Source organism: Methylomonas sp. Kb3 (assembly GCF_002834115.1).
Taxonomy (GTDB): Bacteria; Pseudomonadota; Gammaproteobacteria; order Methylococcales; family Methylomonadaceae; genus Methylomonas; species Methylomonas defluvii.
This window is the reverse complement of sequence record NZ_PIZT01000068.1, coordinates 1-57,671: the sequence shown is the minus strand read 5'-3', so window position 1 is coordinate 57,671 and position 57,671 is coordinate 1. Positions and strand designations below refer to the sequence as shown.

Here is a 57,671-nt window from a genome sequence, read left to right as displayed (position 1 = left end):
TAATAATTACAACCGAGATCAAACGTGAAAAATCAATCCGAAACACTTGATAAATCAGCGTCTTATAGATTGCCGATGCGTTCTTTATTGTCTACTGCTGTTCTGCTGGCTATTACCAGCAATGTCGCCATCGCTGAAACACAGAAGAAAAGTACAGGCGACGCCACGAAACATACGGCAAAAAATGCAGAAGCTTCCAAGCCATCGGACCAGCCCACTGCTGACAATAGTCAAACAGCATCAAAACAAGTGTCGTCGGAAACGCCTGCTGCGGGCGGCAGCACCAAAGACGAAGTAATGGAAGAAATGGTGATCACCGGTGAAGTGGCGAAAGACTCGCATTTCACCTCGCCATCAACCCGCCTATCACGCGCCGAAATTGAACGGCAAAACGCCCAAACCACGGAAGAAGCGGTCAAGTATCAACCAAGCTTGCAGATACGTCAGCGCTATATCGGCGACCCGAACGGCGTGTTAGGCATCCGCGGGGCCGATATGTTCTCGACGGCCAGAAACATGGTGTATGCCGATGGCTTACCGCTACACAATCAATTGCAGGCTTCTTTTAACGGTGCGCCGCGCTGGTCGATGGTGGGCCCAAACGAAATCGACGCGGTTGACGTGGTTTACGGTCCTTTCTCCGCGGAATACAGCGGCAACTCCATCGGCGGGGTAGTGAACCTTAAAACCCACATGCCAATGAAAGAAGAGTACTACGCGGAAACCAGCTACTTTGTGCAGCCTTGGGAGAATATTGGCGCGGATGGCGGCACCTTTGACGGCAACCGGCAATATTTTTCGTACGGCAATCGTTTGGATAAGTGGTCTGCGCTGCTTTCCTACAACCGCTTGGAAGCGGAAAGCCAGCCTATGAGTTACTTCATCGATAATACAGGTTTGCGCAATCCTACCGGCGTAACGACCGCAGTCAATGGCGCGGTGCCGATTCTGGACACCCGCGGCACGCCCAGTTATATCTACGGCGACACTGGCCCCGAATTAATCAATACCGATCTGGTTAAACTCAAAGTGGGATACGACATCACGCCGGATTTGCAGGCCATCTTTACCGGCGCGTTCGAGGAACGTACCCGCAAATCCGAAAAACCGCGCAATTATCTGACCTCTGCAAACGGCAATGCCTATTACGGCGATAACAATACCAATTCTCGCGATGCCGTTTACGCGGGAAGAGCATTCAACGTTTTGAACAGCGGCTTCGGGCCGTCCGATGACGAACGACAAACCATGCAAATCGGCATGCAGGTAAAAGGGGCGATTACCGACACCTGGGATATAGACACCACGTTCAGCTACTTGGATGTAATCAAAGACGAGCGCAGAACCGCTTTTTTTAATCCTGACGATCCGCGCAACCAAAACACCGGCCAACTGCAAGTGTTTGACGATTTCAATTGGAAAAACTACGACTTGAAACTGAGCACCCGAGAGTTTTTAGGCTGGAAACCCTTGGAGTTTTTAGGCGGTTACCACTTCGACAACTACAACATGAACTTCAAACAGTTCTCCTATAACAGCTATTCGGCCGATCAGATAGGCTCAGAAACCATAGGACGGCGTAACCAAGGTGAAGTCACTACCAATGCGATGTTCGGTCAGTTCGCCTATCACTTTGCGCCCGATTGGGATTTGACCTTGGGCGCACGTTACGAATGGTGGCTGGCGTCCAGTGGCGTGGGCTCTAACCGTGCATTGTCAGATCGTAGCGACGACGCCATCTCCCCGAAAGCATCGTTGGGATTTGAGCCGTCCAATTGGAAATTCCGTTATTCGTTTGGTCGCGCCTACCGCTTTCCGGTCATCGCAGAGCTGTATCAAAATCTCCAGTCGCCGACGAGCATAACCACGGCAAACGAGAATTTAAAGGCCGAGGACGGCTGGCATCATAACTTTATGATCGAATACGGACTGGACAACGGTTACGTGCGGGTCAATGTGTTCCGCGACGACATCCGCAACACTATCCAGCAGGTTAGACGCGCCACCGGCATCTTGACTGAAAATGCCTTCCAAAACATTCCCGCCACCAGCACTACCGGCGTGGAACTGGTGTATGACCAAGCTCGCGTGCTCGACTCTGACTTTGATCTGAATTTCAACGCCACCTGGATGAACGCTATTGTGGAAGACGGCGGGCCGGACATTAACTTTCAAGAAGCGAACGGATCACTTACCCGCTTTAACCTGACCGGCAAAGAACGTATCCGCTTGCCGGAATGGCGTTTTAATGCGCTGGCGACCTATCATGTGAACGAAGCACTGGATGTCTCGATGGCGGGCCGGTATACCAGCGACTCTTACAACGATATTGATAACAAAGACCACGTCAACAATGTGTTCGGCTCGCAGGACGGTTTTTTCTTCCTGGACTTTAAAACCAGCTACCGCTTTAAGTACGATTTGCTGGGTAAACCTGCGAAAAGCCGCATCTCATTCGGTATCAACAACCTAACGGACAAAACGGCTTATGTGTTTCATCCTTATCCACAAAGAACGTTCTTCCTTGAGGGCGCAATAAGTTTCTAAGTTCTAAGAATTTTTTAACCCGGCCTCTACACATCGTTGCTCCCGCAAAAGCGGGAGCGCAGCAGCTGCACGAAACTCCTGAGCCGTCTAACGGCTTCCACCTTCCAGGAAATTTAAGAGCCGGGTTAATAATCACCCAATCTGCAAGGCCATGGCGCTAGCACCAAGCCAAGCAAAATCCGCCCCAACCTCTTTACAACCCATTTGATTTTGCGGATCCTATCCCCACAGTATCCGACCTAGAAAACACCCCATGACATCAAACCATCGCGTGCCCGCTACCAGTCGCGCCCGCCGCCGCTTTTTAAAACTGGCGGCTACCGGCTTGGCCACCGCCAGCATGCCGGCGTCTGCACTGTTTCGCTTAACTAATCCCTGTCTCGATCCGGCTGGGACGCCTGCTTCGGCCTTGGAAACCGCCGCTTGGCAAGGCATCGATCCGGCAGACTGGTGGGATTGTCACACGCACATCATCGGCTCCGGCGACGGCGGTAGCGGCATTACGCAAACGCCGGATATGCATGCCCCGCTCAAGCACCCGGTGCAAACCCTGCAACATTGGGCTTACGCCAACGCGGCTTGCATCCCTGACACCAACCAAGACACCGCCTTTGTCAAACGCTTACAAGCCTTGCTGGACAACATGCCCAAGGGCGCTAAGGCCATGTTGTATGCGTTTGACCGCGCACATGGGGCCAGCGGCGACCCGGATCATGCGAATACCGCATTTTTTGTCCCCAACGAGTACGCTCAGCGTTTGGCGCAAGGCTATCCGCAGCGCTTCGAATGGGTAGCCAGCATTCATCCCTATCGCCCCGATTGCGCATCTGTACTGGAACAGGCCGCCGCCAACGGTGCCCGCGCCGTGAAATGGCTGCCGCCGGCAATGGGCATAGACCCGGCTTCGCCGCAATGCGACCGGTTTTATAAAGCGGCGGCACAATTGAACATCCCGATCATTACCCACGGCGGCGAAGAAAACGCCTTGCACGGTGCAGACCAACCTTTGTTCGGGAATCCGCTGCGTTTGCGGCGAGCTCTCGATGCCGGCGTCCGGGTGGTGATTGCCCATTGTGCGACATTGGGCCAGGATGTGGATGAAGACGGCCGGGAAGTGCGAAGTTTTGATTTGTTTGCCAAGTTGATGGCGGATAAACAGTGGCAGGACCGGCTATACGGTGACATTTCGGCGATTGTGTTACGCAACCGCGATATGGGCGTAATCAAAACCCTGCTGACGGAAACCAGCTGGCATAGCCGCTTGCTTTACGGCTCGGATTACCCGTTGACCGGCATTTTGCCGTTGATCTCGCCGTCGGCTTTTGCCGAGGCCGGCCTGCTGGCGGGCGATGCCGTCGAACCGTTGCTGGCTCTGCAGGAATATCATCCGTTTCGCTTCGATTTTGTGTTGAAACGCAGTTTGTCGTGGCAGGGCAAGCGTTTTGCCGACGGTGTATTTGCGACTCGGCCGTTTTTTACGGGCCAACAACGGTAGAGTTAAAAGACTACCGCTACGCCAAAGCGCATGCTAGCATTGATAGCACCACCCCTTGGAGTTAGCTATGCCCAGCCTTGTTGTTAGAAATCTTGATGAATCGCTGGTTAAGGCTTTGAAAGCCAGAGCTGCCGCCCACCATCGTTCCACAGAAGCAGAACATCGCGCCATCCTGGCGGAGGTTTTGACCGGGCCGCAACGGAAATCTTTTACGGAAGTGCTAGCCGCCATGCCCAATGTCGGTTCGGATACTGACTTTCTGCGTGTGGATACCGAGAGCGATTTGGCTGATGTATTTGATTGACACGAATGTGATTAGCGAAATCCGCAAAGGCAGCAAGACAAATCCGGGCGTTAACCAGTTCTTTGCCGGCGTCGCCCAAAATGATCACAAGCTGTATATTTCTGTCGTCACCGTCGGTGAATTGCGGCGCGGCGTGGATCTGATTTATCACCGCGGCGATTTTAGCCAAGGCAAGTTACTCGAGAACTGGCTAAACCAGCTTATGCAGGAATATCGCCATCATGTCTTGCCTATCGACAACGAGATTGCCCTGGTTTGGGGGAAAATGCGCGTACCAAATCCTCAACACCCCTTGGATAAATTGATCGCTGCTACGGCGTTAATTTACGATCTTACCGTTGTCACGCGGAATGTTGGTGACTTTGCCGGCACAGGAATTCGGGTCCTCAATCCATTCGCGGATTAAGCCATGGCCCGCAGCAAATTTCCATAAAACAAAGCTTTGCCGGTTTGGCTCTGCATCCACAGTTGTTTGATTTCGAGTTGGCGTTTAGCAAAACAAGGGGCGGCAGCGCGGGCTAAATCCTGCAAGTCCACTTTGGGAGAATAGGTGTTCAGGACTAAAAACGCCCCCGGATTCATCAAGCCGCGCGCCGTTTCGATCAAGTCGGCCAGCTGATTTTCCAGTTTCCATTTTTCGCCCTTGGCGCCCCAACCCCAGGCCGGCGGGTCCATGATGATACCGTCGTAATGATTGCCGCGCTTGAGTTCGCGCTTGGCAAATTTCAAGGCATCTTCCAACACCCATTGGATGTCGGTCAGCCCGCTACACACCATGTTGTCGTGGGTCCAATCCAGCATTTGCTTGACTGAATCGACATGCACTACTTCCGCGCCATTCATCCTGGCCACCAGCGAGGCCGCGCCGGTGTAAGCAAACAGGTTTAATAGTTTGTCGCCCGGTTTGACCCGCTCGGCGATGAACCGCCAGTTGGCTTGTTGTTCCGGAAACAAGCCCAGATGTTTGAATTTGGTCAGCTTCAAACCAAACTGCAATTGTTGATAAGCAATTTGCCAGTGTTCGCTAGCCTGCGGCTTCAATTTTTTCCAGGTGCCTTGCGTGGATGACAGCTCTACAAACTCCCAATCCGCCCTCGCCTGCCAATCCGGCCACGACCAACCCGGCTGGAAATGCGCTTGAATCTCCGGGCGTATCGTCACCACGTCGCCCCAGCGTTCCAGTTTCTTACCGTCACCGGCATCCAATAATTCATAGTCCGCCCAGCCAGCGGCGTATTCGCGCTGCGTATTTCCAGGAACGGCAACACTATTGCTGGCTTTGTGTTCGGGTGACTTGCGGCGAATTGGATCGTTGGGCATATTGCTGGCGGCGCACAGAATGGTTAATCGGCGGATTTTATGCCCGAATGCGCAAACAGACCACCACAAACGGCGAATATTCAATGATCGGCGGGAAGTAAGCCAAACTACATGACGGACGTTAACCTACTTGCACAGACAACATGGCAATAGCACCCAGCGTGGTTTTGTCCGTGAAAAAACCGACCTGTTCGCCGTCACCTTGCAAGCCCAAGATGTACAGGAGGGGCAGAAAATGTTCGTCTGTCGGGATGGCCAACGCCGCATCGCTTAACTCGCGGTATTTGACGACGGCGCTGTGATCGCCTGCGGCAATCAAGCGTTTAACCCGCTCGGCAAACGCGACAGCCCAGTCATGGGCAGTATCCCGCCAAATCGCCACTTGCAAGTTGTGCACGATATTACCGCTGCCGACGATCAACACCCCCTCGTCTCGCAAGCAGCGTATAGCTTTACCCAGTTGGTAATGCTGTTCCGGCGACTTTTTTGTATCCAGACTGAGTTGTAAAACCGGAATGTCCGCATCGGGAAACAGATGGCACAAAACCGACCAACTGCCATGATCCAAACCCCAGTCCTGATCCAGCTCAATCCCGGGCATCCGCGCCTTGATCCTCGCCGCCAATGCAGGGCTGCCCGGCGCAGGATAGACAAAATCGAATAGGGCTTGTGGAAAGCCGTAAAAATCGAGGATGGTTCGTGGCTGCGACATCGCAGTAACCCGTGTGCCATCGGTTTGCCAATGGGCCGAGATGCCTAAAATCGCCTTGGGCCTGGGCAGATTTTCCCCCAGTTCCGCCCAGGCCCGACTGTATACGTTATCTTCAAGCGCATTCAACGGGCTGCCGTGACCGATGAATAAGGCCGGCATCCTCGGCAAGTTTTGGTTGTCGGGCTTGGCCGTATTCATCGTCTCTACTCCCATATGTTTACCTCTAAGCCGCGACGTTAAAACGACCGGATTGATAATCGTCTATGGCTTGCTCGATTTGCTCGCGAGTGTTCATCACAAATGGCCCATGCTGCGCTATCGGTTCACGCAAAGGCTTGCCGGCCACCAGGATTAAATGACTGTCTTGCTTGGCCTGCAAAATCACCCCATCCGACTCACCGCTGCTTAACACCGCCATGCGTTGTGCAGCTACCGACCGTTCTGCCACCGCCACCTCGCCGCGATACACATAAAAAAACGCATTGTGACCGACGGCTAAAGACTGACTGAAACTGGCGCCAGCGGGCAACTGCACATCCAGAAACAGCGGCTCGGTATCCGGCCGCTGAATAGCGCCCGCGACGCCATGGCTGCTACCGGCAATCACCCGCACCTTGACGCCATTCGTCGTAAGCACTTCCGGAATCTGCTCACTTTGCACATCTTGATAACCGGCAGGCTGCATTTTCTCGGCAGCGGGCAGATTGATCCATAATTGAAAGCCTTCCAGCATGCCGTCTTTTTGCTCGGGCATTTCCGAATGAATAATCCCGCGCCCCGCCGTCATCCATTGAATGCCACCGGTTTCCAGCAAGCCTTGGTGGCCGGCGTTATCACTATGCCGCATCCGCCCAGTAATCAAATAAGTCAGGGTTTCGAAGCCGCGGTGCGGATGATTGGGAAAGCCGGCGATGTAATCGTTGGGCTTATCGCTGCCGAAGGCATCTAGCATCAAAAATGGATCGAGGCGTAGCTGCAAGGATTGGCCCAGCACGCGGGTCAATTTCACGCCGGCGCCATCCGACGTAGCATGACCAACCACCAATTGCTCGATAGCGCGGGACCGCATTACTTCATCGTTTTTAACTGTGTCTGTGTTCATCGCGAATCTCCTATATTAAGGTTAGGTCAGGCCGCCAAGGCGGCGATTTGCGTAGCGGCAGCTTGCAAGGCCAATTGCTCGGCATCGTTGCCCATCGCCAAGCCTTCCGCGTAGATAAAGGTGACATCGGTCATGCCCAAAAATCCCAAGACGGTGCGCAAATAAGCGCTTTGGCTGTCAGTCTCGGTGCCGCTGTGTTTACCGCCGGCGGTTTGAATCACATACACCTGTTTGTTTTTCAGCAAGCCTTCCACGCCGTTTTCGGTGTATTGGAAGGTCACTCTGGCGCGGGCGATTGCATCTATCCAGGCTTTAAGTTGCGCCGGAATCCCAAAGTTATACATCGGCGCGGTCAATACCAGGATGTCGGCTTGTTGAATTTCGGCGATCAAGACATCGTCCAGCGTCACCCGTTGCGCTTGCTCTGGGTTGCGCTGTTCGGCGGGCGTACTCAGCGCAATCAAAGCCGCTTCATCCAGCAAAGGATGCGGGGTTTTCGCCAAGTCGCGTACCGTTAATTCAGCGGTCGGCGTTTGCTGGCGTAAACCGGCCACCAAATTGTCGGCCAAGCGGCTGGAATAAGCATTTTCGGCGCGGATGCTGGAATTGATTTGCAGAATGTTCATTTAAGTCTCCCAAAGGTGTTGAAGTTGGGTTGACTATACGCCGGGATAATATTGGGCAGAAGACCGGAAAATGGATAACATTGTTCCACTGGAGGAACAATCATGCAGATAGAACCTAACGACCTGTGGCTATTCGCCAAAATCGCTGATGCCGGCAGTTTTTCCAAAGCCGGCGAATTGCTGGGTTTGCCTAAGTCAACCTTGTCGCGGCGCATCAGCAATCTGGAAAAACAACTGGGCGAGCGTTTGCTGCAACGCACCACCCGACAGCTGAATTTGACCGAATTTGGACTGCGCTTGTTACAACACGGCCGACAGGTCAGCGAGGAAATCGAAGCGGCGATGGCATTGGCTCAGCATAGGCAAATCCAGCCCAGCGGCGTATTACGTATCTCGATGCCCAACGACTTTGCCAATCTGTTTTTGGCGCCCTTACTGGCCCAATTCAGCAACAGTTACCCCGCCATTGCCTTGGAAATCGACCTATCTGCACGGCGGGTGGATTTACTCAGCGAGAGTTTCGATCTGGCGATTCGGATGGGTGATTTGCCGGATGATGCGACGTTGACGGCCAAGCGTCTGAATCTGCAAACCTGGGGCTTGTATGCGTCCCAAGCTTATTTGCAAAAACGCGGCACACCGGCGCACCCCGAAGAATTGTTGGAACACGATGCCCTCAGCCTGCAGGCCGGTAATCGGGAAGCGCCGGCCTGGCGCTTGACGAGGGGCGAACAACAATGGCTGGGCATGCCGCCGATACGCATCCAAGCCAACTCGCCGGAATTATTGGTCAAACTGGCAATGCAGGACCAAGGCATCGTCGCCGCGCCGGATTCTTACGCCAGCACTTACATGCCCAATCAAGAGCTGGTGCGCGTGCTGCCGGAATGGTGTTTGCCGCAAACCACAGCCTGGCTGGTGTTCCCAGGTCGGCGTTTGATGCCGACCAAGACCCGGGTGTTTATCGATTTCTTGGAAACGCATTTAAAAGACTTTACATGAGACATAATCGGCAACTGGGGAAACGGCAAAAACGCCTAGCAGCATAGCTTATTTGTTTGACTGAAATTACCTGTGCCTATAGAATCGCCGCCGCCTAACGCATGGTTAGGAAGCCTGTCATTTCAACAATTTAAGGAAAATTCATGTTTAGATCTTTGGCTATTTCACGCGGTATCGTTCTGTTAGGCGGCGTGCTGGCGATCAGTTCGGCACAAGCAACCGTGGTTGCCGACTCGGATTTCATCAAGACTGCAACGACTCATTACGTTATTAACTCAGCGGGAAGCTTTGCTACCTACATCCCCTCTTTTATCGTAATCGGCGCAGACGGTTCGGAGCCAAGTGAGAATCTAGGACCGTTCAGTATTTCCGGGTCATTTGACGTCGAACGCTATCAAAGCACGGCAAGTCCTTCTACAACGTCGGCAAGCGGTGAAATTACCGACAAGCTATTGTTTACCAACGCCAACGTCACGCTGAACGGCGCAATCCATAGCTTCGATTTCCCGAGTTTGCTTAGTCTTATGACCAGCAACACGGCGTTTCAGTCGGAGTCGGCATCTCTCGGTTGTACTATCCCACAGGGCCTTATTCCTTCCTGTGTGACAATGCCCAACCCAAACCCATCGTCTTGGTTCGGAACCCTAAGCAATGAGTCCATCAGCATGGACGGCTTCGCGGCAGTCGATAACATAAAAGCGGGTTACAGTTATCACATACAGGCGTCCGTGGTCCCGTTGCCAGCAAGTGTCTGGCTATTTGCTTCAGCTCTGGGACTGGCCGGCATCACGCAAAGAAAACAGCGTGTCATAAAATAGTTCGTAAGGCATCGGATCCGCCGAGCGCAAGGCTTTGCATCGTGCTGGATTGATGCAAAGCCCGCGTGTCGCAGAGCCTATGAACGTGTTTCCAGCTAATGCCCAGCCGCAGCCAAGCGGGGTATGAAAACGGCTTCCTGCTCAAGCAACCGAGACTCCAAGGCCAAACCTTGTAATTCCACTTGGATATTGCGATCCGGCGCCGCTTGCAGGAAATCGCTCAGCGTTTCCAGAATATCGTGATCGATAAACAGGGCTTTGCCGCCGTCAATGATCAATTCGCTATCGTCGGCGATACCGGCAAGATAGTTACGAAGCAAGGCTTTATTTAAAAAAGACACGTCCTTGTGCAGCCTCAGCAAGTAGTTGGGCCCATGCTGGGTTAAGGTGATAGCCGCATGGAAGTTGGCCCGCAAGACGAAAAAAATACCGCACACCATGCCAATCGCGATACCTTCCAACAAGTCGGTAAATAAAATCGCGAACACGGTAATCGCAAACGGCACAAATTGATTCAAACCTTTTTGGTAAAACTCCACAAACATGGCCGGCTTCGCCAGCTTGTAACCGGTTTGCAACAAGATTGCCGCCAGACAGGCTAATGGGATCATGTTCAGAAAATGCGCGAAAAACAATACGCTGATCAATAACAACACCCCATGGAAAAAGCTGGATACCCGGGTTTGACCGCCGGCATTGATGTTAGCCGAACTGCGCACAATCACGGCCGTGATCGGCAAACCACCTATCAATCCGCTGAGCAGGTTGCCCAGGCCTTGGGCTTTCAATTCGCGATTGGTCGGCGAAACGCGCTTATGCGGATCGAGCTTATCCACCGCTTCAACGCTCAGCAGGGTCTCCAGGCTGGCGATGATGGCCAGGGTGAGCGCGATGCTGTATATCTTGGGATTGCCGAGATAGCTGAAATCCGGCAAGCGCAACTGGTTAACAAAATTGCTGGTGGAGCCAAGTTCCGGCAAAGACACCAGATACTTGACGCCGATGGACCATTCAGGCGCCGCCGCCAAGGCCCAGGCATTGAAAGACACGCCCCAAATCACCGCCAACAACGGCCCTGGAATCATCCGCAAGGCATTAAATTGTTTGATGAAAGCGCTTTCCCAAAAAATCAGAATCAATAAGGCCACGCCAGCCACCAGAGTCGCGCCGGGCGAAATGCCGTGCAGTGAGTGGGTAAACTCGATGAAGCTGGAACCGGCGGTATCCGGCATATAACTCTCGTCCGCCGCGTAGCCCTCATCGTAACCGGTGGCGTGCGGGGTTTGCTTGATGATCAGGATCATACCGATAGCCGCCAACATACCTTTGATCACCGCGGTAGGGAAAAACGCGGCAATCGCCCCGGCCCGAAGGAAACCGAACAGCATTTGGAAAATCCCGGCAAACATCAGGCTCAACAAGAAAGCCTTGTAATTGCCCAAGGTTTCGATGGCGTTGAAGACGATGACCGTCAGGCCAGCCGCGGGGCCGGAGACACTGAGCTGCGAACCGCTGCACAAGGACACAACGATACCGCCGATCATGCCGGCGATAACCCCGGCGAATAAGGGTGCGCCGGACGCCAACGCCACCCCCAAACACAAGGGTAAGGCCACCAGAAATACCACAATGCTGGCCGAAAAATCCTGACGAAAATATTTCAGGTAATCATTAAACTGCATTTTCATAGACGGTCTCCGTGGGGATAACTGGGAGCCTTAATGGGCGTATTGGTAGATGTTGTGAATCGGCGATGTGGCGTCGATGTGTATCAATTCATTCAACAAGCCGTCCTGCAAACCGTATACCCAGCCGCGCAAACTGACTTTTTGGCCGGACTTCCAGGCCGATTGCACGATAGAGGTGTGGGCCAGACGTTGCACTTGTTCGATGACATTCCACTCGATCAATTTGTTGAGTTTGCGTTCGGGCTGCAAATTGTCCAGTTCGTCTTGGTGCAAGCGATATACTTCCTTAATGTGCGTCAACCACTTGTTGGCAATGGCCAAATCGCCGCGTTGCTGGCGCAAGGCTGCTTCCACGCCACCGCAGCCATAATGGCCGCAGACAATCACATGCTTGACCTTTAAGGCGTTAATCGCGTACTGCAACACGCTTAAACCGTTAAAATCGGTGGTGATGACTTGATTGGCGATATTGCGGTGCACGAATATTTCGCCGGGTTGGGCATGAACGATGGTATCGACCGGCACGCGGCTGTCGGAACAGCCTATCCATAAAAACTCCGGATGTTGTTCCTTGGCCATATTGATGAAGTAATCGGGCTGTTTACCGGTCATAGCTTCTGACCAAGCTTTGTTTTCCAGCAGCAATTTGTTGGGAGTCTGCATAAACCCCTCCTCTTGTGTCGTTGCAATGTAAACGATGCGATTCTTAGGCGTCGCACTTAAGCGACCGATGTATTGGAAGATCGTATCGGCGCCGAACAAATAATATCGAATCGAAATTTTTATGCAAGCAATAACGTTTCGATTCGATATTTTTATCGCTAATGAGCATTAGCTTGAGGGGGTATACGCACCGCTTATGCAGACCTAAGCAGTGGTTCTGATACTGACTTATTTAAGACGCGAAAACTTAGAAGCCAAAAAGCTTACCAAGGCAATGCTGAGCCATCGTATTTAACAAAGCTGCCGCTATCGGCCAAGCTGAAATTGGCTATCACTTTACGCATGCCCGATACGCTTTCTTCAACGTCGATCAAGCCGTTCGGTCCGCCCATATCAGTTCTGACCCAACCCGGATGCAGAATCAATACGCCGATGGACGAAGGTCGCAAATCGATGGACAGGCTCTTCAATGCCGCATTCAAACCGGCCTTGCTGGAGCGGTACAGAATGCTGCCGCCGCTGGTATTGTCGGTCATGCTACCCATCAAGCTGCTCAAGGCCACGATCAAGCGTTTGTCGCCGCGCTGCACCTGCGGCAGGAAGGCTTCGGCCAATTTAAGTGGCGCCATCACGTTGACCGCCAGCACGTTTTCCCAGGTTTGATAATCCAGTTGCCCGAAACCGCGACCGGCTTGATCGCCATAAACACCGGCATTGTTCAGCAAGACATCGATTTTGCGGTCGGCTAGTTTGCTTGCCAACGCATCGATTTGACTGAAATCCGCCACATCCAGTGTCTCGATTTGAATGTGCGAGTATTGTTTGGCAAGCGCCGCCAAATGTTCGGCCTGGTCCGGCTTGCGGCAGGCCGCGATGACCTGGTAATCGGCGGCGGCAAATTGCCGGCAAAACTCCAGACCCAAGCCGCGATTGGCGCCGGTGATTAAAACAGTTTGCATCGTTACGTCTCCAAACGAGTGATTGAAAAATTAGGGAAGCTATAGTTTTACGCAGTCTCGATAAGTAATTGCCGATTGAACTATTCGTATTTAGCCATGCCTCACCGACACAGTTTTAGCATGAAATTCCCGGAGGCTACTATGCAAATGCAATCAGTTAAATCCAGCACCATCGACGTGATCGGCTACGACGAACAAACCCATAAACTGCGAGTATCGTTCAAAGACCGGCAAGCTCAGGATTTTTGCCACGTGCCCGAACACCTGTTCGCCGCATTTCTGAAAGCCCGCTCCAAAAACCGATTTTATAAGCGCCACTTCCAGGATTTGTTTCCCTGCTGAAAAAGACCGAAGCCACCATCGATACCCGATAGATTCAAAACCTTGCGTCTATCGGGCCTCATTCACTAGCAAGCCATGACACGGGCAACTTGTTCGCTTATCCTTGCCGTAACTGCCGGTAAAGCCTGATCATGCTGTCGGCGATAGCTTGGTCGGAGCAATACAACACGCCGGAATGATTCATAAACGTCGAGCCGTTCGGATTTAATAGTAACGGTTTGCCGTGTATATCGCTGACCGGCGCGCCGGCTTCCTGGAACAAACAAGCGGTAGCCGCGTAATCCCACACACTACCGCCCCCCTTACTCTGCTTAGGAAATTTGAAATAACACGCCGGCGCCTCAGTCAGCGCTTGGCAGGCATTTAAGGCCGCGCCGCCTTGCAAACGCAGCTTGGCCCCGGCATAGCCCAATTCAAGGGCGATTTGTTGCAATGCGGCCTGCGTAGCGTGATACAGCGGATCTTGGGCAAAGCTTTTATCGGTAATGAATGTCAAGACTCGCGCAGGCGGTGCCGGCTTAAAAGCGTGTTGGTTTTGCCAAGCGCCTTGGCCTTTAATCGCCCGATACAGCGTCTGAGTTAAGGGATCGTAAACGACGCCAATCAGCGCCTCTCCGGCGCGCGATACCAGGGCGATGGACACCGAATAACCCGGCACGTTTTCGATAAACGGCAAGGTGCCGTCTAAAGGATCGATACACCAGAAATAGTCGTGTTGCAGACGCGCGCCGTCATCCGGACTTTCTTCCGACAATAAAGCCAAATCGTATCTGGCGCAGATCGGCCGCAAGGTTTGCAGAATAATCTCCTGACTCAAATGATCGATTTCCGTCACTACCCGAGCAGCCAGACTGGTGCCGCCGTCTTTGCTGTTTACAACAACCGCAGTATGCGCACGCCTGGCAATCAATTGTCCGGCCTGCATCGCCGCGGAGATGGCACACTGGCCGAGTAAATACAGATCGTCCGTCGACAAGCGCATCGGTTCTCCTGGTAATTTTATAATTGGGCGATGACTTGCCGCGCCAGCCGTTCACTATAGCTGTTGGGTGACCAATAGCCGGGACTCCAACCTTTTAAAAAACGGTGAAAATCGGTCCAGGCTACTGGATAAAGTGCCCGCCAATCACGTTCGACCGCATCGGCATCGACGGGTTTTTGTTGACGCCGCAATGCCTGTTGCAAAGCCTGAAAATAAATATCCAGCAATTCGCTCTCTCGGCGTTGACATTCTTCCTGGCCCAAACAGCTATCGATAAAATACGCGACATCCTTGATTCCGCAACCGCCGCCGACGTATTGAAAATCCACTGCCGCGACCCGGCTGCCGTCCGCCGAAAAACAAAAATTGGCCAATTTGGCATCGCCGTGCACAAAGGTTTGGTAAGGCGTATCGCGCAGTTTTTGATCAATCATCGGCGCGGCATTTTTCAAGACAATATCCTGCAAGGCCTCCCATTCGTTGGGCCGGGTTTGCAGATGCCAATAAGTGCCGGTGGGCCACAAACCACTGGGTTTTTCACCGATAAACGTGGCATGGAAATTGGCCAGCCAATTTAAACATGTGCGTATCTCCCGTTCCCCTGCCCGCGAGCGGCGTTGCGGAAACCCCACCGGATGCAGATCTTCCAAGACCATGACTATATCCTCACCGAACATTTCGAAAGCTAAACACGCCGGGACTCGGCAATCCGCATCGCAACGTTTGGCCCAGCCTTGGTACCAAGCCGCCTCTATCTGATAAGAGCGGACTTTGCGCCGATGCGACAGGTCTTCATTGGAACCGGGCGTTTGCAGACTTTGTGCCGACAGTTTTACGTGTTTGACGATCACGCTAGCACTGTCGCAGCCGCTTAAGCCATAGCGCAAAATATAGCCGTAGCCGCTCCACAGACTTTGAATGGTTTCAAGTTGAAATGCATCATCGGCACCGGTCGCCTGAAGCACGAGATCGCGAATGGTATTTTGCATGGGTGGAGAGTGCCTTAAAAGATTGCTATTTTCCGGGAATACGCCGAACGAAAGCCAGGCTCGCGTGTCGGATTGCGGTATCGTTGGTATAGTTCATACCGTCGTATAGCCCATACATTAAACATCACCGCCATGATAGCAACCATGAATTTTGCATCCGATAACTGGGCCGGCGCTCATCCGGCCATTTCCCAACGCTTGTTGGCAGCCTCCGCGGGCTTTTCGGCCCCCTATGGCGCCAGCGCGCTGGATCGCAAAATCGAGCAACAGTTTAACGAGCTATTCGAACGGGAAGTCGCAGTCTATTTCGTCAGCACCGGCACAGCCGCCAATTCGCTGGCGCTGGCGGCCGTCAACCGTCCGGGCGGCGTCTCGTTTTGCCATCGAGAAGCACACATGCTGGAAGACGAATGCGGCGCACCGGAGTTTTTCACGCATGGCGCACGATTAGCACCGGTGGACGGCGACAACGGCAAAATCGATCCGGAAAATCTGAAAGCGGAAATCGAGCGTTTCCCGCCTAATTTTGTGCATGCCGGCCAACCCATGGCCATTTCCATCACGGCGGCCACCGAGATCGGCACGCTTTATCAACCGGAGGAGATTGCCGCGATTGCCGACATTGCCCAAACTTACGGCTTACCCTTGCACATGGACGGCGCGCGCTTTGCCAATGCGCTAGTCTCGCTGGGGTTAACGCCTGCGGAAATGAGCTGGAAACTAGGGATAGATATTGTGTCTTTCGGCGCCACCAAAAACGGCTGCTGGTGCGCGGAAGCCTTGGTGTTTATGAATCCGGCACAGGCCAAAGATTTACCGTTTATCCGCAAGCGCGCCGCGCAGTTGGTATCTAAAAGCCGATTTATCGCCTGTCAGTTTGAAGCGTATTTAGACGACGGACTTTGGCTGAATCTCGCCTGCCACGCCAACGCGATGGCGGCGCGTTTGCAAAACGGCATTGCCCACTCAAAAAACGCCCGCCTGGCCTGGCATGCAGAAGCCAATGAGGTGTTTGCCGTGCTAAACCAAACGCACGCGGACCGCTTGCAACAACAAGGGGCGGTGTTTTACCCCTGGAATCCGCCGCGCGCAAACCCTGGCCTGGTGGCCGACCAGGAAGTATTGGTGCGTTTGGTCACCAGTTTTGCGACGCAGGCTGAGCAAGTCGATGCCTTTATCGAGCGTTTGGGCTGAGGGCAGCCGATTTTGCGCGTCTATCGCCCCAAACTCCCAGCTGCCATGTACTGGTTAGTCACGCAACAGACCGGCTACGGCAGGCTATGAACTTGCCTGCCACCACAAATAATTTGCAGCAGCGCGGCTCATGGCGGCGCAAGATGGCTATTACGCTGCTGATGCTTGGGTTATTTTGCCTGGCCCTATGGTGGCAGCGTTCAGTTATGCTGGAGTTACTACTGCAACAGGCGCTGAAACAAACCTCGCTAAGCTCACCCTCGCTGTCGGGGCTGTCGTTTGATTCCAAGCAAGCCAAGCTGGCTGAAATCAGCTTCGGCCTAGCCACACCGACTGGCAACTTATCGGTTGCGATGCAGAATGTTTCTACCGATTACGATCTGGAAAAACGAACTATCAGCAACGTCAGCATCGGTCACGCCGCGCTAAAATTCAACTACCACCCTACCGACCAAGCTGCGACGCAGACATCGGAAAACAATTCCATCAGCTTACCGCTGGACCGATTGAGCATCGCGAAACTGGAAGTTGATGTAGATACGCCTTGGGGCTTGAGCAGCTTTGCTGGTCAAGCGGACGTCACACGAGGTGCGGCCGATGCCATCGATGCAAGGTTTCAGGATGCCCAACAATCCATTCACCTAGATATCGAACCCGGTTTTAGCGCCGCCAAACTCAAGGTCCAACGGCTGCCAGCTGGCAATATATTCGAACTAAATGCCAGCCAACTGGATGGTCCGGCCAAGCAAATTAAGCTGGATGCCGGCGCGCTGTCGCTGATCGAGTGGCTTAACAACAGCCTATTGATACCACAAGCTTTGCGGGCAAAAACCCAGTCATACGACTTAGCCAAATTAAACCCGCTACTAAGCGCAACGCAGCTCAGTGCAAACGCCACTACGCCGGACAACTTTGCCACTCTGCAAGCTGAAGCCTTTCTGACAAAAGATAAACAGTCTCTGCTGGCTATGGATTTGTCGATGACGAACAAGCAAACAATCGATATGAACGGCCGCCTGGACATGGCCGCCAGCGAGGCATTCGATTTAATCAAGCCCTGGTTACCGGCCATGGCGGCCAGTTGGACGGTTGCCGGCGGCAAGGCACAGGGAAATCTAAAACTGCATCGGCCAAGCAAACAAGATGTTTCCGGAACGGCACAATTGATTATCGCCGATTTGGCCTTGACGGCCGGCGCGGCGAAAATCGAGAACGGCAAGGTGGAACTGAACATTCCGGAGCTGGCGGATCGCGCCGTGGACTTGTCTGCCGAGATACCTACGCTGGGATTAGGTAAAGACTTAATAGCGCAAAATCTTAGTATCAAGGCCCGCTATCTCGATCAGGCACTGACACTAAGCCAAGCCAATCTGGCAATATTCGGCGGCATCATGGAATTGAAACCGGACAAAATACGGCTGGAGGAAACGCCGATACTGCTGACCTTACGATTGCATGACGTCGATCTGTCGCAACTTTTAATGAGCCTGCATTACCCGAATATTTCCGGAACCGGCTCAATAGACGGCGAACTACCATTGCAGTTATCGGCGGGGGCCATAGATGTGCAAGACGGCAGCCTCAGCGGCACACAGCCGGGTGTGTTACGCTATATGGGACCGGCCGATAGTCAGAATATCGCCTTTAAGGCTCTCAAAAACCTGGTTTACCGGAATCTGCAAGCCAAGGTAAATTATCGCCCAAACGGCGACTATCACCTGGGCTTACTCCTGGAAGGCAATAACCCGGAAGTATTGTCCGGCCATCCGCTGGCGTTTAACCTAAATATCAGCGGCCAGCTACCCGAGTTGCTACAAAAAGGTATTTTAGCCGGCGATTTGGAACGGACCATTTTGGAACAGGCTATCGCCAAACCGGCCGATGCTGGAGCATCGCCCAAACCCCCAAGCGGGGATCAACCACCCAAACCGCCGCCGGCGGACCGGAGGAATCAATGAACTGGAAAGCTGCAAGCAGCGCGGCCATCTTGTGCGGCAGCATCTACCTGACGGGGTGTTCGCCCTCCGTAAGGTTGGAAGCGCCGGACAAACCGATTGAGATCAATATGAACGTCAAAATCGAACACGAAATCCGTCTGAAAGTGGAAAAAGACGTAGACGAATTGCTTTCCAGCCAAAAAGGCTTGTTTTAAAGGAGCGAGTGATGAACAACAAAAATTTGCTATCAATTTTGGCGCCTTTGTTTCTGGGCTTATATCTGACCGCCCTGCCGGTCAACGCCACCGATCTAGCCCAGGCAAAATCGGCTGGGTTGGTGGGTGAACAAATGAACGGTTTCCTGGGCTTGGTCAAGCCCGATGCATCGGCCGAGATAAAAGCCCTGGTTGAGAGCATTAATGCCCAACGCCTGGCGGAATATCAACGCATAGCGGCTAAAAACGGCGTTGCTGTGGAGGAAGTGGGTCGACTGACCGCTCAAAAAGTGATAGGCCAAGCGGCACCGGGACAATTTGTAGAAACGGTTTCCGGCTGGACCCAGCGCTGACAGACAAGAGCCTATAAGGCAATACTGCATGGTATTCAAACGGCTCGAGATTTAGCCGGCAGCAAAGTAAAAATACCGTCATTTGTTCGCAGTGGCACTAATAAGTCAAATTTAGCTATCTCCCGACCTAAACCTGAACATCACCAGCACCACTCGGGAGAAGTTACCTTGCGATCCCACTTAGTCAAGGCGAGCACAACTGCTGGATGGACAAGCAATTAGCTCTCTAAAGCGTCAATAATCAGACGATTCGGTCATTCGCTCTCGCCGAGGAGAAACCAGGCACAATGCCCACAAAATCAATGTGCGACAAATTGTCACACTTTTTTGTGGACAGCAGTATTTTAATCCAATAGAATGCGCCCACTTTCAGCGAAACGCAGATGATTCGAAAGGATCATGACCGTTAAATGAGGGGGGGGATAGGCGACCGTTAATCCGGTATAAGAACAACAATAAACGCAAGAAATTAACCTGCCGTACAACGGTAGGCGTCCAATCAATATAAAAAATAACACCGGACGAAGCCCACTTTATGTGGGCTTTTTTATGCCTGCCGTTCTAGCTCACATACCCGCCACTTTTTTATCGTCTTCTTCCTGAAAATTCCTGTAATTGATCGATATTTTTAAGCCGGCAAAGCGGCCGGACATCTTGATCAATTCGGAGGTGGTTTTATCGAACATCAACCTGACTTCGCTCAAAGCTCTGTCCTCGTAACCTTCTTCGATATCCTTGGCATCCAGCCGAAAATGGTAAAGATACACTTCCTGTTTTTCTTCATCGGTGATTTCCAGCGGCTCGCCCAGTTGTTTAATTACCGTGGCTTTTTTTGGCAGCAGCGCGGCGATTTTCTCCATTTGATCAGCCTTCGCTCTTAACTGCTTTTTCTCTTCGTTGATTTCCGCACCGCCCAGCGAGCGAAATGATGCCTCCAAAAACTCCGGCGGAGCGATTTGTAGGAATAGGTTGGAGAAAGTCCAATCGGTGATTTTATCTTCCTTGTTAAAGGCCAGATCCAGATAAAAACTGATTTCCGGCGCAATCAGCTTGCTGTCTTTGTCGATCTTACGAAACCAATAGCGCCAGCGTTTGCCGTCCCCGGTATGCTCTTCGCTACTGGCATGCAACTTAGCCAGCGACACAAAATCTTCGCTGAGCAGTTTGGGTTGCTTAAAATGCACGGTGAAATCTTCTTTAGATGTCACCGCAAAATAACGATCAAACTCGTCCATTTGCAAATAAGTCTGGTAGGCGTGCAACCAGTGCAAACAACCTGTCATGCTGCTGAGTAATACAAAAGCCAGAGACAGGCGAAAAAAGCGGTTAATTTTAGTCATAGCCCCCTCAGTGCCGGGTAGGCGAGTGATTATCAGTTTCGGCTGCCGGATTGGTCAGCAGGTTTTCCACATCAACCTTGTCAAAGTGGTATTGCGCTCCGCAAAATTGGCAATCGACTTCGATGTCGTCGCGTTCCCGCAAAATTGCTTCCAACTCTGACCGCCCCAATGCCGCTAAAGTGCCGCCGATTTTTTGCCGTGAGCAATTGCATTTAAATTCCACCGGCTCCGGATCGTAAATCCTGACCTTTTCTTGATGAAATAAACGGTGCAATAAGTCCTCGCAATCCAGACTCAACAGTTCGTCGGCGGTAACGGTATTCGCCAATATTTCGATGCGTTCCCAGTCGGCTTTGTTCTGATTGCTACTCGGTAACTCCTGGATGAACAGGCCGGCCGCATGGGTTTGATTGGCAAACAGCCACAACCGGGTATCGAGTTGCTCGGACTGAGTGAAATAGGTCCTCAACACATCCGCCAGCGTTTCCGCCTCCACACCGACGATACCTTGATAAGGTTCGGCATTCTCCGATTCCACGGTCAATACCAATCGGCCGCCCTCACCTACCATGTCCAGCAAATTTGCGCCGGCGACAGTGGCCTCACTGCGCACCAAGCCCCTGATTTGCCGTTCGTTGCTGGATTGCGCTACCAGGGCTTTCAAATCGCCGCCGCCCTGAATCTGCATGATCATCGCGCCTTTAAACTTGATGGTTGCCGACAACAACACCACCGCCGCCAAGGCTTGTCCCATTTGCGCATCGACGGCATCATTGACTAAATGTTGATATTGTTTAGCTTGCTTCCAACTTTGTTCCAGCCGCACCCATTCGCCACGAACTCCGTGTTCCTCGAAAATAAAGCGGCGTAAGCAATCTTGTTGTTTCATGATTTAGTGGAATCCTCTTAAATAAGCGGAGATTATAATCCGCACACCCTCATCATTCGACCTCGGGATGCACTCATGTCTTTTCTATTCAAAAAAACCGCTATGCCCAGCGCCGACCAAGCCTTACCGGGACGTCAGCAAGCCATAGACAGCGGCCTATTTCACGCCGTCAACGGACATCCTATCCATCCGCCATTTCCGGCGCATCTGCGACAAGCCGTGTTCGGCATGGGCTGTTTCTGGGGTGCCGAACGTAAATTCTGGCAACAAGCCGGCGTATTCAGCACCGCAGTGGGCTATGCCGGCGGCTTTACACCCAACCCTACTTATCAGGAAATTTGCACCGGCATGGCCGGCCACGCCGAAGTGGTGTTGGTGGTGTTCGACCCGGGCGTAGTGTCTTACCAGGATTTATTGGCAATATTTTGGGAATCTCACAATCCCACCCAAGGCATGCGACAAGGCAACGATGTCGGCACCCAATACCGATCAGTCATCTATTGCCAGGACGACCAATATGAAACAGCCGTGGCAAGCCAACAACAATACCAAGCAAAATTAACAGCCGCCGGCTTTCCAGCAATCACCACCGAAATCCGCAATGCTCCGACTTTTTATTATGCCGAGGAAGATCATCAACAGTATCTGGCTAAAAACCCGTCCGGTTACTGTGGCTTGGGCGGCCTGGGTGTCTGTTTTTCCAGATAGCTGAATCGCCGAGAAATCCTAAGGCATTATAAGACTTGAGATTATTGTTTCGCTGCCATCCCGGGAGAGTTTTTCCGGTTGACTTTTAGGAAAAAATCCTTCAATTTACGCGCTTGGTGTGGCTCTCCCTCTGCGCTCGGTTATAGCCGAACAAGCCCTAAAGGGCAGTCATCCAAACAGAGCTTTAAAACTAATATTAGTCTTAACAACACAAAACCGTACTCTGTCTCATCAACAGATTACCAGGAGGAAACATATGAAGAAGCCTGTAAAAAACTGGCTGCTTGCTTCGACTGTAGCGACTTTACTTGCTGCACCAACTGTCTCTACCGCTAACAGCGATGTTGAAAAACTGACACAAGACCCAGCCAACTGGGCTACATGGGGCGGCGACTACGCCGGCACACGTTACAGCAAGCTGTCGCAAATCAACGCTCAAAACGTTAAAAACCTGCAACCAGCCTGGTCTTTTTCTACAGGTGTTTTGCGTGGTCATGAAGGCGGCCCTTTGGTTGTTAACGGCGTCATGTTCATCCACACTCCGTTCCCAAACACCGTTTACGCGATCGATCAAAAAACTAAAGCAGTCATCTGGGAATTTACCCCAACCATGGACGCTGACGTCACCATCCCAGTAATGTGCTGCGATACCGTTAACCGCGGTTTGGCTTACGGCGACGGCAAAATCTTCCTGCAACAATCAGACACCGTACTGACTGCGCTGGATGCCAAAACCGGTAAGCGCGTATGGAGTGTTCAAAACGGCGACCCAAAATTGGGTATGACCAACACCAACGCACCATTGGTTGTTAAAGATAAAGTCATTACCGGTATTTCCGGCGGTGAATTCGGTGTTCGCGGCTTCTTGGCTGCTTACAACATCCGCACCGGCCAACTGGAATGGAAAGGCTACAGCATGGGTCCGGATAAAGACACCCTGTTGAAACCAGGTAAATCCACCACTTGGCAAGACGGTAAAGTGACTCCAGTCGGCCCAGACTCAGGTACTAGCACCTGGAAAGGCGACCAATGGAAAATCGGCGGCGGCACCACCTGGGGCTGGTATTCTTACGATCCTAAACTGAACTTGGTTTACTACGGTTCAGGCAACCCATCTACCTGGAACCCTGTACAACGTCCAGGCGACAACAAATGGTCCATGTCTTTGTGGGCGCGTGACGCCGACACCGGTGAAGTTAAATGGGTTTACCAAATGACTCCACATGACGAATGGGACTATGACGGTATCAACGAAACCGTTCTGGTTGACCAAGAAGTAAAAGGCAAAATGCACAAAACTATCGTGCATTTCGACCGTAACGGCTTCGGTTATACCCTGGACCGCGAAACCGGCGAATTGTTGGTTGCTGAGAAATTCGACAAATCCGTCAACTGGGCGTCTCACGTCGATCTGAAATCAGGCCGTCCTGAAGTAGTGCCAGAGTTTTCTACCGAGCACAACGGTGAAGACGTCAACACTGTAGGTACTTGCCCTGCGGCGTTGGGTTCTAAAAACCAACAACCTGTTTCTTACTCTCCACAAACCGGCCTGTTCTACATTTCGGGCAACCATTTGTGCATGGAGTACGAACCGTTTGAAGTTTCATACACTGCTGGCCAACCTTATGTAGGTGCTACGCTGTCCATGATGCCTGCCGGCGCTGACGTGCTGACCGGTAAAAAAGACGGCACCACCAACTTGGGTCAGTTCACCGCTTATGACGCTAAAACCGGCAAAATCGCTTGGTCCAACAAAGAGCAATTCTCTGTATGGTCAGGTTCGGTTGCTACCGCTGGCGGCGTCGTATTCTACGGCACCCTGGAAGGCTACCTGAAAGCAGTTGATGCTAAAACCGGTAAAGAATTGTACAAATTCAAAACTCCGTCCGGCATCATCGGTAACGTCAATACTTGGGAATTTGAAGGCAAACAATACGTTGGCGTTCTGTCAGGTATCGGCGGTTGGGCTGGTATCGGTATCGCTGCAGGTATCGACGACGGTACTTCTGCATCCAGCTCAGAAGGTTTGGGCGCGGTGGGTGCTTACAGAAGCTTGAGCTCTTACACCAAATTGGGTGGTACACTGACTGTGTTCGCTCTGCCTAACTAAGATCTAACTCGTTAGATTTCAGTAAAGCAAGCCTTGGCCGAGTCATCGGCCAAGGCTTTTTTACGTATAGACCCCAGCTAAAAGGAAACTGCGATGAAAATGCTCTCAACCGCCTCAAGATTGTTAATGACGGCGACCTTGGCGGTAGCCACTATTTCCGTGAATGCCCAAGATAAATTCCGGGTTTGCGCCGACCCGTTAAACCCGCCTTATTCCACCAAAGAACAAACCGGCTACGAAAACAAAATCGCCGCGCTATTTGCCGAACAGTTAGGACAGGAACTGGAATATACCTGGCTACCGGAACGAATCGGCTTCATCCGCAACACACTGAAAGCCGAGAACGATAACGGCGAAGGCTTTAAATGCGATGTAGTGATGGGCGTGCCAGCCGGCTACGATCTTACCGATACCAGCAAACCCTACTTCCACTCGACTTATGTGCTGCTGATTGCCAAAGGCCGTGGCTGGGACGATATTAAAGACAGCGCACAACTAGCCAATCTCCCACTAGACAGGCAGGAAAAACTGAAAATAGCAATGTTCGACCGCGGCCCAGGCACAGAATGGCTGCAAAAAAACGGCTTGCTGGAGCAAGGGATTCCCTACCAAAGCATGACCGGAGACAGCGAACACAACACCGCTATGCAAATCGAAAAAGACTTACGTGCCAAAAAAATAGATATGGTGATACTTTGGGGACCTATGGCGGGATATGTGCAATCGCAAGCCCCAAAAGGCAGTTATATTGCTATACCTATGCAATCTTCACCGGGCTTAAAGTTTGATTTTTCAATAGCCATGGGCCTGCGTCAAGGCGACAACAAACGTAAGCAACAACTGAATGATTTGATCGACAAAAACCTGGATAAAATCCAGGCCATCATCGCAAGTTACGACATCGCTGTATTGCCGATCCCGGCAGACACCGGCAAAAAAGACGACGATTGAAATGCCATTTAAGAGCTAACGTCCAAACAATCTAACCAGATGCGCAAAATGTCCGGCTTTATCATCGGTTAATTGCGACCAATCGAACCGCCAGCGCCAATTTCCTTCGGTTGTGCCTGGCGTGTTCATTCTATCGGGTGATCCCAACTTCAGAATATCCTGCATCGGAATCACAGCCAGATTGGCAACCGAGCCTAACGCGGCATGAATCAAGGCACTGGGCATAGGTAGGCTAGACCAGCCAAGATAATCGTATATACGCTGTTTCTCGCCGTCATTAAGCCCTTCGAACCAGCCCAGCGTGGTATCGTTATCGTGGGTACCGGTGTAAACCACGCTATTTTTCTGATAATTGCAGGGCAAATAAGGATTGCGACTATCGTCGCCGAAAGCAAACTGCAAAATTTTCATGCCCGGCAAATCGAAATCGTCGCGCAAAGCTTCTACTTCTTCAGTAATAATCCCAAGATCTTCTGCCACCAAGGATAGCGAGGCAAATTGCTCCTGAATAGCCGCCAGCAATTCCGCACCCGGCGCTTTAACCCAACGCCCGTTGATGGCGGTGTGCTCGCTGGCCGGAATCTCCCATGCCGCCTCTAAGCCGCGAAAATGATCGATTCGCAAAATATCGAACATTTCGTACTGGGATTTGATTCTATCCAACCACCATTTAAAACCGGTTTTCTGCAAATATTTCCAGTCATAGTGCGGGTTCCCCCAACGCTGACCGTTCTCAGAAAAATAATCGGGCGGCACGCCGGCCACGACATCCATTTCGCCCAAATCGTTAAGTTTAAATACCGCCCGGTTCGCCCAAACATCGGCACTGTCGTACGATACAAAGATCGGAATATCGCCAAACATCAGTACGCCATGCTTGGCGGCGTAATCTTTCAACTCGTGCCATTGCCGGAAAAACACATACTGCTCGAATTTGATCGTTTCGATCACAGCCTTCAATAACTGCTTTGATTCATTCAGTGCGCCCGGCTCGCGTTGCTTCAGCGCGTCCGGCCATTGATTCCAGCTTTTATGTCCAAACACATTCCGCAAAGCGATAAACAAGGCAAAGTCGTCCAGCCAATCGGCTTTTTCCACGCAGAACTGCTTAAAATCGTGCTGCTGCTCGGCATCAGCCAAGCTTTGAAAACCATAGAACGCTTTCGTTACCAAACAGCTTTTGGTGTATTCCGCATTGGTGTGGCAGTCGCCGCAACGGTCTGTGGTTTGCAGCCAACCCTTGTCGGCTAGCCATTGAATGTTAATCAGGGCAGGATTGCCGGCATGTGCCGACAAGCACTGGTAAGGTGAACCGTCGCCATGCGTCATGCCCAGCGGCAAGGTCTGCCAGACGGTAGCACCTATATCGTGCAGAAAATTAACAAAATTGAAGGCTTCCTTACCCAAATCACCACACTCTCCACGGCCCGGGAGCGATGTTATATGTAACAAAACACCTGCGCGGCGTTTATCCAAGAGAGCACCCATGTTGTTTATTCCGTTTTATTATATTTGAATACCGCGCCGCATTGCGCCACCCATCGCCGGGCTACCGCTACCTTGCGTAAACGACAAGGCCAGATACGGCGGCGGCTCTTCGCCCAGCAAACGATAGAGATTGCTCAAATTAAGCCGATACTGTTTTTCAAAATCGCTGACCGCTTCGCCGGGATTATAATCACCAAACCACCAAAACCAATCCGACCCCTCGCAGACGCCCAATTGCACCTGTGCGGCAGCCAATTGTTGCTCGGAGAGTTTGCCGTTGGCGACCGCTTTGTCGAAAGCGTTTTTGACATCGGCCAACATCTCCCAGCCGCAGTTCTTATCGGCATCGCCGATCCAGGTCGAAAACGTACCATACACCCAACTACCGGCCACCAATTTCGGCAAGGACCCAGACTGGGGAGCGGCACTATCCAGATAGTCAGAAAAAGTGGTTAATTCGATACGCGGATGTTCGCTAAGCCGCTTATACAGCGCACTAAGAAAATGATACCCGTTATCCGGAAAATATTCCCAGGCATTTTCGCCATCCATGATTATCGAAACCAGGGGCGTCTGTGGTTCGTAATCGGCGATATTTTCCAAGTGCTGAATCAGATCGGCCACCGCATCATCAGCATGCCATTTTGAATATTCAAATCCGATTAAATCCGACAAGCCGTCGTCGCGAAAAAAACAGGCGATCTCCGCAGAACCCAGCTTAAAGGGGCGATGCACAGCAACTGCTTCGCCAACCGCGCTGGCGCGTATGCTGTTATGCAAGACATTACCGCCACTGGCGGCCCATTTGAAACCAAAATCAGCTAACACTTCCAGGGTCCGCTGACTGATACTGCCCTCGGACGGCCAGCACCCTTGCGGTTCGAAACCGAAAAAATGCCGAAAGGTCGCCAAGCCTTTTTGCAAATGCCAACGCACGCGCTCTTCACCACCGGGGTAATGACTAATACCCGGCAAGGTTACGCCTGGCATTGCCTCACGGGCACTGTCTATCTCGAGCATCAACGGCATGATGGGGTGCGCATAAGGCGTCACCGACAGTTCGATGCGGCCTTTTCTAGCCAAAGCTTTATAGCGGTAGATAACTTTCGACAACAGATCGCGAATAATTTCAACAATCTCGATCCTATCATGCAGACTAAAGCCGCTGCCTTTTTCGATTAAGCGTTTGACGCGGTTATCGTTGAGTTTGACCGTCTCGCCCATCCAGACCAAGTGATACCAGACCAAAATGTCGGAAATAAATTGCGCATTCAGGTAATTGACTGAGTCCTGGTGAGCTTCAATCCAGTCTGCCATATTGGTTAGCTTACGAAAAGCCGGATAGCGTTCGATCTGCCGCTCCCGGTTGGCTTTTCGGCAATCGCGTAACAACTTTAAGCGTTTCTCCGGATCGGCGGAAACCGAAGGTTCGACCAAAGCAGCCAACAGAGGGTCCTTGATGGCAATTCTATCGTGCAAATAGCCGTTGACTTGGTTGGAATAATCTTCGATCTGCTCCAATAGGATAGGGGCAAAATTCACCACCGCTTTAGCCCCCGGCACGGCTTCCAGATGCGCGACCATATCCACATAATCCTTGATCACATGCAGATAGGTCCACGGCAGCTTGAATTCCCCGCTCTGCATGTCGCGGTACTCAGGCTGGTGCATGTGCCAGCAGAGCACCAGCTTAAGCTTTTTATCGGACATAATTCCGTCTTTGTCCCAGCATATCGGATGTCACCAACACCACACCGCCCTCGCTGACGTGAAAACGTTTTTCGTCTTCCGCCCGGTCCTCACCGATCACGGTACCTTCCGGTATTTGACAACCCTTTTCGATGATGGCTTTGGTAATCCGGCAATGTCTACCGACATTCACTTCGGGCAAAATCACTGAATCCTGCACCGAGCTGTAGGAGTTAACACGCACCATAGAGAACAGTAAGGAGTGGCGCACTGTGGCGCCGGAAATCACGCAACCACCGGAGACCATGGAGTCGATAGCCTGGCCGCGTCTATCGTCATCGTCAAACACAAACTTAGCCGGTGGCGTTTGCGCTTGATAGGTCCAGATCGGCCAGGTGTTGTCGTACAAATTCATATCGGGTTTGACACCGACCAATTCCATATTGGCCGCCCAGTACGCATCGATGGTTCCCACATCACGCCAGTAACTTTGTTGGCCGCTTTGTAAATCGAGGAACGGATAGGCATTGACCCGGTATTTTTCGATCACCGACGGAATGATGTCCTTACCAAAATCACGGCTGGAGCCTTTGGTATCAGCATCTTTGATCAATTGTTCGAACAAGAAGCCAGCATTGAAAATATAAATACCCATGGAAGCCAGCGCGGTGTTTTCCCGGCCGGGCATGACCGGCGGATTTTCGGGCTTTTCCACAAACGCCTTCACCCGGCGATTTTCATCGACGTGCATTACACCAAACGCCTTAGCGTCTTCCAGTGAGACTTCGATACAACCGATCGTCAGATCGGCCTTATTGGCAACGTGATCGGCCAGCATCACCGAATAATCCATCTTGTAAATATGATCGCCGGCCAATACCAATACAAACTCAGGATTGCGCGCCCGCAAGATGTCGATGTTCTGATATATCGCATCGGCGGTGCCTTGGTACCAGGAATGTTCGTCGTGCCGTTGTTGCGCAGGCATCAAGTCGACATATTCACCAAACTCGCCGCGCAAAAAACCCCAACCCTGCTGGATGTGGCGAATTAGCGAATCCGCTTTATACTGGGTAAGGATACCGATCTTGCGGATGTCGGAGTTGATACAGTTGGATAGAGGAAAGTCGATGATACGGAATTTGCCGCCAAACGGCACCGCCGGCTTGGCCCGCCAGTCGGTCATATCCTTCAGCCGCGATCCGCGTCCGCCAGCCAGAATTAACGCAATGGTGTTGCGGGTTAAATCATTGACCCGTCTCTCCGTTTGATGTGTATCGACGACTGACATGTGTATCCTCTTTCAATTAAATAAGCTTTACCGCCCAAAACCGACTGCAACCGACATTTCACAGATTTCTCTACCTGCCACTTGCCGCGTAGAGCCATTATCGTTACTCTTCACGGAAAAGTAAAAACTCAAGCGATTTGATGCTGAAAAGTCGGTCATTACCAAAATTGCTATTCCTGCCAATCGATAACTAACTATAACTGAGGCATTGCAAAATGAACAAGCCAAGCAAAACCAACACGCTTGATTCAGAACTAATCAAACTCACCGAAGCAAAGCATCACGATCCTTTCGCCCTGCTAGGCCGTCATGGTCAAGGCCGCGATAACGTCATCAGAGTGTATTTGCCCTACGCGGAAACCGTAAGAATCAACAGTCCCAAAGGCCCAGAATTCTCTCGTATTCCCGACACCGATTTTTTCGAATACCATCCGGGCAACGAAGCCATCCCCGAGCATTACCCATTATTTTGGACAGACAAGGACGGCTACGACCATCAACACTACGACCCATACTGCTTCGGCCCGGTGCTGCCGGAATTCGACCAACATTTGTTTGCCGAGGGTCGGCATTGGCATATTTACAAAAAGCTTGGCTCGCATCTGCACAGCGTTGCCGATATTCCCGGCGTACATTTTGCAGTTTGGGCGCCGAACGCACAGCGGGTCAGCGTGATCGGCGACTTCAATCGCTGGGACGGCCGCTGCCATCCGATGCGCAGCTTGGGCAGTAGCGGTATCTGGGAAATTTTCATTCCCGGCCTGTCTGCCGGCTGCTTGTACAAGTTTGAAATTCTGAATCGCCATACCGGCCAACTGCTAGTCAAAACCGACCCTTACGGCCAGCAATTCGAATTCCGTCCGCAAACCGCCGCGATAGTCACAGTGGAAGACAGCTATACCTGGCAAGACGGCAGCTGGATGGACCACCGTCCACAGCACGACTGGCTGCATCAGCCAATGTCGATTTACGAGGTACACCTGGGCTCCTGGCGGCGCGATCATCGCGGCAATTTCCTGAATTATCGCGAGCTTGCCGAGCAATTGGTGGATTACGTCAAGGAACTGGGGTTTACTCATATCGAGTTATTGCCGGTCACCGAACATCCGCTGGACATTTCCTGGGGCTACCAAACCACCGGTTATTTTGCGCCGACCAGCCGCCACGGCACCCCGGACGATTTCCGTTATTTTGTCGACCACTGCCATCAAAACGGCATCGGCGTAATTCTGGATTGGGTGCCCGCCCACTTTCCAAAAGACAACTTCGCTCTGGGCCGCTTCGACGGCACGCCGCTTTACGAACACGAAGACCCGCGTAAAGGCGAGCACCGCGACTGGGGCACCTTGATTTACAACTACAGCCGCAACGAAGTGAAAAACTTCCTGCTGTCCAGCGCCTTCTTCTGGCTGGAGGAATTCCACCTCGACGGCCTGCGGGTCGATGCGGTGGCGTCGATGCTGTATCTGGACTACTCGCGCGACGCCAACGACTGGATCCCGAACATGTATGGCGGCAATGAAAACCTGGAAGCCATCGACTTCCTGCGTCAAATGAATACCGTCACGCACGAACAGCATCCCGGCACGGTGATCATGGCCGAGGAATCGACCTCGTGGCCGCAAGTGACTCGACCCACCTGGACCGGTGGCTTGGGCTTCTCGATGAAGTGGAACATGGGCTGGATGCACGACATTCTGCATTACATGCAGGAACAACCGATCCACCGCTCCTACCATCACGATTCGCTGACTTTCGGCCTGCTTTACGCATTCACAGAAAACTTTGTGCTGCCGTTCTCGCACGACGAAGTGGTGCACGGCAAAGGCTCGATGTTGAATAAGATGCCAGGCGATGAATGGCAACGCTTTGCCAATTTGCGTCTGCTGTACACGATGATGTTTACTTATCCGGGCAAAAAATTGTTGTTCATGGGCTGCGAATTCGGTCAAGGCACCGAGTGGAGTTGCAACCGTACGCTTGATTGGTACGTATTGGATTATCCACATCATAAAGGCCTGCAAACCCTGGTTAAAGACTTGAATAAACTCTATTCCAGCCATACCGCCCTGCACCGTTACGACTTCGATCATCACGGGTTTGAATGGATAGATTGCCACGACTATCAACAATCTATCATTAGTTATCGCCGCAAATCGGCGCATGAAGATTTGATCGTGATCCTGAACTTCACCCCGGTGCCACGCGAAAGTTACCGAATCGGCGTACCTAATCCCGGCACCTATTACGAGATTTTCAATTCCGATTCGCAATATTACGACGGCAGCAACCTTGGCAACGGCTCGGTGTTGTCAGAACCGCAACCTTGGATGAACCAAGACCACTCCATTTCCGTCACCTTGCCGCCCCTGGCCGGTATTATTTTGAAAATGTAGTTTTAGCGCCATGAAAAAAATTCTGTTCGCGAGCAGCGAAACCCACCCATTGATCAAGACTGGCGGCCTGGCGGATGTCGCCGGCAGCCTGCCTTTGGCCCTGGCCGAACTGGGCCAGGACGTGCGCATCATCATGCCCAATTACCAGGGCATCAAGAACTGCGAGCCCGGCCGTTATCTGTGTACGGTGCGCGTCAACAATTGCGACGTTAACCTACTGGAAACCCGCTTGCCGGACAGTGATGTCATCGTCTGGCTGGTCGACTATCCGCCGTTCTTTAATTTTCCGGGTAACCCATACCTTGATGAAGCCGGACGCCCCTGGCCGAACATTGGTGAGCGCTTTGCGCTGTTCTGCCGCATCATCGTGGAAGTAGCCACCAACCGGGCTTATTTAGACTGGCACGCCGACATTGTGCATTGCAACGATTGGCAAACCGGCTTGGTACCGGCACTGCTGTCATTGGAACCCAACCCGCCGGCGACGATTTTTACCATTCACAACATGGCCTACCAAGGACTGTTTCCCGGCAGCACCTACGCCCAGTTAAATCTGCCGGGGCAATTACTCCACCCAGACGGTCTGGAATTCCACGGCATGCTGTCCTTTATCAAGGGCGGGTTGAGCTATTCCGACCGTATTACCACGGTGAGCCCCACTTATGCCCAGGAAATCCAGACCCCTGAATTCGGTTACGGATTGGAAGGCTTGTTGGCGCATAAACAAAGCCAGTTACGCGGTATTCTGAACGGCATTGATGTGTCGGTCTGGAATCCGGCGAACGACGCCTATATAGCAAAGCCTTTCAACGTCGATACGCTAAAAGACAAGCAAATCAATAAAGCGGCACTCCAACAACAACTGGGCTTGCCGGTGGAATCGGAAACTCCTTTGTTTGGTTTGATTGGCCGCTTGGTCGAGCAAAAAGGTATCGATCTGGTGCTGAGCTGTTTGCAAGAGATGACCACCCTACCCTTGCAATTTGCTTTACTGGGCAGCGGCGATAAAAGCATCGAATACCGCCTGCAGGAGTTTGCCCGCCTATATCCGGAAAGAGTGTCCATCACCATAGGCTACGACGAACGCTTGGCGCATCAAATCGAGGCCGGCGCCGACATCTTCCTGATGCCGTCGCGCTTCGAACCTTGCGGCTTAAATCAAATGTATAGCCAATGCTACGGCACGATACCTATCGTCAGAAAGACCGGCGGCTTGGCAGATACGGTAGTCGACGCACTTCCGGAAAGTATTGCCAACGGCACCGCCAGCGGCATCTCTTTTAACGATGCGTCGGCGGCCGCGCTGATAGAAGCCATCAAACGCAGCCTGGTGTTATTCCACAACCGACCGGTCTGGAAGAAAATTCAACGTAACGCGATGCTCAAGGATTTCTCCTGGCAAAACAGTGCGAATCAATATCTCGCGCTTTACAATGAGATCTAAAACCTGCTTGGCCGGCTTGATGTTGATAGCCGGCCTCGCGCTTGCCGACGAATCGGTGATAGAAGTGATCCCCCTGATGAACCGTCCGGCCTCCGACGTACGCACTTTACTGGCACCGCTGCTGGATGCCGATGATCGCGTCATCGAGAACGGCGCCAGTCTGATCGTTAAAACCAAGCCCGCCAAACTCGGCGAAATCCGGGCCGTCATTCAAAAACTCGATGCCCGGCTCAGCAATTTAGTCATCAGCGTCTTGCAAACCAGTAGCAAAACCGCAGCCGAATTGAACGCCGAAGCGGCCATTGCCGCAACGCCGAATAGGATTCAGATGCGCGGCATGATGGGCAACAGCGAAGACTTGCGAAACCGGCAACAACACCAACAATTACGCACCGTGGAAGGTCAGGCGGCCCATATCAAAACCGGACAGGTCCGGCCGGTGCAAAATTACAGTGTATATGACTCGGGCTATGGTTACGGCTCCGCGGTAAGCAGCAATACCCAGATGATTGAAGCCAGTACCGGCTTCGCTGTTACGCCGCGCTTGGCCGGCAACCAGGTCACTCTCGATATAGAACCGTGGTCGGATAGCTTTCAGCGCAACGGCCACATCGAAACCCAATCCGCTCACACCACTTTACGCGCCAATCTCGGCGAATGGGTGGAAATTGCCGGCAACACCGACACTGAACAATCCGACAATCACGGCTTCAACAGTTTCAACCACAGCACCCGGCAAAATGCTTTACGCATTCTGATCAAAGTCGATCAAGCCGATTAATCCGGACCCACCCTAAACGACAATCCGACCAGATAGCCTCATGGCATTATTTTCGGAATCTGTGCGCGGAAACATAATATCAATATCGACATTGGCGGAAAGCGCATACTTATTGGTTATGATGGCCCGACAAATTCATGCCGATAGCCTTATGAGCATTACTGCCAAATGTTCCGCCACCGTTCTGACATATTTTCTTACGATTATATGTCTGGCAACATCCGGATGGGTATCCGCCCAGGAAACACTGCGGGTGCTTAGTTGGGACGGTTACGCCGATAGTGGAGTGGTTTCGGCATTCCAGCAGCGGTTCGACGTCGCGATAGAGTTAACCCTGGTAACGTCCGACGACGACCTTTGGCAGAAAATCAATGGTGGCAACTATGACGTATTTGCTGTCAATACTGCGGAATTGCAGCGTTATATCGATCAAGGCCTGAGCAGGCCGATCAGCATGACAAATATTCCCAACCATGCCCGGCAGTTGCCGCGTTTCCAAAACTTGCAAGCCATCCCCGGCCTGGTTCGCGGGAACGACACGTATGCTGTCCCTTACACCTACTCGGAAATGGGGCTGATCTATAACCGCAAACTCATTAACACTCCCCCCCAATCCATGTCGGCTATGTGGGACCCTGCCTATCGGGGCCGAGTATTGGCTTTTAACGCCAGTAATCACAATTTCTCCATAGTCGGCTTATTAAGGGGCGTATCCAATCCGTTCCGGATGACAGATCCCGAGCTAAAACAGGCCGCTCGCGAATTGGCCAAGTTACGCCGTAATGTGCTGACCTTTTACGCGACCGCCGAAGAAGCGACCAGGCTTTTTGTCAAATATGACATAGCCTTGATTTTCGGTAATTACGGCACCCAGCAACTGAAAGCTCTGCGCGAAGCAGGTGCAGACATTGGTTATGTGATTCCCCGCGAAGGTGCGTTGGCCTGGCTGGATTGCTGGGCCATCACCCAAAATAGCCGGAACCCCGAGTTGGCAGAAAAATGGATCAATTACACCTTGGAAAAAGCAGTCAGCGAAACGCTAACCCAGCAACACGGCTTGGCAAACACCATTACAGCGCCGGAGAACGACAACACCCAAAACCAACCCATTATTTGGCTGGAACCGATACTCGATCCGCTGGCGCGCAAAACGCTATGGGATAGAATCATTTCCGGTGAAGCACCCGAGGCATTTTAAGTGCGCTCCAGCATAGGCATAAAACTGGGTTTCTGGCTGGCATTGCTGGGCACGCTATCGACAGGCCTGACCGGTTATTATGTCTACGACCGCAGCCGGGCCATGCTGGTGGGAATCGCCAAGGATAAACTGCTCAACGACACCCAAGCCGTGGGAAACCGATTTGCCGATGCGTTGGCAGCTACCGCCAGCAGCGTCAAGTTTCTAAGCAATTTGCCGGTCAGCGCCGACATTGTCTCGGCAACACCTGACGCAAAGTTGGGCATACGTAAAAATCAATTGGCAAAGATTTTTGTCAGCTTGCTGAATGCCCATCCCGAATACAGTCAAATCCGTTTGATCGACACGCAGCATTACGGCAAGGAATTAGTCAGAGTCGATAGAGATCAAGACAGCCTCAAAGTGATTGCCGACGCGCAGTTACAAGAGAAAAACCATTTTCCTTACGTATTCGAAACCGTGCCGCTGGCTGCGGAGCAATATTACGTTTCGGAAATCAATTTAAATCAGGAATTAGGCACTCACCTGGGATTTGGTAAACCCACACTGCGGATAGCGATGCCCATCAAGTCGGCCACTACTACCATCGCAGTAATCGTCATCAATGTCGATTTACAAGGGCTATTCGAGCAAGTACGCGGCAATATTCCCGACGATATTGAATTGCTGCTCAGCAACGACAGAGGGGACTATTTAATTCACCCCGACGCGGCAAAAACCTTTGGATTTGAGAGCGGCCGCAGTTTCCTGATTCAGGAAGACATCTCGAACGTAAAAGCGATTCTGGCTGGCAAACAAGCGCATTCGGTATTCGCGACCAGCGATACGCAAAGTTTGGCCGCTTCTTCACTCGCCGCTTTCGTAAAACTGCCGTTGGGCTCGGAAAGCAGCGGACGCTTCGCCATGCTGGGTTTATATACGCCGCTGAAAAACGTTTTGCAGGAAAGTAAAGCTCTGGGAGTGAGCGTTATCGAAATAACCTTGTTGTTCAGCCTGCTGGCAAGTGCAATTTCGCTAATGTTGGCGCGCGTCCTGGCAAAACCGCTCAATTCAATGACCACCGCGATCGGTCAATTCAAGCTGGGCACGCCGCTGACCGGGTTACCGACGCACCGTAACGACGAAATCGGCTATCTGGCGAATAGTTTCATGTCGATGACCGAACAATTAAACTCGCAAATAGCCGAGTTACATGCCTCCGAAGCTAAGTTGCATGCCATTCTCGACAACGCCCCCGTCGGCATTTGGTTGGCCGACCTTGATACGCGCTTTTTATTTGTAAACCATACTTTTTGCGATGCCCTTGGCCTGCCGGAAACCCGTTTAATTGCCAACGAACCATTGGCCGAGTTGTTCGGCGCGGAGATCGCAGCCCGTTTTTTAAGTGCCGATCAAGCGTGTTTAGCGCAAGCAAATCAAGCACATCAATCCCTCGAGCAAATAAAATTTGCCGATGGCAAACGGCACACCATACAAATAACCCGCACGCCATTGCAAGACATCAACAAAGAGACGGTCGGCATCATCGGCATAGCCATGGATATTACTGACCGCCAACAAGCGGCCAATCGTGAGCGCGCCCATAACCATGTGCTGGAATTAGTATCCAAAGGCGCGGCACTGCCGGAGATCCTGCAAGCGGTGGTATTGGGTGTAGAGGCCCAAAATCCTGACTTAATTTGTTCGATATTGCTATTAAATAACGAAGGTAATCGCTTGTTCATAGGCTCTGCACCGCATCTACCCGACTTCTACAATTCTGCTGTAGACGGCCTTTACGTAGGCCCCGGTGTCGGCTCATGCGGTACGGCTGCGTATTTCGGCCAGCGAGTGATTGTCGAAGATATTCAAAACCATACTTATTGGGCGCCGTTTACCGAGCTTGCGGCTAGGGCTGGTTTAGGGTCGTGCTGGTCTGAGCCGATACGTGGCGCGTCCGGCCAATTATTGGGTACTTTTGGTATTTACCAGCGCCATCCCGCAGAGCCAGGAGCAGACGATATTCAGATGATTGAACAGGCCTCGCATTTGGCCGGCATTGCAATCGACCGCAGCCGCAGCAATGAAGAACTGCAATTGGCGTCCTTAGTCTATCAAAACAGCAGCGAAGCGATGGCCGTGACCGACGCACAAGGCATGATTATCAATGTCAATCCGGCTTTCACCGCTTTGACCGGCTACACATTGGACGAAGTCATCGGTAAAAACCATAACATTCTGAACTCGGCGCGGCAGGGCGAACAGTTTTATCAAGCCATGTGGCAAGCCATCAACAGTAGTGGTCACTGGAAAGGCGAAATTTGGAATCGTCGGAAGAACGGCGAGATATTTGCTGAGCAACTGACCATCAATACCATATTTAGCGCCGATGGCTTGCCGCAGCGGCGAGTTGCGTTATTTTCCGACATCACCCAAAAGAAGCAGTCCGAAGAACTGATCTGGACCCAAGCCAATTTCGATCCGCTCACCGGCCTGCCCAACCGCCGCATGTTTCATGACAGGCTGGATCAAGAAATCAAAAAGGCACATCGCAGCGGCTTGCAGGTCGCTTTGATATTGCTTGATCTGGACCGTTTCAAGGAAGTTAACGATACGCTGGGTCACGATATGGGCGATTTATTGTTAAAAGATGCCTCGCAACGGCTGCTGCATTGCGTACGCGATTCCGATACTGTCGCCCGATTGGGCGGCGACGAATTCACAGTCATCCTCGGCGAACTTGATGATGCTGAGGATGCCGAACGGGTGGTCAAAAACATCCTGCAAAGACTCGCCGAACCTTTTCAGCTGAAAAGCAAAGTGGCCTACATCTCGGCCAGTATCGGCATCACCCTGTACCCGAAGGACGCCGAGAGAATCGATACATTAATAAAAAACGCCGATCAGGCAATGTACGCAGCGAAACACCAGGGCCGTAATCGCTATTGTTATTTCACTCCGTCAATGCAGGAAGCCGCTCTAGCGCGCATGCTGATTGCCGACGATTTGCGCCATGCTTTGGAGGCCAACCAATTTGAAGTATATTACCAGCCGGTCGTGGAACTGGGATCCGGCGCCATCCATAAAGCCGAAGCGCTGATCCGCTGGCAACACCCGACACGGGGCATGGTCAGCCCCAGCGAATTTGTGCATATTGCCGAAGATATAGGCCTGATTGCCGAAATCGGTACTTGGGTATTTAAACAAGCGGCAGGACAGGTCAAACAATGGCGTGCAAGATACCATCCGGACTTTCAGATCAGCGTCAACAAGTCGCCGATGCAGTTTTACGACGACCAGTCCCACGGCACTTGGCTGGAATACTTGCAAACACTTGAGCTGCCGGGACAAAGCATCGTCGCGGAAATTACCGAGGGCTTGCTGCTGGACGCCAGCAATGTGGTGAAAGATCAATTACTGGCTTTTCGAGACGCAGGGATACAAGTATCGCTGGACGATTTCGGCACCGGCTATTCGTCGCTGGCTTATCTGAAGAAATTCGATATCGATTATCTGAAAATCGATCAGTCTTTCGTCGGCAATTTGTCGCCGAATTCCAGCGACAAAATTCTCTGCGAAGCGATTATCGTGATGGCGCACAAGCTGGGGATGAAAGTCATCGCGGAAGGCATAGAAACCGAACAACAACGCCAACTATTGCTCGAAGCGGACTGCGACTATGGACAGGGCTATTTATTCTCCAGAGCCCTGCCGGCCGATGCATTCGAGGAACTACTAGCCTCAGGCACCAGCGCGCAGAACACAGTTATTTGATCTTCAATTTCAGTAAATGCACTCGCCGATTGTCGGCCCGCAATACCTCGAAACAGAAATCGTCCAGCTCCACCTTCTCGCCTTTCTTCGGAAAATGTTCTAGACGCTGCACGATTAAACCGCCTAGCGTGTCGTATTCGTCGTCTTCCAATGCGGCGGAAAAATAATCGTTGAATTCTTCGATGGGTGTCAGCGCGCTGACGATAAATTCTTTCTCGCTACGCTGAGAAATAAATTCTTGTACTTCATCGTCATCGTGTTCGTCTTCAATCTTGCCGACGATTTGCTCCAGGACGTCTTCTATCGTCACCAAGCCGGCGGCATTGCCGTATTCGTCGACCACGATGGCCATGTGGTTGCGCTCGGTGCGAAATTCTTTTAGTAACACGTTTAAGCGTTTGCTTTCCGGCACCACATTGACCGGGCGCATCACATCCTCGACTTTCAGGGTTTTATCCTTTAAAGCATGAGCCAGTAAATCCTTGGCCAGCAAAACACCAACCACCTTGCTGCGGTCTTCTTCGATGACGGGAAAACGGGAATGAGCAAATTCGACCACTAAAGGAAAGATGGTTTCCAGTTCCGCTTCCCTAGGAACGACGACCATTTGCGAACGCGGAATCATGATGTCTCTGACCCGCATCTCCGCCACATGCATCACACCTTCCATCATGGCCAGTGCGTCGGAGTCTAACAGATGTTTTTCTTGCGATTCTCTCAATATCTCCAGCAAGTCTTCCTGATCTTGCGGCTCCCCACTCAGAAAATGACCGATGCGCTCGATCAAACTCTTATGGGGTTGACTACTCGGGGGGTTACCATCGCTCATTGCTTTCCATCCTCCATATAAGGGTTTGCTATACCTAATTTGCTCAAAATCTCAATCTCTAATGCTTCCATTTGTTCGGCATCCTGATCCTCTATGTGGTCATACCCTAGCAAATGCAATACGCCGTGTATAGTGATATGCGCCCAATGGTGCTCGGGCAATTTGTTTTGCTGCGCAGCTTCCAGCCCTATCAGCGGTGCACAAATCACCAAATCGCCCAGCAAGTCCATGTCCATGCCCGCCGGGGCTTCAAAGGGAAAGCTCAGGATGTTAGTCGGTCCATTTTTATGCCGATACTGCTGATTCAGCTCTGCGCTTTCCACATCGTCGACCAAACGAATCACCAACTCGCAGTCCGCATCATCCTCAAAGCTTGCTAGCCCGGCGTCCACCCATTGCTGAAACTGCTCAAGTTCGGGGTGAGGTGCCGAAGTGGCAATTTGCATGTCGATATAATTCATAGACTACGCCGAGGGCATGTGCTCTTTTTCGTAGTGCTCGTAGGCTGCGACGATGCGCTGCACCAACGGATGCCGGACCACATCGCGCACGCCGAAAAAGGTAAAACTGATACCGTCCACATCCTTAAGTACTTTCAACACATGTTTCAGACCGGACATTTTTTCGTTGGGCAAATCGATTTGCGTGACATCGCCAGTAATGACGGCAGTGGAACCGAAACCGATCCGGGTCAGAAACATCTTGATTTGTTCCACCGTCGTGTTTTGCGCCTCATCCAGAATAATAAACGAGTCGTTCAAGGTTCTACCGCGCATGAAGGCTAACGGCGCCACTTCGATGACATTTTTTTCCAGCAATTTTTCGACGCGCTCGAAGCCCAACATGTCGTATAGAGCATCGTACAAGGGCCGCAAATAGGGATCGACTTTCTGCGCCATATCGCCTGGAAGGAAACCTAACTTCTCGCCCGCTTCCACCGCCGGCCGTACCAAAATAATCCGCCGCACGGTCTCGTTTTGCAACGCATCAACCGCACACGCGACCGCCAGATAGGTTTTACCGGTACCAGCGGGACCGACACCGAAATTAATGTCATGCGAAATGATCTTGCGCAAATAGTCCTGCTGATTAAAACCGCGACCCTTGATTACACCGCGCTTGGTTTTAATCGCCACCGGCTCCGATTTCACGCTCGGCGCAGCCTGTAGTAACTGGTCGATACTGGCATCCTGCAAACTCAAATGCACTTGCTCCGGAGTGATTTCTTCCCGCTCGGTCAATTCGAACAATTTCTGAATCACCGCACAAGCCGCTTTGACCGCAGCATCGACACCCGTGACCTTGAAATGATTGCTGCGATTGGCGATCTCCACCTGTAAGCGTTGCTCGATTTGGCGGATATGCGCATCCAACTGTCCGCAAAAATTGGACAGGCGTTGCGCATCGGCGGGTAACAGGGTAATTTCTTGAGAAAAATGGCCGGCGGTCAACACTAGGCGGTCTGCTTGATTTTTTCGATGGACGATTCCACCAGGCGACCCCGTAACGAATTGGGCAAGGCTTCGGCAATATACACGTCGACGAACTGCCCGATCAAGCGCGGATGCCCGGCAAAATTGACGGCGCGGTTATTTTCGGTACGGCCTGTCAGATGCAGTGGGTTTTTCTTGGAGATGCCCTCCACCAACACACTTTGCACGCTACCGATCATCGACTCCGAAATAGCCATGAACATTTCGTTCAGGCGGTCTTTCAAGCGTTTCAAGCGCTGTTCCTTAACCGCCATACTGACATCGTCGGCAAAGTTGGCTGCCGGCGTACCGGGTCTGGCACTGAAGATAAAACTGTAAGACAGGTCGTAACCGACTTCTTCGATCAAGGCCATGGTATCTTCAAAATCTTCATCGGTTTCGCCGGGAAAGCCGACGATAAAATCCGACGACAAACTGATGCCTGGCCGCACCGCTTTCATCTTCCGCATGATTTCCAGATAGTCTTCGCGTCTATGACCTCGCTTCATTTCCGCCAAAATGCGGTTGCTACCGCTTTGCACGGGCAGATGCAAATGATTGACCAACTGCGGAATCTCGGCAAACGCTTCGATAATATCGTCAGTGAATTCTAAAGGATGCGATGTCGTGAAACGAATACGGTCTATACCATCGACAGCGGCAACGCAATGCAACAACAGCGCAAAACTAGCCACATCGCCATCTTCCATCGCGCCGCGATAAGCATTAACGTTTTGACCGAGCAGATTGATCTCGCGCACACCTTGTCTAGCCAGCGTTTCGATTTCAGCAATCACATCGTTCAGCGGCCGGCTGACTTCTTCTCCGCGGGTGTAAGGCACTACGCAATAGGTACAGTACTTACTGCAACCTTCCATCACCGATACATAAGCCTTGGGCCCTTCCGCACGCGGTTCCGGTAAATTATCGAATTTTTCGATTTCGGGGAAAGAAATATCTACGACATGTTTACCGCCGCTACGCGCTTGATTTAACAACTCAGGCAAGCGGTGCAGGGTTTGCGGACCAAACACAATGTCTACATACGGCGCGCGCTTTTGCAGGGCCGCACCTTCCTGGCTGGCTACGCAGCCACCAACACCAATAATCACACCGGGACGTTTATCTTTGATTTTTTTCCAGCGCCCCACGGCGGAAAATACCTTTTCCTGAGCTTTTTCGCGGATCGAACAAGTGTTTAGTAACAACACATCGGCTTGTTCCGGAATGTCGGTCAATTCCATGCCGTGCGATGCGATCAATACGTCCCGCATCTTATCGGAATCGTATTCGTTCATTTGACAGCCGTTAGTCTGTATATAAAGTTTTTGCGCCATGCTTGATGAGATACCTCAACTACTCTCACTAACAAAAAACCCCCGTCTCGCGACGGGGGCTCGTAATGGCCGGATTATAAACCCAATTTTCGGCAAATGCTTGTTTTATACGGCAATCCCCACTTGTAGGGCCTCGAACCAATCCAGAAAACGCTTCACATCATCGCCTTTGAACATCCGACCATGTTGCGGAGCCAGTATGTCGATATCCAACTTCCTGACTCGGTCAATCCAGGCTCGTTTAGCTTGATTAGAGGGCATCCAACGCTGATGGAAAAAACGCATTTTATCGACGTGCATATCGAAGTTGTCCACAAATACTGGCGTTCCAGGCGGCTCCAAAGCTGCACCGACATCGCCGGACATCAGGATTTTGGCGTGTGGATCATAAATATGGAAATTAGCGGAGGCATGCAGATAGTGAGCTGGAACAATCTGCAATTCGGTAGTACCGAGATTGATGACTCCGCCATGGTCGGGAATCGGTACATATTCGATAGTTTCGCAGCCGAAGTGCCTTAAAAAACCTTCCCATAATGCTGAGGCATGCAGCTTGGCATTGGGCAGCGCTTGATCCCATAAACCCAAAGATGAAATGATGTCTGGATCTTGATGCGAGGCGAACAAATCAGTAATTTCCTCGACCGGCGCATGGTGTAATACCGCCGCCAGCATTGGCGCAAACAGCTCTATGCCGCCGGGATCGATCAAAAGGCAGCGATTGGCCGTCCTTACCATATATTGGTTGGTATCAATGATTTTCTCGGGCTTATGCGCATCGCGGCCAAACATTATCCATTGATAGGCGCCCTCATAAATTTTGGTCATTCTCATGCTAACTGTACCTCTTGGCCATACTGGGTTTGATGGGTGCGCTATTCGGCGACGTTTATAATCGTCAATGCACTCCGGCATTTATGTACTTTGTCGTTGATTATTTGCGCGGCGTTATCGACGCTTTCAGCGACCGCTTGCAGACTTTGCAGATACTCTCCCGCTTGCGAAGCTTCTATCCGGGAGTTGGCAGCAATCACCCGAGCCGCCCTAGCCGGATGCATCACATCCGCCAACTTAATCAGTAATTCCGAAACCTGGATAATAAACTCTCGATGACAAATCTGCGTTCTTAACCTGACTTCCTGCAATGGGGTGGCTAAGGAATCGGCATATCTAGCGCCGACAGCCAACTGCCCCACTTTCTCGAAGCGTCTGCATGCTTCGGTCATGCGCTGTTCATTGACTGTCAGACGATAAAGATGGAATGCGTATTCGTTGATGTTATTGACCAATTCGATCGTATCCTTAGCCAATTCGTTTATGAAGTCCGTGATGGGTTGGAAGCCCTTGGCCTTTTCACCGGCGCGGAAAGCAATCGCTTTGGCATTGGCTGCCGCGAGAGAAATTTCCTTGGCCACTTCCATCACCGCGCTCAATTCGGCGGCTATGGAAGCCACGGCGACAAATTGGGACTTGGTTTGATTGACTTGCATACTGAAAGACCCTCAGATCGACGATAAATTTATTTATAGCTTAGCCGACAAATAAATCCCCGTGCTATTTGAGTTTCCAATAAATGCGCGTCAACCCCGGTTATTTAGGTCGATAATGAGTTGGATCGGTCACACCCAGATTTTGGAAACCGGCCGCCCGCAATCTGCAGGCATCGCACACACCGCAGGCTCTGCCTTTGATATCCGCTGAATAACAGGAAACGGTATCGGCATAATCGACGCCAAGCGCCAGACCTTGTCGAATAATTTCGGCTTTACTCAGTGCTATCAGCGGCGTGTGAATTTGAATTTTATGGCCCTCCACCCCGGCTTTGGTGCCCAGGTTGGCCATATCTTGAAAAGCTTTGATAAATTCCGGCCGACAATCGGGGTAACCGGAATAATCGACGGCATTCACGCCGATGAATACGTCGTGAGCGTTCACCACTTCCGCCCAACCCAGGGCAAATGCCAGGAATATAGTATTTCTGGCAGGCACATACGTTACTGGAATACCGGCTTGCGGTGAAGTCGGCACATCGATCCGAGCGTCTGTCAACGCGGAACCGCCTATTGCGCTCAAGCCGAGATTGATAATCTTATGGTCGGCGACCTGGTAATGCTTGGCAATCCTCCTCGACGCTTCCAATTCAGCATTGTGGCGCTGGCCGTAATCGAAACTCAGGGCGTAGCAAGTAAACCCTTGTTGCTTGGCAAGTGCCAAGACCGTTATAGAATCCAGACCGCCGGACAATAAAATGATGGCCGGCCTGGAACTGCTGCTATTTTCCACGCGCGTCGTTCCAAAGAAATTTATGTAATTGAATTTGAAACCGAACCTGCAGTTGGTCGGCCAAAATACGCTCTGCCAGCTCGGTCGGCGACATCACATCCATCACCGGTGAAAATAGTACTTGGCAATGTTCAACTAAGCGATACAACTCAAGTTGCTGCTTGGCCCATTGGTAATCGGCAGCATCGGCAATCACGAATTTGACTTGATCGTGGGACGTTAAATACTGGATATTGTCATATCGATTGCGCTCAAGCTCTCCGGAACTCGGCGTCTTCAGATCCATGACTTTACTGACCCGACTATCAACCATCGATACATCTAAGGCACCGCTGGTTTCCAGCGAAACCTGGTAACCAGTATCGAGCAGTCTAACCATTAAAGGGTTGCAGCCCGGTTGCGCTAGAGGTTCGCCGCCGGTCACCGTCACATAGCGGGTGTTGTAACGGCTAACTTGCAGGAGAATGTCGTCGATGCTGAGTTTTTCGCCGCCAGTAAACGCATATGCGGTATCGCAATAGGAACAGCGCAAGGGACAGCCGGTCAAGCGAATAAATACGGTGGGTAACCCCACCGTATTCGCTTCACCCTGTAGTGAATAGAATATTTCGGTAATACGTAGCGTTTGCTCCATCCCAACGCCAATTTATTGCGGCATTTGCGCCAGCTTTTTTTCCGCCAAATGAGCGGCAGTGGTGCCTGGATAGCTGGTCGTCACCCGCGTCAGATAATCGCGAGCTTTTGCGGCGTTTTGCAGATCGAATTCGATATAACCCAATTTCAGCAAGGCATCCGGCACTTTAGAACTATTGGGATATTGGCTGACCACCTTATTGAACGCGCCTCGCGCCGCATCGAATTCCCGATTGATCTTATACGCCTCCGCCAACCAATACTGAGAATTGTCGGCAAACTCGCCGGCCGGAAAATCTTTCAGCAAATCCTGAAACATTTTGATGGCTTGGGCATTGTGGCCGTTACGCAAAGTGTCGTAAGCCGATTGATACCTTTCCTTTTCGTTGCCTTGTGCCGCCGTCGCGGTCGGCTTATTGTCCACTACCGACGCAACCGGAGCTGGTGTCGCAGCTGCAACTGGCGCCGGAGCTGGTGCGACCGGGGCCGCTGGCGTAGCGGGTTGAGCCGCTGTAACCGGCGATTGTCCAGCCGCAGCAGTATCTGCAGGAATTGGCGCAGGCGTTTGACTCGGCGGCGTTTGCCCGCCCGCGGTAAGCGCCTGCATCCGATCATCCAGATCGGAGTACATATTGCTTTGTTTTCTTTGCAAATCGGCGATGGTCTGGGATTGCTCCTCGACCATGCCGCGCAATTGCTGCACTTCCGACTGTAACTGCTCCAATCTACCCAACACTTCAAAAATAGCATTGTCAGTGGCGGCCGGCTGTGCATAAGCATTCCCAGCCGGGTAACCCGCACCGTTAGGCGCAGCATCAGCTCCGGCAGTTAAGCCAAAACCGAGACTCAGTATCAGAAGCGCACGCTTACTCATTGATAGCCAACTTCCACGCGGCGATTTTGTTGCCACGCCGACTCGTCATGACCGGAAACAGCGGGCTTTTCTTCACCGTAGCTCACCACTTCCAATTGGCCGGCAGTAACGCCTTGCGAGCGCATCATTCTTTCCACCGATTTGGCCCGTTGCTCGCCCAGTGCGATGTTGTATTCACTGGAACCACGCTCGTCGGCATGACCGGATAGAATCACGTGCTGGTTTGGGTGTGAAGCCAAATAACGGGCATGCGCCGCAACAACAGGTACGTAGTCTTGTTTGACTTGGCTGCTATCCAATTCAAAATAAATCACCTGTTTGGACAATGGATTGTTAGGGTCGCTAAATTCAGGACCCAGGTTCGCGCCGGAACCGGAGCCAAAGCTGCTGCCATTGCCTGAACCGAATTGGCTGCCGGACATGGAACCGTCATTGTAACCGCTGGTAGACGCATCGGTACCTTGGGTAGAATCGGCCAAACCTTCTTCTTCGGTTGAGCTACAGCCTGTTGTTACCAAAATCGCAGTCATGGCCAAAGCCAAATAGGTTTTGTTAAATCTCATCAATTTTCTCCAAATATTAAGTAAAACTCAGGTAGCGATAGTGTGAGGGCTATCGCGCTTGCAATCAAGGTGCCCAGGCCGGTTCACGGACCTCGCCACTCTCGAAGGCCAATTTCTGTTGCATCGCGCCATCGGTAGACACCACCGATAAGGCCGAGCGCCCGCCGCGATTCGCGGCAAACAAGACCATGCTGCCATTAGGCGCAAAACTGGGCGATTCGTCAAGATTACCCTCGGTTAGCACGTTCACAGTGCGCGAGGCCATGTCCATAACCGCAATCTTATAGCCACCGCCACTACCCGTTACCATCGCCAGGCTTCTGCCATCGGCGGAAAAACGGCCTCTGGCGTTATAGTCGCCTTGGAATGTAACCCGGCTAGCTTTACCCCCCGAAGCTGGCATCAAATAAAGCTGCGGTTTGCCGCCTTGATCAGACGTAAACAAGATAGAGCTGCCATCCGGCGACCAGGTCGGCTCGGTATCGATAGATAAACTGTTGGTCAAGCGCGTCAAAGAGCGGCTACCCAAGTTCAAAACGTAAATATCGGGACTGCCGTCCTTTGAAAGCGTAACCGCCAGACGACTACCGTCCGGTGAAAAAGCCGGCGCACCGTTGATGCCCGGATAAGAGGAAACGCTTTCACGTTGTCCCGTCGCCAAAGTCTGCACCCAGATTTCCGAACGTTTGGTGTGGAAGGATACATAAGCGATTTTGCTGCCGTCAGGAGACCAAGCCGGTGCCATGATTGGTTCCGGGGATTCGGCAATCGTTCGCGGATTGTAGCCGTCGGCATCGGCCACTTGCAGCATGAACTGCTTGCCATTGCCGCGGCGCACGCTGGTGACATAAGCAATCCGGGTATTGAATGCGCCTTTGCGGCCGGTCAGTTTTTCGTAAATCAGATCACTGATGTGATGCGCGGCACGACGCAATTCGTTGGCACCGGCCGTCAAACGGTAACCCATCAATAACTGGCCGTTATGCACATTAAACAAATGAAACTGGATGTTGTAGCTGCCCCCATTGCCGACCACTTGGCCTATCGCCATATAGTCTTGGCCCAGTACCTGCCAATCCTTGAAGTTAACCCGCTCGGGTTCGCTGGGCTTGGTCAGCATATCGTCCTCGGACAAGGTTTTGAAAAACCCGCTGCCACCCAAATCAGAACTGATCACATCGGACAATTTAACATTGCCGATAGAACCTTGTTGAGCAAACGGCACGATGGCGATAGGCACCGCAGTTTGCGAACCTTTGGTAATTTCTATGGTTAAACCGGCCGCCTGCGCCACTGTAAACATCCCAGCCAAAATGCCGCCGACTAACATTCTTGTGATTAACATCATTCTCTCGTTTCCGTTTTACTGATTATTCCGGTTTAAACACGAAGGTAAAAACTCTAAATTCCTGATTAAATAAATTTCTATCTTGCGGTACCGGCAAAGGCGAGGCTTTTCTCACTGCATTCTCCGCCGAACGGTCAAAAATCGGATCGCCGCTGCTACCAATCACCACCGCATCCATCACATCGCCGCTAGCCAGCAATTTTACCTGAATTGTGCATCTCAAGCCTTGCGTTGCGTTGATCGGCCGCGTCCAGGCCCCTTCCACTTTGCGCGCTATCATCTGTTTGGCAGAATCGACTGCTTGCTTATCCGATGCCGCTTTTGCCGCAGCCGCCGCGGCGGCTTCCGCAGCCTGGCGTTCTTTTTCCGCTTTTTCAGCCGCCGCTATCGCAGCTTGGCGCTCTTGTTCTGCTTTGGCTTTTGCCGCCGCTTCCGCAGCAAGTCTTTCTTTCTCAGCCTTCTCTGCCTTTTCCGCAGCCAGCTTGGCCTGACGTTCTTTTTCAGCCTTGGCTTTGGCTTCCGCTTCGGCAGCCATGCGTTCCTTTTCAGCTTTTTCCGCCGCTATTTTGGCTTGGCGTTCCTTCTCCGCTTTTTCGGCGGCGAGTTGTTTATCCTTTTCGGCTTTGGCCCTGGCCTCGGCTTCTGCAGCTTGCTTGGCTTTTTCCGCATTAAGCGCCGCCTGTTTCTCCTTCTCGGCCTTGGCTTTTTCGTCAGCTAACTGCTTTTCCTTTTCCGCTTTGGCCTTGGCTTCCACTTGTTTTGCTTGTTCTTGGCGCTTGGCTTCCTCGTTCTTTTGCTCCTGCAGCTTTTTTTGCTGCTCCAGAGCTTTTTGTTCCTGCAACTTCTTTTCCTGCTCCAGCTTTTTGATTTCGGCTTCCTGCTGTTTCTCGCGCGCTTCCTCCGCCAGTTTTTGTTCCTTCAACTTGGCTTCGCGCTCCATTTCCTGTTGTTTTTGCTTTTCCAGCAATTTCTGTTTCTCTACTTCCCTTTGTTTTTCCGCCAACTCCTTCTGTTTTTCCAGTTCGGCTTGCTTCTGCTTTTCCGCTGCTTCCTTTTGTTTGTCCAGTTCGACCTGTTTCTGCTTTTCCGCGGCTTCCTTGGCTTTTTTCTGTTCGAGAGCTTGCCGTTCCTTGGCCTCCTCTAACTTTTTTTCCTCTTCCTTACGCTTCGCAGCGAGCTGTTCCTGCATCTTCTTTTCTTCTAATGCTTCCTGCTTGCGCTTTTCGGCGGCTTCCTGAATTTTTTGCTCTTCAAGCACACGTTGCTTTTTAGCTTGCTGCAACAACTGCTCTTCGGCTTTTCTGGCGTTTTCCAGTTGCTCTTGATGCTGTTTCTCGGCTTGCTGCTTGTTTGTTTCGTTCTGCTTTAAGCGCTCGGCTTCCGCATCGATTTCCGCGCCGTCCAGTACAGTCGCTTCAATAATGTCCGCGGGCGGCGACATTTGCGCGTCGTCAGTCTCGGTGAGAAAACTGAAACTGAACAACAACACAATCAGAATATGTAGCGCTATCGCCTGCGCGAGCGAAGGTTTAAAACTTTTCATGGTGGTGATTATTTGCTGTCAGGCGGCGGCGCGGTCATCAAGCCCACTTTGGGGGCGCCGGTTTTCTTCAGTTCCACCATCACTTTGACGATGCTACCGTAATCCACTTCATGGTCGCCACGCACGTAGAGCTGGGCTTTGGGATTATTTCTGAAAACCGCCGCGACTCTGGTTTTAACCGTATCGACATCGACAGGCGTATCGGCTTCTTCATCGCCGTTGCCAATATCGACGTATAAACTGCCGTCCTTTTTGATGGAAACGATCACCGGCACCTGATCTTGTAAATCCACAGACTCAGCCTCGGCTTGCGGCAACTCGACATCGACACCGGTTTGCACCAGCGGCGCGGTAATCATGAATATCATCAACAGCACGAAGGTAACGTCGATATAGGGTACGACGTTGATTTCGGCCATTACCCCGCGTTTTTTTCGCGATCTGCGATTGCTGCCGCCCACATTCATTTGCTGTGCGCCTGTCTTTGTAGTAATACCACGAACTCGTCGACGAATAACTCGTAACGGCCGGCCAAGCGATCCAAACGGGTAGAGAAGCGGTTATAGGCAATTACCGCTGGAATCGCCGCGAACAAACCAATCGCGGTGGCAATTAACGCTTCTGAAATACCTGGAGCGACATTCGCCAAGGTAGCATTTTTAATTTCGCCCAAAGCGCGGAACGAGTTCATGATGCCCCAGACAGTGCCAAACAAACCGATATACGGACTGGTCGAACCGACTGTCGCCAAAAACGGCAAAGTCTCGTCCAACCTATCCAACTCGCGGGACAATTCGATACGCATGGCCCGTTGCGCACTTTCGACCTGGACAGAGGGTTCGACATCGCCTTTCTGGCGCATCCGTGCGAACTCGCGGTAGCCGGCTAGAAAGATTTTTTCGATACCTTCCGGCTCGAACCGGTCGCTGGACATCTTTTTATACAACTCGGCCAAACCGACGCCAGACCAAAACTCCTCTTCGAAATCGTCGGTAATGGCTATGGCCTGTTTCAATTCTTTCCGTTTGGAGAAGATGAAGGTCCAGGACGCAACCGATGCCGATAACAGAATGAACATAACAAACTGCACGACGATACTGGCTTCTTTGACCAGCGTCAGGATGGATAAATCGGTATTCATTAGTTTAAATGTTCCAAAATAGCAGAGGGAATAAGTTTGGGCTTCATGCTTTGCGCATCAAGACAGGCAATCCGGATTTCACCCGTGCATAAAGTATCTTGTTGCCGAGTGATCGCTTGTTCAAAGGTAAAATTAGTTTTTTTGTACTCTATAACTTTTGCACTAACGTCCAACAGTTCGTTGAAGCGGGCAGGTTTTAAATAGTCTACTTTCACGGAACGGACTACAAAAATCAGATTTTGTTCAGCTAGAAGATTATCCTGCTCAAAACCTACACTACGCAGCATTTCGGTTCTGGCCCGTTCAAAAAACTTCAAATAATTCGCGTAAAACACTACACCGCCCGCATCGGTATCTTCGTAATATACTCGTACCGGCCAGTTAAATTCTTTCATTCGTCTCTTAACGAATTATTAAATATCAAAGATGTCATCGCTACCGATTTGCTGCCTGGGTGCGGGCAAGCCAAAATGACTGTATGCCTTATGAGTGACCACTCGCCCCCTGGGGGTACGCATAATAAAACCCTGCTGCAGTAAATAAGGTTCCAACACGTCTTCGACCGTGCCACGTTCCTCGCTGATTACCGCAGCCAGCGTATCCAGGCCAACCGGACCGCCTTGAAAATGCTCTATCATGGCCGTCAACAGTTTACGGTCCAGCATATCGAAACCTTGCTGATCGATTTTCAGCATCTCCAATGCCCGCCTAGCAATATCGCGAGTCACGGTGCCGTTGCCTTTGACTTCGGCAAAGTCGCGAACCCTGCGCAACAACCGGTTGGCAATCCTCGGCGTACCGCGCGAGCGACAAGCAATCTCGTCCGCCCCGCCGCTATCCATGCCTATATTCAACAGTGTCGCCGACCGACTGACGATACTGGCCAGTTCCTCAACGGTGTAAAACTCAAGGCGTTGGACGATACCGAAACGGTCGCGTAAAGGCGATGTCAACAAACCGGCTCGGGTCGTCGCGCCTATCAGCGTAAATGGCGGCAAATCCAGCTTAATCGAGCGGGCTGCCGGGCCTTCGCCTATTATAATATCAATTTGGTAGTCTTCCATAGCCGGATACAGCACCTCTTCCACTGCCGGGCTGAGCCTATGGATTTCGTCGATGAATAACACATCATGGGCTTGTAGATTGGTCAGCAAAGCCGCCAAATCGCCGGCTTTATCCAGCACCGGACCCGAGGTTTGACGAATGTTGACATTCATCTCCGCAGCCACGATGTTGGCCAGCGTGGTTTTCCCCAAACCCGGCGGGCCGAAAATCAACACATGATCCAACGCTTCAGAGCGCGTTACCGCCGCCTGGATAAAGATTTCCATCTGCTCGCGCAGTTCTTTTTGCCCGACATAGTCTTTCAAGCGCTTGGGGCGAATAGCTCGGTCCACTCGCTCTTCGTCATGATTACCGTGCGCGGTAACCAATCTGTCGCTTTCGATCATTTAACCGCACCGCGCAGCGCCAGACGAATAATGTCCTCGCAGCTTTTATCGTCTGTAGCAACCGCTTCCACCATCCGCGCCGCGTCCGGTGGCTTATAACCCAGGGCACACAGCGCGCTAATCGCCTCCTGCTTAGGACTTGCTGCCAAACCGGGAAGCGAACTTGGGCTATCACTAGCTGCCGATAGTTTGTTTAGTTCCGGTAAACGACCACGCATTTCGATAATCAAGCGTTCGGCGGTTTTTTGGCCGACGCCCGGCAAGCGCACCAAACCTTTTACATCGTTATCATGGACGCAACGATAGAATTCTTCGGTACTTTGCCCGGACAGAACAGTCAACGCCAGCTTGGGGCCGACACCATTGACTTTGATCAGGGTTCTGAACAGCATGCGTTCGCTTTCTGTGGCAAAACCGAACAGGATATGCGCGTCCTCGCGAACCACGAGATGCGTATGTAGCTTAACTACTTCACCCAATGCCGGCAGGTCGTAAAAGGTATTCATCGGCGCTTCGATTTCGTAACCGACACCGTGTACGTCCAACAACAGTTGCGGAGGAGCTTTGTAAATCAATTTACCGCATAAAAAACCGATCATGAAATCGCCTTCTGCAAACGCATCGCGGTCTCCTGATAGTGGCTATGACACAGGCCAATCGCCAATGCATCGCTAGCATCGATCTGCATGTCACCTTGAATGCTCAACAAAATTTTCACCATATGCTGCACTTGCTGCTTATCGGCATTGCCCTTGCCTACCAAGGCCTGTTTAACTTGCCTAGCCGCATATTCGAAAACCGGCAGATCTCGATTTAAGGTGGCGCAAATCGCAGCGCCGCGCGCTTGCCCTAGCTTCAGGGCAGAATCGGCATTCTTGTGCATAAACACTTGCTCTATGGCCATTTGCTCAGGACGGTACAACTCAATCACCTGGCTAACACCATCAAAAATCTGCTTCAAGCGCTCGGGAAATTCGTCGGATTTGATACGAATGCAGCCGCTCGCTACGTAGCGAATACCGCGCGATGTCGACTCCACCACACCGTATCCGGTGATGCGCGAGCCGGGATCTATACCTAAAATTCTGGTCAACAGTGTATTGGTGCGAGTAATTTTGCGGTGTGATTAGGCATCGAGCGCAGCCATGATGTCATCGCTGATGTCGGCATTCGAGTAAACGTCCTGCACATCGTCCAGATCTTCCAAACGGTCGATCAACTTCAGCATTTTTTCGGCGGATTCGCTATCCAATTCAGTCTTAACGTCGGCATGCATCGTCACTTCGGCGTTTTCCGGCTCGAAGCCCGCAGCAAGCATAGCTTCCTTGACGGTCATATAGTCTTCAGGGGTGGTAAACACGTCGATAGAACCATCGTCGTTGGTGACCACGTCCTCGGCGCCGGCCTCCATCGCGGCTTCCATCACTGCGTCTTCATCGACGCCGTTGGCGTAGCTGATAATGCCGACCTTGCGAAACATATAAGCCACCGAACCGTCCGTGCCCAAGTTGCCGCCAGCCTTGGAGAATGCGTGCCTTACATCTGCAACGGTACGATTGCGATTATCGGTTAAGCAATTCACCATCACCGCCGTGCCGCCAGGACCGTAACCTTCGTATCGCACCTCTTCGTAAACCACGCCATCAACCGCACCGATGGCCTTTTTGATGGTGTTGTCGATGGTATCGCGCTTCATGTTAGCGCCAAGCGCTTTATCGATAGCGGTACGCAAACTCGGGTTATTGGCAGGATCACCACCACCCGATCCTTTTGCGGCCACGGTAATCTCGCGAATCAGTTTGGTAAAAATCTTGCCGCGTTTTGCGTCCTGCGCGCCTTTACGATGCTTGATGTTAGCCCACTTACTATGCCCAGCCATTCTATCTCTCTGAATCTGCTAAAAATTTGGAAATTTTACCATCGTCCCGCCGGCTTATCGACCCTTGCTTACAATACTAGCGGCAATATAGCTGCTAACGAAGCATCCGAGACGTAGCTATCCGCTTGCTCTTCCACCAAGGGTCTGCGGACGACACCGCCGAAACCTATCATATAAGCACCGGCCAATTTAGCTTCCAGATCGGTCTTGCCGTCGCCTATCATAACCAAGGACGAATGATGCATCCTCAGTCGGCGACAAATCCTGGCTTTGCCGCCACTGACGGCCAACGGCGAGTGTCGGGCAAAATCCTGGTAATTACCGTCTTCGTCAAACAGCACATCAACCGCATGCACATGCGCTTCCGGTATGCCCAGTTGCTCCGCCAAAGGTAGTATCGCCTGCCGCAAGCCGCCGCTTATGATGTGGATCAGCTTATTATTGGCTTGCAGGGTTTTAATTGTGTCGCTGACACCGTCAACCATTTCGGCAATATACAACTCGGCCAACCAGTTTATCGCGGCTTGGTCGGGTTTGATCAAATCCAACCGGTTCGCGTAGACATCCTCAAGGGCCAATTCGCCGTTCATAGCTGCATCGGTTAACGCCGCAACCTGTTCGAATAAACCGTTACGCCTAGCCAATTCATCGATACCTTCGACCCGGCTCAGCGTACTGTCGCAATCGAAACAAACAACTTCAAAACTCATAACGCGATCTGCCTTGCTGTGTGCACCGCAGGCACCTCGCAAACCGATTTCAATACTTGCTCATTTAAGGGATCAGAGATGCTGATGACCATCATCGCCAATTGATGTTCGTCGGCGATACTGACTTGCATGCGGGTAATATTGATATTGGCAACGCCCAAGATCGAGCTAATCGCCGCAATCACGCCCGGCTTATCATCGTGGCGAGTGATCAGTAACGCGCCTTCCGGCACCACTTCAATTTCGAAATGATTGATACTGACCAAGCGTGGATGTTGATTTCCTAACAACGTTCCCGCCAGAGATACCGACTTATCGGTGCAGTGCCCGGTAATTTTGATTAGAGACTGATAGCCTTCCGATTCCTCGGTCTGGGACTCAATTAGCGTTATACCTTGGCGTTTGGCAATGTTCTCAACATTGACGCGGTTAACCGGCGTGGAAAGCTGCCCCCCCAACAAACCGACCATCGCCTCTGCGGAAATCGGCCGAATTTTTACCTCAGCAGCCTTTCCATAAACCGCAACTTCCAATTTTTGAATCGGTTGATCGATCAACCCTACTAAAACCTTACCGAGAATATTAGCAAGGTTCATAAATGGTTGAGCCTTGGATAGCTCTTCTGCCGACAACTTAGGGAGATTCAAAGCATTAACAGCTTCGCCGGTTTGCAAATATTTAACCGCCTGGCGGGCAATTTCGACACTCACCGCCACTTGCGCTTCTTTGGTCGAAGCGCCCAAATGCGGCGTAAATACCACATTATCCAGTGTAAGCAATGGCGAATCCTTGGGGGGCTCTTGCTCATAAACGTCCAGCGCGGCACCAGCGATCCGGCCGTCTTTCAAAGCATCATATAATGCCGATTCGTCAACCAAGCCGCCGCGCGCGCAATTGATCAACCGTGCAGATTTTTTCATCATCGCCAATTGTTCCCGGCCGATAATGTTTTTGGTTTTTTCCAGCAAAGGGCAATGCAGAGTCAAATAGTCGGCTTGTTTAACCAAAGCCTCCAAATCAACCATTTCCGCGCCATGTATGGCAAAAACATCCGGCGCTACAAACGGATCATAAGCGATCACGCGCATGCCCAAACCGTTGCCGCGTTGCGCGACTATCCGGCCGATAGTACCAAAACCCAGCACTGCCAGAGTTTTATGAGCAATTTCGGCGCCCATCAACTTAGAGCGCTCCCATTTGCCGTCTCTGACCGATTGATTGGCAAACGGTAGATTGCGACTCAAGGAAAACATATGCGCGATAGCGAGTTCCGCGGTCGTGGTGGCATTGGCATCAGGCGTATTCATTACGATAACGCCTTGTTCAGTAGCGGCATTTAAGTCAACATTATCGACCCCTATGCCGGCACGCCCAACCACCTTCAGGCGAGTCGCAGCTTTTAAAACTTTAGCTGTCACCTGAGTATCGCTGCGAATCAATAAGGCGTCGAACTCCGGAATAATCTCACACAACTCGTCTTCATTTAAGCCGGTTTGGATATGTATCTGTATACCGTCCTGGACATTCAAGAAATTAATGCCGTCTTCCGCAAGCTTGTCTGAAATCAGTATCTTTTTCATCGCCATGACTGGATTATTGGATAAAACCGGCATTTTAGCAGCTTTGCTATAATCGCCGTAATGCGCGTTCCCGACAAACAACCAAAGTCTATTACTTATGAGAATAAAATCGGCGCTTGGCGTCCTATCGGTGATCTGTTTACTTGGCGCAATCGCCTGGTGGCTGACTTACACTAAAAGTTTCGCCCCCAACGCCGTTTTTACAACATTGACAGGCGAACGACTGGCAATTGCCGAGCTGAAAGGCAAGCCCGTATTGATAACATTTTGGGCAACCGACTGCCCTAGCTGTCTTGAGGAAATTCCGGATTTGATTGCATTGCATCAGCAAGGCCTGAAAATCATTGCTGTGGCAATGCCATACGACCCGCCTAGCCGCGTGCAAACATTAGCCAAAGAACGTCAGCTTCCTTATCAAGTTGCTCTTGATATAGATGGTAGTCTTGTACATGCTTTTGGTGATGTGCAATTGACCCCAACGATGTTTTTAATAGACAAACAGGGCGTGATCATCATGCACAAAATCGGCGCTTTCGATTTAGCATCTTTAAAAACACTTCTGACGCAATTATAGAAAACTACTTTGTAATTTAGCTATAGAGGTGTTGTCTGGTAACAGTAAATCCGCAAAAGAGAAGAGAGCAGCAGCGGGGTGATTTTTAGTCAAAAAAAAGCCCCGCTATAGCTAGCGGGGCTTTTGGTTTAAGAGCTTGGCGATGACCTACTTTCACATGGCAACCTG

At 51.7% G+C, this 57,671-nt stretch carries 55 protein-coding genes; 20 read left to right on the top strand and 35 right to left on the bottom strand.

The window, feature by feature from the left end; translation table 11 throughout:
• The first annotated feature begins 24 nt into the window (after positions 1–24).
• The 4 genes from CWO84_RS19135 to CWO84_RS19120 all read left to right on the top strand — a co-directional run bounded on the left by CWO84_RS19135 (position 25) and on the right by CWO84_RS19120 (position 4,752).
• On the top strand, positions 25–2,547 hold the full coding sequence (locus CWO84_RS19135; RefSeq protein WP_240618096.1) for a TonB-dependent receptor: 2,523 nt from the start codon (positions 25–27) through the stop codon (positions 2,545–2,547).
• Positions 2,548–2,800: 253 nt separating this feature from the next.
• A complete protein-coding gene (locus CWO84_RS19130) occupies positions 2,801–4,042 on the top strand; it encodes an amidohydrolase family protein (protein WP_101054631.1) in 1,242 nt (413 codons plus the stop codon).
• Positions 4,043–4,109: 67 nt separating this feature from the next.
• Positions 4,110–4,346 (top strand): DNA-binding protein, encoded by a 237-nt coding sequence (locus CWO84_RS19125; protein WP_033158369.1) that lies wholly within the window; start codon positions 4,110–4,112, stop codon positions 4,344–4,346.
• Positions 4,333–4,752: a type II toxin-antitoxin system VapC family toxin gene (locus CWO84_RS19120; protein WP_033158368.1), complete on the top strand. Its 420-nt coding sequence runs from the start codon at positions 4,333–4,335 to the stop codon at positions 4,750–4,752. Before CWO84_RS19125 ends, CWO84_RS19120 begins: the two co-directional genes overlap by 14 nt.
• Here CWO84_RS19120 and CWO84_RS19115 read toward each other — a convergent pair.
• The 4 genes from CWO84_RS19115 to CWO84_RS19100 form a co-directional block, all read right to left on the bottom strand.
• Positions 4,749–5,666, bottom strand: coding sequence for a class I SAM-dependent methyltransferase (locus CWO84_RS19115; RefSeq protein ID WP_101054628.1), 918 nt, complete (start codon positions 5,664–5,666; stop codon positions 4,749–4,751). The genes CWO84_RS19120 and CWO84_RS19115 overlap by 4 nt on opposite strands.
• A gap of 121 nt (positions 5,667–5,787) precedes the next feature.
• The gene (ygiD, locus tag CWO84_RS19110) at positions 5,788–6,576 is read right to left on the bottom strand and encodes a 4,5-DOPA dioxygenase extradiol (RefSeq protein WP_101054625.1); all 789 of its coding nucleotides are present in this window, start codon (positions 6,574–6,576) and stop codon (positions 5,788–5,790) included.
• Between the two features lie 25 nt (positions 6,577–6,601).
• Positions 6,602–7,480: a pirin family protein gene (locus CWO84_RS19105; RefSeq protein WP_101054622.1), complete on the bottom strand. Its 879-nt coding sequence runs from the start codon at positions 7,478–7,480 to the stop codon at positions 6,602–6,604.
• 26 nt (positions 7,481–7,506) lie between these two features.
• Positions 7,507–8,106 (bottom strand): NAD(P)H-dependent oxidoreductase, encoded by a 600-nt coding sequence (locus CWO84_RS19100; protein ID WP_101054618.1) that lies wholly within the window; start codon positions 8,104–8,106, stop codon positions 7,507–7,509.
• Positions 8,107–8,208: 102 nt separating this feature from the next.
• Between CWO84_RS19100 and CWO84_RS19095 the strand changes: the two genes are divergently transcribed.
• Both CWO84_RS19095 and CWO84_RS19090 read left to right on the top strand, forming a co-directional pair.
• Positions 8,209–9,108, top strand: a complete 900-nt coding sequence (locus tag CWO84_RS19095; RefSeq protein WP_101054615.1) for a LysR family transcriptional regulator — start codon at positions 8,209–8,211, stop codon at positions 9,106–9,108.
• Between the two features lie 143 nt (positions 9,109–9,251).
• Positions 9,252–9,926, top strand: a complete 675-nt coding sequence (locus CWO84_RS19090; RefSeq protein WP_101054612.1) for a hypothetical protein — start codon at positions 9,252–9,254, stop codon at positions 9,924–9,926.
• A 95-nt stretch (positions 9,927–10,021) separates the two neighbouring features.
• On the opposite strand, the gene CWO84_RS19085 is transcribed toward CWO84_RS19090, so the two are convergent.
• From CWO84_RS19085 to CWO84_RS19075, 3 genes are all read right to left on the bottom strand, one after another.
• Positions 10,022–11,614, bottom strand: a complete 1,593-nt coding sequence (locus tag CWO84_RS19085) for a SulP family inorganic anion transporter (RefSeq protein ID WP_101054609.1) — start codon at positions 11,612–11,614, stop codon at positions 10,022–10,024.
• 30 nt (positions 11,615–11,644) lie between these two features.
• The gene (locus CWO84_RS19080) at positions 11,645–12,277 is read right to left on the bottom strand and encodes a carbonic anhydrase (RefSeq protein ID WP_033158361.1); all 633 of its coding nucleotides are present in this window, start codon (positions 12,275–12,277) and stop codon (positions 11,645–11,647) included.
• A gap of 263 nt (positions 12,278–12,540) precedes the next feature.
• Positions 12,541–13,236 carry an SDR family oxidoreductase gene (locus tag CWO84_RS19075; protein WP_101054606.1) on the bottom strand — a complete coding sequence of 232 codons (696 nt, stop codon included), beginning with the start codon at positions 13,234–13,236 and terminating at the stop codon, positions 12,541–12,543.
• Between the two features lie 141 nt (positions 13,237–13,377).
• On the opposite strand from CWO84_RS19075, the gene CWO84_RS19070 reads away from it, so the two are divergent.
• A complete protein-coding gene (locus CWO84_RS19070; protein WP_033158359.1) occupies positions 13,378–13,578 on the top strand; it encodes a KTSC domain-containing protein in 201 nt (66 codons plus the stop codon).
• Between the two features lie 97 nt (positions 13,579–13,675).
• Here the strand turns inward: CWO84_RS19070 and CWO84_RS19065 are convergent, their stop codons facing one another.
• The gene (locus CWO84_RS19065) at positions 13,676–14,560 is read right to left on the bottom strand and encodes an inositol monophosphatase (protein ID WP_101054603.1); all 885 of its coding nucleotides are present in this window, start codon (positions 14,558–14,560) and stop codon (positions 13,676–13,678) included.
• A gap of 17 nt (positions 14,561–14,577) precedes the next feature.
• Positions 14,578–15,549 carry an oxidoreductase family protein gene (locus CWO84_RS19060; RefSeq protein WP_101054600.1) on the bottom strand — a complete coding sequence of 324 codons (972 nt, stop codon included), beginning with the start codon at positions 15,547–15,549 and terminating at the stop codon, positions 14,578–14,580.
• A gap of 144 nt (positions 15,550–15,693) precedes the next feature.
• Between CWO84_RS19060 and CWO84_RS19055 the strand changes: the two genes are divergently transcribed.
• The 4 genes from CWO84_RS19055 (at position 15,694) to CWO84_RS19040 (ending at position 19,248) form a co-directional block, all read left to right on the top strand.
• Positions 15,694–16,743, top strand: a complete 1,050-nt coding sequence (locus tag CWO84_RS19055) for a low specificity L-threonine aldolase (RefSeq protein ID WP_101054597.1) — start codon at positions 15,694–15,696, stop codon at positions 16,741–16,743.
• 92 nt (positions 16,744–16,835) lie between these two features.
• Entirely contained in the window at positions 16,836–18,701 is a 1,866-nt protein-coding gene (locus CWO84_RS19050; RefSeq protein ID WP_165786380.1) for a YdbH domain-containing protein, read from the top strand.
• Entirely contained in the window at positions 18,698–18,895 is a 198-nt protein-coding gene (locus CWO84_RS19045; protein ID WP_064010563.1) for a YnbE family lipoprotein, read from the top strand. The genes CWO84_RS19050 and CWO84_RS19045 overlap by 4 nt, the downstream gene beginning before the upstream one ends.
• Before the next feature lie 11 nt (positions 18,896–18,906).
• The gene (locus CWO84_RS19040) at positions 18,907–19,248 is read left to right on the top strand and encodes a YdbL family protein (protein WP_101054589.1); all 342 of its coding nucleotides are present in this window, start codon (positions 18,907–18,909) and stop codon (positions 19,246–19,248) included.
• Positions 19,249–19,814: 566 nt separating this feature from the next.
• On the opposite strand, the gene CWO84_RS19035 is transcribed toward CWO84_RS19040, so the two are convergent.
• The gene (locus CWO84_RS19035) at positions 19,815–20,588 is read right to left on the bottom strand and encodes a hypothetical protein (protein ID WP_033158353.1); all 774 of its coding nucleotides are present in this window, start codon (positions 20,586–20,588) and stop codon (positions 19,815–19,817) included.
• Positions 20,589–20,595: 7 nt separating this feature from the next.
• Positions 20,596–21,477, bottom strand: a complete 882-nt coding sequence (hslO, locus tag CWO84_RS19030; protein WP_101054586.1) for an Hsp33 family molecular chaperone HslO — start codon at positions 21,475–21,477, stop codon at positions 20,596–20,598.
• 75 nt (positions 21,478–21,552) lie between these two features.
• Between hslO and msrA the strand changes: the two genes are divergently transcribed.
• The 3 genes from msrA to CWO84_RS19015 all read left to right on the top strand — a co-directional run bounded on the left by msrA (position 21,553) and on the right by CWO84_RS19015 (position 25,246).
• Positions 21,553–22,185 carry a peptide-methionine (S)-S-oxide reductase MsrA gene (gene msrA, locus CWO84_RS19025; RefSeq protein WP_101054583.1) on the top strand — a complete coding sequence of 211 codons (633 nt, stop codon included), beginning with the start codon at positions 21,553–21,555 and terminating at the stop codon, positions 22,183–22,185.
• 256 nt (positions 22,186–22,441) lie between these two features.
• A complete protein-coding gene (locus CWO84_RS19020) occupies positions 22,442–24,295 on the top strand; it encodes a methanol/ethanol family PQQ-dependent dehydrogenase (RefSeq protein WP_101054581.1) in 1,854 nt (617 codons plus the stop codon).
• A gap of 93 nt (positions 24,296–24,388) precedes the next feature.
• The gene (locus CWO84_RS19015) at positions 24,389–25,246 is read left to right on the top strand and encodes a quinoprotein dehydrogenase-associated putative ABC transporter substrate-binding protein (protein ID WP_101054578.1); all 858 of its coding nucleotides are present in this window, start codon (positions 24,389–24,391) and stop codon (positions 25,244–25,246) included.
• 15 nt (positions 25,247–25,261) lie between these two features.
• Here CWO84_RS19015 and malQ read toward each other — a convergent pair whose 3' ends face one another.
• The 3 genes from malQ to glgC are packed head-to-tail and all read right to left on the bottom strand — an operon-like array spanning position 25,262 to position 29,714.
• Positions 25,262–26,734 (bottom strand): 4-alpha-glucanotransferase, encoded by a 1,473-nt coding sequence (gene malQ, locus CWO84_RS19010; protein WP_101054575.1) that lies wholly within the window; start codon positions 26,732–26,734, stop codon positions 25,262–25,264.
• Between the two features lie 18 nt (positions 26,735–26,752).
• The gene (locus CWO84_RS19005) at positions 26,753–28,444 is read right to left on the bottom strand and encodes a glycoside hydrolase family 57 protein (RefSeq protein ID WP_101054573.1); all 1,692 of its coding nucleotides are present in this window, start codon (positions 28,442–28,444) and stop codon (positions 26,753–26,755) included.
• Positions 28,434–29,714 carry a glucose-1-phosphate adenylyltransferase gene (gene glgC, locus CWO84_RS19000; RefSeq protein ID WP_033158346.1) on the bottom strand — a complete coding sequence of 427 codons (1,281 nt, stop codon included), beginning with the start codon at positions 29,712–29,714 and terminating at the stop codon, positions 28,434–28,436. The genes CWO84_RS19005 and glgC overlap by 11 nt, the downstream gene beginning before the upstream one ends.
• A gap of 215 nt (positions 29,715–29,929) precedes the next feature.
• Here glgC and glgB point away from each other — a divergent pair, with 215 nt between their 5' ends.
• The 5 genes from glgB (at position 29,930) to CWO84_RS18975 (ending at position 39,286) form a co-directional block, all read left to right on the top strand.
• Positions 29,930–32,110, top strand: a complete 2,181-nt coding sequence (gene glgB, locus CWO84_RS18995; protein WP_033158345.1) for a 1,4-alpha-glucan branching protein GlgB — start codon at positions 29,930–29,932, stop codon at positions 32,108–32,110.
• Positions 32,111–32,120: 10 nt separating this feature from the next.
• Positions 32,121–33,554: a glycogen synthase GlgA gene (gene glgA, locus CWO84_RS18990; protein ID WP_101054570.1), complete on the top strand. Its 1,434-nt coding sequence runs from the start codon at positions 32,121–32,123 to the stop codon at positions 33,552–33,554.
• Positions 33,544–34,335 (top strand): type II and III secretion system protein, encoded by a 792-nt coding sequence (locus CWO84_RS18985; RefSeq protein WP_101054567.1) that lies wholly within the window; start codon positions 33,544–33,546, stop codon positions 34,333–34,335. The genes glgA and CWO84_RS18985 overlap by 11 nt, the downstream gene beginning before the upstream one ends.
• A gap of 151 nt (positions 34,336–34,486) precedes the next feature.
• On the top strand, positions 34,487–35,533 hold the full coding sequence (locus CWO84_RS18980) for an extracellular solute-binding protein (protein WP_240618095.1): 1,047 nt from the start codon (positions 34,487–34,489) through the stop codon (positions 35,531–35,533).
• Positions 35,534–39,286 carry an EAL domain-containing protein gene (locus CWO84_RS18975; RefSeq protein WP_101054561.1) on the top strand — a complete coding sequence of 1,251 codons (3,753 nt, stop codon included), beginning with the start codon at positions 35,534–35,536 and terminating at the stop codon, positions 39,284–39,286.
• Here CWO84_RS18975 and CWO84_RS18970 read toward each other — a convergent pair.
• From CWO84_RS18970 to serA, 21 genes are all read right to left on the bottom strand, one after another.
• A complete protein-coding gene (locus CWO84_RS18970) occupies positions 39,279–40,115 on the bottom strand; it encodes a transporter associated domain-containing protein (protein ID WP_033158342.1) in 837 nt (278 codons plus the stop codon). The two genes, CWO84_RS18975 and CWO84_RS18970, sit on opposite strands and share 8 nt — an antisense overlap.
• Positions 40,112–40,576 (bottom strand): rRNA maturation RNase YbeY, encoded by a 465-nt coding sequence (gene ybeY, locus CWO84_RS18965; protein ID WP_033158341.1) that lies wholly within the window; start codon positions 40,574–40,576, stop codon positions 40,112–40,114. The genes CWO84_RS18970 and ybeY overlap by 4 nt, the downstream gene beginning before the upstream one ends.
• A 3-nt stretch (positions 40,577–40,579) precedes the next feature.
• Positions 40,580–41,569, bottom strand: coding sequence for a PhoH family protein (locus CWO84_RS18960; RefSeq protein ID WP_101054558.1), 990 nt, complete (start codon positions 41,567–41,569; stop codon positions 40,580–40,582).
• Positions 41,569–42,924: a tRNA (N6-isopentenyl adenosine(37)-C2)-methylthiotransferase MiaB gene (gene miaB, locus CWO84_RS18955; RefSeq protein ID WP_101054555.1), complete on the bottom strand. Its 1,356-nt coding sequence runs from the start codon at positions 42,922–42,924 to the stop codon at positions 41,569–41,571. The genes CWO84_RS18960 and miaB overlap by 1 nt, the downstream gene beginning before the upstream one ends.
• Positions 42,925–43,029: 105 nt before the next feature.
• A complete protein-coding gene (locus tag CWO84_RS18950; RefSeq protein ID WP_033158339.1) occupies positions 43,030–43,758 on the bottom strand; it encodes an MBL fold metallo-hydrolase in 729 nt (242 codons plus the stop codon).
• Between the two features lie 41 nt (positions 43,759–43,799).
• Positions 43,800–44,414 (bottom strand): hypothetical protein, encoded by a 615-nt coding sequence (locus CWO84_RS18945; RefSeq protein ID WP_033158338.1) that lies wholly within the window; start codon positions 44,412–44,414, stop codon positions 43,800–43,802.
• A 100-nt stretch (positions 44,415–44,514) separates the two neighbouring features.
• Complete coding sequence (queC, locus tag CWO84_RS18940; protein ID WP_033158337.1) at positions 44,515–45,207, bottom strand: 7-cyano-7-deazaguanine synthase QueC; 693 nt, start codon at positions 45,205–45,207, stop codon at positions 44,515–44,517.
• The gene (gene queE, locus CWO84_RS18935; protein WP_101054552.1) at positions 45,197–45,841 is read right to left on the bottom strand and encodes a 7-carboxy-7-deazaguanine synthase QueE; all 645 of its coding nucleotides are present in this window, start codon (positions 45,839–45,841) and stop codon (positions 45,197–45,199) included. Before queE ends, queC begins: the two co-directional genes overlap by 11 nt.
• 12 nt (positions 45,842–45,853) lie before the next feature.
• Positions 45,854–46,714 (bottom strand): tol-pal system protein YbgF, encoded by an 861-nt coding sequence (ybgF, locus tag CWO84_RS18930; protein ID WP_033158335.1) that lies wholly within the window; start codon positions 46,712–46,714, stop codon positions 45,854–45,856.
• Complete coding sequence (pal, locus tag CWO84_RS18925; protein ID WP_033158334.1) at positions 46,711–47,277, bottom strand: peptidoglycan-associated lipoprotein Pal; 567 nt, start codon at positions 47,275–47,277, stop codon at positions 46,711–46,713. Before pal ends, ybgF begins: the two co-directional genes overlap by 4 nt.
• 64 nt (positions 47,278–47,341) lie before the next feature.
• Complete coding sequence (tolB, locus tag CWO84_RS18920; protein WP_225893123.1) at positions 47,342–48,607, bottom strand: Tol-Pal system beta propeller repeat protein TolB; 1,266 nt, start codon at positions 48,605–48,607, stop codon at positions 47,342–47,344.
• A 40-nt stretch (positions 48,608–48,647) separates the two neighbouring features.
• Positions 48,648–50,168, bottom strand: coding sequence for a cell envelope integrity protein TolA (gene tolA, locus CWO84_RS18915; RefSeq protein ID WP_101054550.1), 1,521 nt, complete (start codon positions 50,166–50,168; stop codon positions 48,648–48,650).
• 8 nt (positions 50,169–50,176) lie between these two features.
• On the bottom strand, positions 50,177–50,587 hold the full coding sequence (gene tolR / locus CWO84_RS18910) for a protein TolR (protein WP_225587463.1): 411 nt from the start codon (positions 50,585–50,587) through the stop codon (positions 50,177–50,179).
• 44 nt (positions 50,588–50,631) lie between these two features.
• Positions 50,632–51,309: a protein TolQ gene (gene tolQ, locus CWO84_RS18905; RefSeq protein WP_020483188.1), complete on the bottom strand. Its 678-nt coding sequence runs from the start codon at positions 51,307–51,309 to the stop codon at positions 50,632–50,634.
• Positions 51,309–51,704 (bottom strand): tol-pal system-associated acyl-CoA thioesterase, encoded by a 396-nt coding sequence (gene ybgC / locus CWO84_RS18900; protein WP_033158331.1) that lies wholly within the window; start codon positions 51,702–51,704, stop codon positions 51,309–51,311. Before ybgC ends, tolQ begins: the two co-directional genes overlap by 1 nt.
• Positions 51,705–51,722: 18 nt before the next feature.
• On the bottom strand, positions 51,723–52,757 hold the full coding sequence (ruvB, locus tag CWO84_RS18895) for a Holliday junction branch migration DNA helicase RuvB (protein WP_201799056.1): 1,035 nt from the start codon (positions 52,755–52,757) through the stop codon (positions 51,723–51,725).
• A complete protein-coding gene (gene ruvA / locus CWO84_RS18890; RefSeq protein WP_101054547.1) occupies positions 52,757–53,359 on the bottom strand; it encodes a Holliday junction branch migration protein RuvA in 603 nt (200 codons plus the stop codon). Before ruvA ends, ruvB begins: the two co-directional genes overlap by 1 nt.
• Entirely contained in the window at positions 53,356–53,853 is a 498-nt protein-coding gene (gene ruvC / locus CWO84_RS18885) for a crossover junction endodeoxyribonuclease RuvC (protein WP_033158328.1), read from the bottom strand. Before ruvC ends, ruvA begins: the two co-directional genes overlap by 4 nt.
• Positions 53,854–53,886: 33 nt before the next feature.
• A complete protein-coding gene (locus CWO84_RS18880; RefSeq protein WP_033158327.1) occupies positions 53,887–54,639 on the bottom strand; it encodes a YebC/PmpR family DNA-binding transcriptional regulator in 753 nt (250 codons plus the stop codon).
• A gap of 68 nt (positions 54,640–54,707) precedes the next feature.
• Complete coding sequence (locus CWO84_RS18875; protein ID WP_033158326.1) at positions 54,708–55,349, bottom strand: HAD-IB family phosphatase; 642 nt, start codon at positions 55,347–55,349, stop codon at positions 54,708–54,710.
• Entirely contained in the window at positions 55,346–56,929 is a 1,584-nt protein-coding gene (gene serA / locus CWO84_RS18870; RefSeq protein ID WP_033158461.1) for a phosphoglycerate dehydrogenase, read from the bottom strand. The genes CWO84_RS18875 and serA overlap by 4 nt, the downstream gene beginning before the upstream one ends.
• Before the next feature lie 97 nt (positions 56,930–57,026).
• Between serA and CWO84_RS18865 the strand changes: the two genes are divergently transcribed.
• Positions 57,027–57,503 carry a TlpA disulfide reductase family protein gene (locus CWO84_RS18865; protein ID WP_033158325.1) on the top strand — a complete coding sequence of 159 codons (477 nt, stop codon included), beginning with the start codon at positions 57,027–57,029 and terminating at the stop codon, positions 57,501–57,503.
• The last annotated feature ends 168 nt before the right edge of the window (positions 57,504–57,671 follow it).

What these genes read in the sequence shown, in the direction of transcription:
- CWO84_RS19040 (WP_101054589.1), top strand. Translation starts at nt 18,907, where the DNA reads ATGAACAACAAAAATTTGCTATCAATTTTGGCGCCTTTGTTTCTGGGC.
- tolR (WP_225587463.1), bottom strand. Translation starts at nt 50,587, where the DNA reads ATGGCCGAAATCAACGTCGTACCCTATATCGACGTTACCTTCGTGCTG.
- miaB (WP_101054555.1), bottom strand. Translation starts at nt 42,924, where the DNA reads ATGGCGCAAAAACTTTATATACAGACTAACGGCTGTCAAATGAACGAA.
- ruvA (WP_101054547.1), bottom strand. Translation starts at nt 53,359, where the DNA reads ATGATCGGTTTTTTATGCGGTAAATTGATTTACAAAGCTCCTCCGCAA.
- CWO84_RS19105 (WP_101054622.1), bottom strand. Translation starts at nt 7,480, where the DNA reads ATGAACACAGACACAGTTAAAAACGATGAAGTAATGCGGTCCCGCGCT.
- CWO84_RS19070 (WP_033158359.1), top strand. Translation starts at nt 13,378, where the DNA reads ATGCAAATGCAATCAGTTAAATCCAGCACCATCGACGTGATCGGCTAC.
- ygiD (WP_101054625.1), bottom strand. Translation starts at nt 6,576, where the DNA reads ATGAATACGGCCAAGCCCGACAACCAAAACTTGCCGAGGATGCCGGCC.
- CWO84_RS18980 (WP_240618095.1), top strand. Translation starts at nt 34,487, where the DNA reads ATGAGCATTACTGCCAAATGTTCCGCCACCGTTCTGACATATTTTCTT.
- tolQ (WP_020483188.1), bottom strand. Translation starts at nt 51,309, where the DNA reads ATGAATACCGATTTATCCATCCTGACGCTGGTCAAAGAAGCCAGTATC.
- CWO84_RS18880 (WP_033158327.1), bottom strand. Translation starts at nt 54,639, where the DNA reads ATGGCTGGGCATAGTAAGTGGGCTAACATCAAGCATCGTAAAGGCGCG.
- CWO84_RS18865 (WP_033158325.1), top strand. Translation starts at nt 57,027, where the DNA reads ATGAGAATAAAATCGGCGCTTGGCGTCCTATCGGTGATCTGTTTACTT.
- CWO84_RS19045 (WP_064010563.1), top strand. Translation starts at nt 18,698, where the DNA reads ATGAACTGGAAAGCTGCAAGCAGCGCGGCCATCTTGTGCGGCAGCATC.
- ybgF (WP_033158335.1), bottom strand. Translation starts at nt 46,714, where the DNA reads ATGAGTAAGCGTGCGCTTCTGATACTGAGTCTCGGTTTTGGCTTAACT.
- glgB (WP_033158345.1), top strand. Translation starts at nt 29,930, where the DNA reads ATGAACAAGCCAAGCAAAACCAACACGCTTGATTCAGAACTAATCAAA.
- ybeY (WP_033158341.1), bottom strand. Translation starts at nt 40,576, where the DNA reads ATGAATTATATCGACATGCAAATTGCCACTTCGGCACCTCACCCCGAA.
- glgC (WP_033158346.1), bottom strand. Translation starts at nt 29,714, where the DNA reads ATGTCAGTCGTCGATACACATCAAACGGAGAGACGGGTCAATGATTTA.
- CWO84_RS18945 (WP_033158338.1), bottom strand. Translation starts at nt 44,414, where the DNA reads ATGCAAGTCAATCAAACCAAGTCCCAATTTGTCGCCGTGGCTTCCATA.
- pal (WP_033158334.1), bottom strand. Translation starts at nt 47,277, where the DNA reads ATGAGATTTAACAAAACCTATTTGGCTTTGGCCATGACTGCGATTTTG.
- CWO84_RS19080 (WP_033158361.1), bottom strand. Translation starts at nt 12,277, where the DNA reads ATGCAGACTCCCAACAAATTGCTGCTGGAAAACAAAGCTTGGTCAGAA.
- glgA (WP_101054570.1), top strand. Translation starts at nt 32,121, where the DNA reads ATGAAAAAAATTCTGTTCGCGAGCAGCGAAACCCACCCATTGATCAAG.
- CWO84_RS19060 (WP_101054600.1), bottom strand. Translation starts at nt 15,549, where the DNA reads ATGCAAAATACCATTCGCGATCTCGTGCTTCAGGCGACCGGTGCCGAT.
- CWO84_RS19090 (WP_101054612.1), top strand. Translation starts at nt 9,252, where the DNA reads ATGTTTAGATCTTTGGCTATTTCACGCGGTATCGTTCTGTTAGGCGGC.
- CWO84_RS18985 (WP_101054567.1), top strand. Translation starts at nt 33,544, where the DNA reads ATGAGATCTAAAACCTGCTTGGCCGGCTTGATGTTGATAGCCGGCCTC.
- CWO84_RS19065 (WP_101054603.1), bottom strand. Translation starts at nt 14,560, where the DNA reads ATGCGCTTGTCGACGGACGATCTGTATTTACTCGGCCAGTGTGCCATC.
- CWO84_RS18875 (WP_033158326.1), bottom strand. Translation starts at nt 55,349, where the DNA reads ATGAGTTTTGAAGTTGTTTGTTTCGATTGCGACAGTACGCTGAGCCGG.
- malQ (WP_101054575.1), bottom strand. Translation starts at nt 26,734, where the DNA reads ATGGGTGCTCTCTTGGATAAACGCCGCGCAGGTGTTTTGTTACATATA.
- CWO84_RS19055 (WP_101054597.1), top strand. Translation starts at nt 15,694, where the DNA reads ATGAATTTTGCATCCGATAACTGGGCCGGCGCTCATCCGGCCATTTCC.
- CWO84_RS19130 (WP_101054631.1), top strand. Translation starts at nt 2,801, where the DNA reads ATGACATCAAACCATCGCGTGCCCGCTACCAGTCGCGCCCGCCGCCGC.
- hslO (WP_101054586.1), bottom strand. Translation starts at nt 21,477, where the DNA reads ATGAAACAACAAGATTGCTTACGCCGCTTTATTTTCGAGGAACACGGA.
- tolB (WP_225893123.1), bottom strand. Translation starts at nt 48,607, where the DNA reads ATGTTAGTCGGCGGCATTTTGGCTGGGATGTTTACAGTGGCGCAGGCG.
- CWO84_RS19100 (WP_101054618.1), bottom strand. Translation starts at nt 8,106, where the DNA reads ATGAACATTCTGCAAATCAATTCCAGCATCCGCGCCGAAAATGCTTAT.
- CWO84_RS19020 (WP_101054581.1), top strand. Translation starts at nt 22,442, where the DNA reads ATGAAGAAGCCTGTAAAAAACTGGCTGCTTGCTTCGACTGTAGCGACT.
- CWO84_RS19075 (WP_101054606.1), bottom strand. Translation starts at nt 13,236, where the DNA reads ATGCAAACTGTTTTAATCACCGGCGCCAATCGCGGCTTGGGTCTGGAG.
- CWO84_RS19035 (WP_033158353.1), bottom strand. Translation starts at nt 20,588, where the DNA reads ATGACTAAAATTAACCGCTTTTTTCGCCTGTCTCTGGCTTTTGTATTA.
- CWO84_RS18950 (WP_033158339.1), bottom strand. Translation starts at nt 43,758, where the DNA reads ATGAGAATGACCAAAATTTATGAGGGCGCCTATCAATGGATAATGTTT.
- CWO84_RS19015 (WP_101054578.1), top strand. Translation starts at nt 24,389, where the DNA reads ATGAAAATGCTCTCAACCGCCTCAAGATTGTTAATGACGGCGACCTTG.
- msrA (WP_101054583.1), top strand. Translation starts at nt 21,553, where the DNA reads ATGTCTTTTCTATTCAAAAAAACCGCTATGCCCAGCGCCGACCAAGCC.
- CWO84_RS19115 (WP_101054628.1), bottom strand. Translation starts at nt 5,666, where the DNA reads ATGCCCAACGATCCAATTCGCCGCAAGTCACCCGAACACAAAGCCAGC.
- queE (WP_101054552.1), bottom strand. Translation starts at nt 45,841, where the DNA reads ATGGAGCAAACGCTACGTATTACCGAAATATTCTATTCACTACAGGGT.
- CWO84_RS19005 (WP_101054573.1), bottom strand. Translation starts at nt 28,444, where the DNA reads ATGTCCGATAAAAAGCTTAAGCTGGTGCTCTGCTGGCACATGCACCAG.
- CWO84_RS19095 (WP_101054615.1), top strand. Translation starts at nt 8,209, where the DNA reads ATGCAGATAGAACCTAACGACCTGTGGCTATTCGCCAAAATCGCTGAT.
- tolA (WP_101054550.1), bottom strand. Translation starts at nt 50,168, where the DNA reads ATGAAAAGTTTTAAACCTTCGCTCGCGCAGGCGATAGCGCTACATATT.
- CWO84_RS19125 (WP_033158369.1), top strand. Translation starts at nt 4,110, where the DNA reads ATGCCCAGCCTTGTTGTTAGAAATCTTGATGAATCGCTGGTTAAGGCT.
- CWO84_RS18970 (WP_033158342.1), bottom strand. Translation starts at nt 40,115, where the DNA reads ATGAGCGATGGTAACCCCCCGAGTAGTCAACCCCATAAGAGTTTGATC.
- CWO84_RS19120 (WP_033158368.1), top strand. Translation starts at nt 4,333, where the DNA reads ATGTATTTGATTGACACGAATGTGATTAGCGAAATCCGCAAAGGCAGC.
- ybgC (WP_033158331.1), bottom strand. Translation starts at nt 51,704, where the DNA reads ATGAAAGAATTTAACTGGCCGGTACGAGTATATTACGAAGATACCGAT.
- serA (WP_033158461.1), bottom strand. Translation starts at nt 56,929, where the DNA reads ATGAAAAAGATACTGATTTCAGACAAGCTTGCGGAAGACGGCATTAAT.
- CWO84_RS19085 (WP_101054609.1), bottom strand. Translation starts at nt 11,614, where the DNA reads ATGAAAATGCAGTTTAATGATTACCTGAAATATTTTCGTCAGGATTTT.